This window comes from Ensifer sp. PDNC004 (assembly GCF_016919405.1).
Lineage (GTDB): Bacteria > Pseudomonadota > Alphaproteobacteria > Rhizobiales > Rhizobiaceae > Ensifer.
This window is the reverse complement of record NZ_CP070353.1, coordinates 1,557,249-1,613,991: the sequence shown is the minus strand read 5'-3', so window position 1 is coordinate 1,613,991 and position 56,743 is coordinate 1,557,249. Positions and strand designations below refer to the sequence as shown.

Below are 56,743 nucleotides of genomic sequence, written 5' to 3'. Positions count from 1 at the left end.
GCCGAATACACCGAGCCGGCAGCCAAGAACTGGTCGGGCGCCTATGTCGGTGGCACCGCCGATTGGAAGCATGGCCAGCACGATGCGACCGGCAGCAACACCGCAGCCGGCTTCGGCGGCGGCCTCTATGGCGGTTACAACGTTCAGGACGGCCAGATGGTATACGGCGGTGAAGCCGACATCGGCTACTCCGGCCAGGATTCGACCAAGGGCAACCTGCGCATGAAGCAGGGCGTTAACGGCTCGCTCCGCGGTCGCGTCGGTGTCGATCTGAACCCGGTCCTCGTCTACGGTACCGCCGGTCTCGCCGTCGGCCAGACCAAGGGCACCGTCGGCGGCGCTTCCGACAAGAACACCATGGTCGGTTGGACCGCAGGTGTCGGCGCGGAAACCTTCGTCACCGACAACATCACCGCACGCGTCGAATACCGCTACACGGACTACGGCTCGAAGGACTTCCGCATGGGCGGCACCAACGTTTCGTCGGGCTACGACGAGCACAGCGTTCGCGTCGGTATGGGCGTGAAGTTCTGATCGGCTTCTGCCGGATCAAGGAAAAGGCCGGGGAGACCCGGCCTTTTTTGTGTCTGCACGTTAGGCCTTGAACTTGGGGTAATCCGGGAAGTGCTTTTCGAACTTCGCCGGCCAGTTCTTCAGCTTGGCACGCCCCTTCTGCCATTCGCCGGCAAAGCGCAACTCGATGTAGCGCAGCATCGCCGCGAGTGCGAAATGGCCTGCATTGAGCTTGGCCCCGGTCTTCGGCAGGTTGGCATTCAGATGGTCGAGGCTGCGCTCGACCTTTTCCCATTGCCGGTCGATCCAGGGCTGATGCACCTTTTCCGGCGGATGGGAGCGTTTCTCGTAGACGATCGACAGCAGGCTGTCACAGACGCCGTCGCATAGCGCTTCCAGCAACTCGACGTCGGTGCGCTTTTCGGCGTTCCTGGGATAGAGCTTGCCCTTGGTCTCCCGGTCGATGAAATGCATGATCGTACGGCTGTCGTAGAGCGCCCGTCCGTCGTCGAGAATCAGCGTCGGGATCTTGCCGAGCGGATTGTTGTCGATCAGCTCCGGCGGATTGGCATTGGTGTCGGTCAGGACACTTTCGGCCGCATAGCCCGCATAATGCGCCGCCATGCGCACCTTGGTCGAATAGGGCGAGGCGGGCGAGTACAAGATCTTCATCGAGCGTCTTTCCTTCCAGGGATTGCGAGATGGGTTTCTAACAGGCGCCTTCTCCGGCTGGTCAAAGCGCCGGGGGCAGCGACACGCTTTCCCTTCGGCAGGCCTGGCGATCGACCGCCGGGCAGGCGCGGAAATTGAGCGACTTGTCGAAGCAGATCCGGATTTCCTCGAGCCGATTGCCCTCGCAGGTTACGGCGACGGCGTCCTTCGTCATGCCGGGGTTCTTGGCGACGAGCGCGTCTTCGATGGCGGCAACACGCAGGCCTTTTTCTTGGCGGGGAGGTGCGAGCTCGGATGGCAGCGTCAGCCGCTCCCAGGCCGCGCGTGTGACGGCGAAGTAATCCTCCTGGCTGAGGCCGGAACAGGTCCCGTGCTTGCGCCATTGGTGGCCGATCAGGCCCATCGATGGAATGAGGTCGAGATATTGCTTGCCGAGCGACGAGGGCACGCGATCGGACTGCCGTGTCGGGCAGAAGTCCGGATAGCCCCGTTCGTTCTGCGGCCACAGGCCATGCACGATCAGGCCGCGATTGCCGCCGACTTCGCACTGGCTGGATTTTCCCTTGGGGTCGTTATCGCCGCACCAGGTCGGCGACCAGGAAAGCGAAAGCACGTAGAAATCGAAGCCGCTGCCGAGCGGAACCGCAGCGGCTGCCTTTGTCGTCTGCTGCCCCGTCGCCGTCGGCGCCTTCTCGGTGCTCTGGTCGTTGCAGGCAGCAAGGACGGTGACAATAAAAAGCGCCGGCAAAAGCCGGCGCACATTCCGGAATGCGTTCATGATTAGCGAAGCGAGGCGCAATACGCGCCGTAGACATACCAGGGATCGAGGCCGCCGACACAGAACTCGATGCTTCTGCCGACGCCGGCAAAGCCCCATGGGCGTTCGATGAGGTAATAGAGCGACCGCTGTTCGCCGTTGGTCATCACAGCGGTTCCGTAGCAGTATTCACGCTCGACGAGATGCGTCTCGTCGCGGAACTCCTGCCGGTTCTGCCCCATGTTGCGGATTTCGGCGATCGAGAGGTTGGCGTGCAGGTAGTTTGCATCCCGATACGCGAACCGGGATGTGATGAAGCCGAGGACCGAGGATTCGCTGCAGACCCCGGCGTTGTAGGATTGCGCCTGGCCGCGGCCGATGTAGTCGGCGGCAATGGCGCCCGGCGCCGTAGCGCCGGCGAGGGAAAGCGAAATGAGAAGCGTGGCGGCGAGCGTGCGAGTCATGGGCGTCTCCCTATGTCGTCACATGAGATTGCGGTGCGTCGCGCCCGTCCGTCAAGCCCCTCGGGTTGTCTGTTCTTCCCCGCGCAGCCAGAAGCAGCGGCTGGACGCGAAACGATCCTGCCCCAGCCGGGTTTTCAGGAACGGCAGCAGCAGGTCGAGCTCGCTCTTCAGCGTGAAGGGCGGGTTGACGATGATGAGGCCGGAACCGGAAAGCCCCGTGGTTTCCCGGTCGCTTCTGACCGACAGCTCGGCGCAGAGCATCTTCGGTATGTCGAGCGCCTTCAGCGCCTCATGAAACGCCTTGATTGGTGCGCCCTGCTTCAGGGGATACCACAGGCAATAGACGCCACCGGTAAATCGGCGGTAGCCGCGCGCAAGGCCGTCCACCAGCCGTTCGTATTCGCCCTCCTGTTCGAAGGGCGGATCGACGAGAATCAATCCGCGCTTTTCCTTCGGCGGCAGGTGCGCGCCCAGCGCCAGCCAGCCGTCGAGCTCGGTGACGCGGCTCTGGAAATCGGCGTCGAACAGCCGGTGCAGGGTTTCGTAGTCGTCCGGATGCAGTTCCATCGCCGAGAGCCGGTCCTGAGGGCGGAAGAGCATGCGCGCGAGCTTCGGCGAGCCGGGGTAGAGCGTCAGCTCGGAGCCGGGGTTCAGGGCGCGGATGGAGGAGAGGTAAGGGGCAAGGATCGCCGCGATCTCCGGCGGCAGTTCGCCGTCGAGCAGCCGGCCGACGCCGTCGCGCCATTCGCCGGTCTTCTGCGCTTCCTCGCTGGAGAGGTCGTAGAGCCCGATACCCGCATGGGTATCGAGAACGCGGAACGCCTTCTCCTTCTGCTGCAGATAGGTGACGAGCCGCGCCAGCACTGCGTGCTTCAGGACGTCGGCAAAGTTGCCTGCGTGATAGATGTGCCGATAGTTCATGGGCGCCGCCGATGGCTGTGATCAATAGTTGCGATGGGTGGGCGATTGGCTCTTTGAGCCGAAATGCCGATGCCATATAGAAAAGCCATGAACGTTGCGACCCCCATCAAAGCAGAAAAAACCATCGGCCACTCGGTCTGTCCGCACGACTGTCCCTCGGCCTGTGCCCTGGAAGTCGACCTGACCGCCGAAGGGCGGATCGGCCGTGTGCGCGGCGCAGCCGCCAATACCTACACCGCTGGCGTGATCTGCGCCAAGGTGGCGCGGTATTCCGAGCGCATCTATCATCCCGACCGTCTGATGGCGCCGAAGCGTCGCAAGGGCGCCAAGGGCGAGGGCGGCTGGCAGGAGGTGAGCTGGGAGGCGGCGCTCGACGAGATCGCCGATCAGTTCATTCGCGCCGAGCAGAAATATGGCGCCGAGACCGTGTGGCCATACTTCTATGCCGGCACCATGGGCCAGGTGCAGCGCGACTCGATCGACCGGCTGCGTCATGCCAAGCGCTATTCCGGCTTCTTCGGTTCGATCTGCACCAACATGGCCTGGACCGGTTTGAGCATGGCGACCGGCGCCCTGCGCGGCCCCGACCCGCGCGAAATGGCCAAGGCCGATTGCGTCGTGATCTGGGGTACGAATGCGGTCGCCACCCAGGTCAACGTGATGACCCATGCGGTGAAGGCCCGCAAGGATCGCGGCGCGAAGATCGTTGTCATCGACATCTACGACAATCCGACGGTCAAACAGGCGGACATGGGCCTGGTGCTCAAGCCGGGCACCGACGCCGCACTTGCGTGCGCCGTGATGCACATCGCGTTTCGCGACGGCCACGCCGATCGGGCCTACATGGCTGACTTCGCCGATGATCCGGCCGGCCTTGAAGCACATCTGACGTCGCGCGGCCCGGAATGGGCGTCAGCGATCACCGGCCTGTCGGTCGAGGAAATCGAAGCCTTCGCAAGACTGGTCGGCACGACGCCGCGGACTTATTTCCGCCTTGGCTACGGTTTCACGCGCCAGCGCAATGGTGCCGTCGCCATCCACGCGGCAGCATCGGTCGCGACCGTTCTGGGTTCCTGGAAACACGAAGGCGGTGGCGCCTTTCACTCCAACAACGACATCTTCAAGCTGGACAAGCGCGAATTGATCGGCTCGGCCTTCCACGATCCGGACGTTCGCATGCTCGACCAGTCGCAGATCGGCCGGGTGCTGACCGGCGACGCCGAGGCGCTGCGCCATCGCGGTCCCGTGACGGCGATGCTGATCCAGAACACCAACCCGGTGAATGTGGCGCCGGAGCAGCGGCTGGTGAAGCGCGGCTTCTTGCGCGAAGATCTCTTCGTCGCCGTGCACGAGCAGTTCATGACCGATACAGCGGCTGTTGCCGATATCGTGCTGCCCGCAACCATGTTCCTGGAGCATGACGACCTCTATCGCGGTGGCGGCCATCAGCACATCTTGATCGGCCCCAAGGTGGTGGAGCCGCCCTCGACCGTGCGCACCAATCTCTTCGTGATCGAAGAACTCGCTAGGCGCCTTGGCGTTGCCGATCATCCCGGCTTCGGCCGGACGGAGCGTGAACACATCGACCGGCTGCTCGCCAACTACGGCATCGGCTACGAGGAGATGAAGCGCCAGAAGTGGCTCGACTGTCAGCCGGCTTTCGAGGAGGCGCACTTCCTCAAGGGCTTCGGCCACCCCGATGGCAAGTTCCGCTTCAAGGCGGACTGGACGGGAACGCCGGCGCCGAACCGGCCGCCGAAGTCGATGGGCACTCAGGGGCCGCACCAGGCACTGCCGGAGTTTCCTGACCATGTCGACCTCATCGAGGTTGCCGATGCCGAGCACCCGTTCCGGCTGGCGACCTCTCCGGCTCGGTCCTTCCTCAACTCGACCTTTGCCGAGACGCCATCCTCGATCCAGAAGGAAGTGCGCCCGGAAGTGATGGTTCATGCCGAAGATGCCGCAGAACTCGGCATTGCCGATGGCGATATCGTCCAGCTCGGCAACGTTCGTGGCCAGGTGCGTCTGCATGCGAAGATCGGCGGCGGCGCCCGCCGCGGCGTGGTGATCGCCGAGGGCTTGTGGCCGAATGGCGCGCATCTCGACGGGGAGGGCATCAACGTTCTCACCGGCGCCGATGCCGTTGCGCCCTATGGTGGTGCCGCCTTTCACGACAACAGGGTCTGGGTAAGGTTGGCGCGCTAAGTCAGGTTGTAGAACGGCAGACGGAACCTTCCATGAGCGGCGATCACAACCACGCAGATGTCACGAGCGCGCCGGTTTCAAGGCTTTGGGCCTCGCTTGGCCTGACGGGCGGCTTCATGCTGGCCGAAGTGGTCGGCGGGATCCTGACCGGCAGCCTGGCGCTGATCTCCGACGCGATGCACATGCTGACCGACACGGCGGCCCTTGCGATCGCGCTCGTCGCCATCCATGTCGGCCGCCGCCCGTCGGACCTCCTGCGCACCTATGGGTACGCCCGCTTCGAGATCCTGGCTGCCGCCTTCAACGCGCTGCTCCTGCTCGGTGTCGCCTTCTACATTCTCTACGAGGCCTGGAAGCGGCTGTCCGAGCCGCAGGAGATCCAGTCCGGCGGCATGCTGGTGATTGCCGTCATTGGCCTTCTCGTCAATCTCGCCTCGATGCGGCTGCTCACCAGCCACAAGGACGAGAGCCTCAATGTCAAGGGCGCCTATCTCGAAGTCTGGTCGGACATGCTGGGCTCGGTCGCTGTCATCGTCGGCGCGGTGGTCATCTGGCTGACCGGGTGGCAATGGGTGGATTCGCTGCTCGCAGTCGGCATCGGCTTCATGGTCTTCCCGCGCACCTGGGTGCTGCTGAAGGAATGCGTCAACATCCTGCTCGAAGGTGTGCCGCCGGGCCTGCGCCTCGCCGATGTCCATGCGACGATTGGCGCCGTTCCCGGCGTTGCGTCCGTGCATGACCTGCATCTTTGGGCGATCACCCAGAGCCAGCCGTCGCTGACCGCTCACGCCGTGCTTGCCGACGGTGCCGATGCCGAGACCGTACGCCGCGCGATCGAGGACCGGTTGCGCGTGACCTTCGACCTGCACCACACGACGCTGCAGATGGAGCGGGAAGACCGCACGGCGACAGAACATATCCACTGATGGCCAAATGGCGGGATCGCACTCGCCGGAGAAGGAAGTTGCATGAGCACCCACCATGACCCACGCGTCAGGATCGTCGGCCGCCGCACGCTGTGGAAGGGCTTTGCGCACCTGGAAGAGGTGACGTTCGAACAGCAGATGTCCGATGGCGCGACCGTGACGCTGAAGCGGGAGATCCACGACCATGGCAATGCGGCGACCATCCTGCTCGTCGATGCCAGGCGGCAGAGCGTCATCCTGGTGCGGCAGTTGCGCGTGCCCGTGCTGCTCCAGGGCGACCCGGCCTATCTGATCGAGGCGGCCGCCGGGCTTCTGGACGGCGACACTCCGGAAGAGGCGATCTGCCGCGAGGCGCTGGAGGAGACCGGCTACCACGTCCAGGACGTCATCCATCTCTTCGACGTCTATATGAGCCCTGGCGCGCTGACCGAGCGTACGAGCTTCTTTGCCGGCCACATCGACGCCACCGAGAAGCGCGGCGACGGCGGCGGGCTTGCGCATGAGGGCGAGGACATCGAAGTGCTGGAGATCCCCTTCGACGAAGCCTTCGCGATGATCGCCGGCGGCGAGATCCGCGACGCAAAGACGATCATGCTGCTGCAGTGGGCGAAGCTGAACCGGCGGGAACTGTTCGCCTAAGGGATTGTTTTGTAAGACTATTATTTATTACGGATATTTCACTTTTTGATCCGCATCGGGTAAGCTAAAGCGCTGATGTCCTCATTATCGACATGGGCGCTTCATGACACCCTCTCTACCGGAACGTGCAGCCGACGACGAACAGCAGGCGGAGGGAGGCTGGATCGCCTTCCTGCGCCGCAACCGTCGCTATCTTTCGGCTGCCGGTACGCTCCTTGTTATCGCTCTTTTTGGCTTTGCGATCTTTCACCTGACATCCGAGGTTCAGTACGACGAAGTCGTCCAGGCATTGGCGGACACCAGCTGGACGGCGGTTGCAGCCGCGGTGTTCTTCACCGCATTGAGCTTCCTCGCGCTCACCTTCTATGATGTCAGCGCGCTCGATTATATCAGGCGCAAGCTGCCCTATGCCGATGTGGCGTTGACGGCGGCTTCGGCTTACGCGGTCGGCAATACCGCGGGTTTCGGGGCGCTCAGCGGCGGCGCCATCCGCTACCGCTCCTATTCGCGCCTCGGCATCGAGCCGGAAAACATCGCCCGGATCATCGCCTTCGTGACGCTGGCCTTCGGGCTCGGACTGCTGACGGTGACCTGCCTCAGCCTGCTCGCCGTCGGCGAATACGTGGCGCCGATGACCGGCATGGATCCGTTGGTGCTGCGCATCATCGCCGCCGTCATCCTCGCCGGGCTCTTCAGCGTGTTCTTTCTGGCGCGGGACGGACGGGCAGTGAGCCTCGGCCGGCTGACCTTGCGGCTGCCGGATTCACGCACGGTCTCGCGCCAGTTCCTGGTGACGGCGCTCGATCTCGCCGCCTCCGCGACGGTTCTCTATGTTCTCTTGCCCGCCGGTACGATCGGCTGGCCGGCCTTCCTTGCGGTCTATTCGCTGGCCGTCGGCGTTGGCGTCTTGAGCCATGTGCCGGCCGGCCTTGGGGTCTTCGAGACGATCATCATCGCGACGCTCGGCCACAATGCCGATGTCGACACCATTCTCGGCGCGCTGGTGCTCTACCGCGTGATCTATCACGTGTTGCCGCTGGTGATCGCGATCGCCGTGGTCATCGGCATCGAACTCCGCCAGCTTTCCGGCCATCCGGTCGCATCGAGCGTACGGCGCATCGGCGGCCGCATGACGCCGCTCCTCTTGGCGACGCTCGGCATCGTGCTGGCGATCATGCTGGTGCTTTCCAGCGTGACGCCGACGCCGGACGAAAACCTGGCATTCCTCGAAGTTCTGCTGCCGCTGCCGATCGTCGAAGGCGCACACTTCCTTGCGAGCCTGCTCGGCCTTGCCCTCGTCGTCGTCTCGCGCGGGCTGGCGCTCAGGCTCGACGGTGCCTGGTGGGCCTCGATCGTGATTGCGGTCGCCGCGCTGCTGCTGTCGCTGATCAAGGCGATCGCCGTGGTGGAAGCCGGCATGCTGGCCTTCTTCCTGGTGGGTCTCATCGTCAGCCGCCGCCTGTTCGTGCGGCCTGCCTCACTGTTCGGGCAGGCGTTGACGGTGCCATGGCTGACGGCGCTTGGCGTCATCTGCCTGGGCGCGCTGGTCGTCCTGCTCTTCGTCTATCGCGATGTCGAATACAGCCATGAACTCTGGTGGCAGTTCGAATTCTCCGCCGAAGCGCCGCGCGGCCTTCGCGCGCTTCTCGGCGTCACCATCGGCGCGAGCATGCTTGCGATCTGGAGCCTGATGCGCCCGGCAACCGGATCCGCCGAGCCTGCCTCCGACGACGCGATGGAGCGGGCGCTTTCGATCGTCGAGGCGCAGGACATGTCCGATGCCAACCTGGTGCGCATGGGCGACAAGAGCCTGTTGTTTTCCACTGACGGCCGCGCCTTCATCATGTATGGCCAGCGCGCCCGTTCCTGGATCGCGCTTTTCGATCCTGTCGGTCCGATCGATGCCTGGCCGGAGTTGATCTGGCACTTCATCGAAAAAGCGCGCGCGGCCGGCTGCCGGGCGGTCTTCTACCAGGTCTCGCCCCAGGGTCTCGCCTATTATGCCGATGCCGGGCTGCGCGCCTTCAGGCTCGGCGAGCTGGCGCGCGTCGATCTCGCCCGCTTCGAGCTGAAGGGGGGGAAATGGGCAAACCTGCGCCAGCAGGTGAGCCGTGCCCAGCGCGACGGGCTCGAGTTCCGTGTCGTCGCGCCCGAAGACGTTGCGGACGTCATGCCGGACCTGACCGCGGTGTCCGATGCCTGGCTCGCGCATCACAATGCCAAGGAGAAAGGCTTCTCGCTCGGCGCCTTCGATCCCGAATATCTTCGTGAGCAGCCAGTGGCGATCCTCACCTGCGGCGGGCGTATGGTCGCCTTTGCCAACATTCTGGTCACGGCAACCAAGGAGGAGGGCACCGTCGACCTCATGCGCTTCTCGCCGGATGCGCCGAAGGGTGCCATGGATTTTCTCTTCGCCCAGGTGATGGAGTATCTGAAGGCCGAGGGCTACCGAACCTTCAACCTTGGCATGGCGCCCCTATCGGGCATGTCCACGCGCCAGATCGCGCCGGTCTGGGACCGGGCCGGGCGCACCTTCTTCGAACACGGCGAACGTTTCTACAACTTCAAGGGCCTGCGGGCCTTCAAGTCGAAGTTTCATCCGCAGTGGCAACCGCGCTATCTTGTCGCCAGTGGCGGCATCAATCCGATCCTCGCCCTGATGGATGCGACATTCCTGATCGGCGGCGGTCTTAAGGGAGTGGTGAAGAAATGATCCGTGTCGCGAACGCCTGGAAATGCCTGACTTCGGCGGCGCTGCTGTTCTCGGCATCGATGTTCCCCGCTCTCGCCGAGGACGCACCGAAGAACTATGATACCGGGATGATCCCGTCGCCACGCATCATGCTGCCGAAGGAAAAGGCGGCCGCACTTGTCGTGCTGCTGTCGGACGCCGCCGGCTGGACGGACAAGGAACAGGCGATCGCCGACACGCTGACGGATGACAAGACCGTCGTCATCGGCATCGACCTCAAGGCCTATCTCGCCTCGCTCGCCAAGGATGACGGCGATTGCATCTACATGGTCTCCGATATCGAATCGCTCAGCCAGCAGGTGCAGCGCGCGGTCGGCACGGACGCCTACCAGCTGCCCGTCGTCGCGGGCGTCGGTGCCGGCGGTGCGCTGGCACTGGCAATCGCCGCCCAGACCCCACCGGCCACCATCGGCCAGACGCTGGCGGTCGACCCGGAGGAGGGGATCGCGCTTGAAAAGCAGCTCTGCACCCCGGCCGAAAAGGTGAAGAAGGGCGACCGCATGGTCTATGGACTGACCGACGGCGTCTTACCGGATCCGGTCTCCGTCGTTTTTTCTCCCGCAGCGTCGGCGGTCGGGCGCGCCCATGTGGCGGCGCTGATCGCCAAGCACCCGGACATCGAGCAGGAGGACAGCGAAGACGACGCCTATACGACGCTGTCCGATCACCTCACCGATATCATCGACAGTGAGCGCGACGCCGGCAATCCGTTCGGCCTGCCCTTGACCATCCTCGACGCAAAGCCGACCCGTGACACGATGGCGGTGATCTATTCGGGCGACGGCGGCTGGCGCGACATCGACAAGGAAGTCGGCGACGTGCTGCAGCAGCAGGGCGTTCCGGTCGTCGGCTTCGATTCCCTGCATTACTTCTGGTCCGAGCGCGATCCGCAGGTAACGGCGGACGACCTTGCCAAGGTGATGAGCTACTACCGCAAGCACTGGAACGTGCGAAACGTGCTCCTCATCGGCTATTCCTTCGGTGCCGACGTCCTGCCGCGAACCTTCAACCTGCTGCCGGCAGGCGAAAAGGCCCATGTTCGCCAGGTGACCTTGATGGCCCTCTCGCACATGGTTGATTACAAGGTTTCGGTGCTGGGTTGGCTGGGTGCTTCGGGCGACGGCAAGGGCGGTGATCCGCTCGACGACATCAAGCGCATCGATCCGGCGCTGGTGCAATGCATTTACGGCACCGATGAAGAGGACGATGCCTGCCCGCAACTGAAGGGCACCGGCGTCGACGTTATCGGCATCGACGGAGGACACCACTTCGACGAGGATTATCCGGCTTTGACACGGCGCGTGCTCGACGCTCTCGATCGCCGGCTTGCGTCGGCGAAGTGACCATTTGATTTAGTCAGGCTGCCGGTGAGATCAGCGTGGCGTTCGCTTCGGCGGCGCTCTCGCTCACCGCGCGGCCGTCTTGCATGCGCACCTTGCCCTCAGCCATCAGCCGAAGCGCCATCGGATAGGTGCGGTGCTCGACCGTCAGCACCCGGGCCGCAAGGCTGTCGGATGTGTCACCGGGCTGAACCGGGACCACCGCCTGCGCGAGGATCGGACCTTCGTCCATGCCCTCGGTGACGAAGTGCACCGTGCAGCCGGCGACCTTCATGCCGGCGTCGATCGCACGCTGATGCGTGTGCAGGCCGGGGAAAAGCGGCAACAGCGACGGATGGATGTTGAGGATGCGTCCCTCGTGGCGCTGGATGAACGTCGCTGAGAGCAGGCGCATATAGCCGGCAAGGCAGATGATGTCCGGCGATAGCCGGTCGAGTTCGGCAAGGATTGCCGCTTCGTGGGCGTCCTTGCTATCGAAGTCCTTGCGCAGGAAAGCGCGGGTAGGAATGCCAAGCGCCTCGGCTTTGGCAAGGCCGCCGGCATCCGCCTTGTCGGAGATGACGGCGACGATCTCGGCCGGGAAGTCCGGCTCGGCCGCCGCTTTCGCAAGCGCCAGCATGTTGGAGCCGCCGCCCGAGATGAAGACGACGACCCGCTTCTTGCCCGTCGAGACTTCTGTCGTCATAGGGCGAGGTTGCCCTTGTAGATCGTGCCGGCTGCCCCTTCGTCGCGGGCGACCATGCGGCCGAGCGTAAAGACGGTTTCGCCTTCTCCGGTCAGCACGGACGCGACCTCTGCAGCCTTGTCGGCCGGAACGACAGCGATCATGCCGACGCCGCAGTTGAAGGTGCGCAGCATTTCATTGGCGGCAACGCCACCGGTCTGGGCAAGCCAGGAGAAGACCTTCGGCGCCTTGATCGCATCGAGGTCGATCTCGGCAGCGAGATGCTTCGGCAGCACGCGCGGAATGTTCTCGGGGAAGCCGCCGCCGGTGATGTGGGCGAGCGCCTTGATCGAACCGGTCTCGCGGATCGCCTTCAGGAGCGGCTTCACATAGATGCGCGTCGGCGTCATCAGCAGGTCGGCAAGCGTGCCTTCGCCGAACGGCGCAGGGGCGTCCCAGGCAAGGCCCGAGAGCGTGACGATCTTGCGCACGAGCGAATAGCCGTTGGAATGCACGCCGGAGGAGGCAAGGCCGAGGATGACGTCGCCTTCGGAGATGTCACCGGCCGGCAGCAGCTGACCGCGTTCGGCAGCGCCGACCGCGAAGCCCGCGAGGTCATAGTCGCCGCCCGAATACATGCCGGGCATTTCGGCGGTCTCGCCGCCGATCAGCGCGCAACCGGATTCGCGGCAGCCGGCGGCAATACCGGCGACGATCGCCGCACCCTGGTCCGGGTCAAGCTTGCCGGTCGCGAAATAGTCGAGGAAGAAGAGCGGTTCGGCGCCCTGGACGACGAGGTCGTTGACGCACATGGCGACGAGGTCGATGCCGACGGTGTCGTGCTTGTTGGCGTCGATGGCGATCTTCAGCTTGGTGCCGACGCCGTCATTGGCGGCCACCAGAACCGGGTCGGTGAAGCCCGCCGCCTTGAGATCGAAGAGACCGCCGAAGCCGCCGATTTCGCCGTCGGCGCCGGGCCGCCGGGTCGAGCGCACATGCGGCTTGATCTTCTCGACCATCAGGTTCCCGGCGTCGATATCAACGCCCGCGTCGCTATAGGTGAGGCCGTTCTTTCCCGACTGGCTCATGCTCGTTCTCCAAGGCTCGTCGTGCGACAGGTATTTTGCGGATGCGATTGGCACGGCAGGCAAGGGAGTGCAAGCCGAGAGCAGGCATTGGCGGCGTTTTTTCACCATTTTGCCCATATCCCACGGCGCAAGCCAGTCCACTTGGCTTTAAACTGGATGACTGCACCGGTCGCACTTGACCGTTACGCGCACCGCCCCCTATCTCCTTGACAGGGTTGTGATACGCAACAGTGGCGAGCGGCGCCTCACGAGGAGTGTCATGGATATCAAGGTCAGCGGTTCCGGATTGCAGCGCCAGGTCATTTTCTGGCTGCTGGTGCTTGCCGCCTTCATTGCCTTCCTGATGGTCTTCAGCTCGATCCTGCTGCCGTTCCTGGCCGGCATGGCGCTTGCCTATTTCCTCGACCCGGTCGCCGACCGCCTGGAGCGCTTCGGCCTCAGCCGGTTGATGGCGACGGTCGTGATCCTGGTCGGCTTCGTCGTCGTCTTCGTGCTGGCGCTGATGATCATCATTCCCGTCATCGTCAGCCAGGCGTCGGACTTCATCGCCAATATTCCGGGCTATGCCTCGAAGCTGCAGGTGCTCGTCAACGAGGCGCAGGCGCGGCTGATCCCCGATTGGCTGGCAAGCCAGATGCCATCGCTGAAGCAAAGCTCGGGCAAGCTGCTCGAACAGGGCGCCGCCTTCGTCGGCACGCTCTTCCAGCAGATCTGGAACTCCGGCGTGGCGCTGCTCGACGTCATCTCGCTGCTGGTCGTCACCCCTGTCGTCGCCTTCTATATCCTGCTCGACTGGGACCGGATGGTGGAGAAGGTCGATAGCTGGGTTCCACGCGACTACGTCTCGGATGTGCGCCAGATCGCCCGCGACATGAACGCGACGATCGCCGGCTTCGTGCGCGGGCAGGGCTCGCTCTGCGTCATTCTCGGCCTTTACTACGGTATCGGCCTCTCCTTGGTCGGTCTCAATTTTGGCCTGCTGATCGGCCTCTTTGCCGGCATGATCAGCTTCATTCCCTATGTCGGATCCATGGTCGGCCTGGTGCTCGCCGTCGGCGTTGCCCTGGTGCAGTTCTGGCCGGACTATCTCTGGATCGGCCTTGTGCTTGCAGTCTTCTTCAGTGGCCAGTTCATGGAGGGCAATATCCTCCAGCCGAAGCTGGTGGGCAAAAGCGTCGGCCTGCACCCGGTCTGGCTGATGTTTGCGCTGCTTGCCTTCGGCGCGCTCTTCGGCTTCGTCGGCCTTCTGGTCGCGGTGCCGGCAGCAGCCGCCATCGGCGTGCTTGTCCGCTTCGGCATCCAGCGTTACCTTGATAGCGACCTCTATCACGGGCACGGCAAGGCCGTGGAAAAGAAGGCGAAGAGCGACAAGGCCGCCTGATTTCCGACGATTGTCCCGAGTACAGCATGACAAAACGCCCATTTGAACAAATCCCCCTGGCTTTCGGCCACGACCCGGCGACGGGTCGTGAGGACCTGCTCGTCTCCGACAGGCTGAGCGCGGCCATCGCCATCGTCGACCATTGGCCGGACTGGCCGGCGCCGGTGGTCATCATCGCCGGCCCGGTCGGCTCGGGAAAATCACACCTCGCCAGCATCTGGAAGGAGCGGGCAGGGGCGGAAGTCATCCACCCGCTCGCCGGCTCCGATGCCGCGTTGATCGCGGCCGAAAGGCCCGTTCTCTTCGAGGATGCCGACCGCAGCGGTTTCGACGACACGACGCTGTTCCACGTCATCAACAACGTGCGCCAGCATGGCACCAGCCTGCTGATGACGACGCGGCTCTGGCCGATGTCCTGGCCGGTAACGCTGCCGGACCTGCGCTCGCGCCTGAAAGCGGCGACCGTGGTCGAGATCGGCGAGCCGGACGACGAATTGCTGACGCAGGTGCTGATCAAGCTCTTTGCCGATCGCCAGCTCTTCGTCGACGAACGGCTGGTGGGCTACATCGTCCAGCGCATGGAGCGCTCGCTGGAGGCGGCGCAGACGATCGTCGAGCGCATCGACCATCTGGCGCTGGCCCGCGGCACCAAGCTTTCACGCGCGCTCGCTTCCGAAGTTCTCGAAGAACTGGGAAATCAGCGTCGGTCCGATTGACTGTCACAGAACCGTCGTCAAACTGAGATAGCCGGTGCAGCCGGAGCAATGGGATCTGAAAAGCATGGATAACGCGCTATCTGCGGTGAACGAAAACCAGGCATCGGCGGAGGACGTCGACCTGCTGACGAGCCCGCAGCGCTTCATCAACCGCGAATTTTCCTGGCTCCAGTTCAATCGGCGCGTGCTCGAGGAAACGCTGAACACCGCGCATCCGCTGCTGGAGCGCGTCCGCTTCCTGTCGATCTCGGCTGCCAATCTCGACGAGTTCTTCATGGTGCGCGTCGCCGGTCTCGAAGGCCAGGTGCGCCAGGGCCTCTCGATGCGCTCGCCCGACGGCAAGACGCCGGTCGAGCAGCTCGAAGACATCCTGAAGGAAATCGACAATCTGCAGATGGAGCAGCAGGCCTCGCTCGCCGTGCTGCAGCAGTATCTCGCCAAGGAAGACATCCTCATCGTCCGCCCGGCCTCGCTGTCGGCGCAGGACAGGAGCTGGCTTGCCAACGAGTTCGACCAGGCGATCTTCCCGGTGCTGACGCCGCTCTCGATCGATCCGGCCCATCCGTTCCCGTTCATTCCGAACCTCGGCTTCTCGATGGGCCTGCAGCTGGTCAGCAAGACCGGCCGCGAGCCAATGACGGCGCTATTGCGCCTGCCGGTCGCGCTCGACCGCTTCATCCGGCTGCCCGACGTCAAGAACGTCATCCGCTACATCACGCTCGAAGACATGGTCAGCCAGTTCATCGACAGGCTGTTCCCGGGCTATGAGGTCAAGGGCTCCGGTACCTTCCGCATCATTCGCGACAGCGATATCGAGGTGGAGGAAGAGGCCGAAGACCTGGTGCGCTTTTTCGAGACCGCGCTGAAGCGCCGTCGCCGCGGTTCGGTGATCCGCATCGAGACCGATTCGGAAATGCCGGCGTCGCTGCGCCAGTTCGTCGTGCAGGAACTGGGCGTCCCGGAAAACCGGATCGCCGTCCTGCCGGGACTGCTGGCGCTCAACACTTTGTCCGAAATCACCAAGGCTCCGCGCGACGATCTGCGGTTCGAGCCGTACAACCCGCGTTTCCCCGAGCGCGTGCGCGAGCATGCCGGCGACTGCCTCGCGGCGATCCGCGAGAAGGACATGGTGGTGCATCACCCCTACGAGTCCTTTGACGTGGTCGTGCAGTTCCTGTTGCAGGCAGCGCGCGATCCTGAAGTCGTCGCCATCAAGCAGACGCTTTACCGAACGTCGAACGACAGCCCGATCGTGCGCGCCCTGATCGACGCGGCCGAGGCCGGCAAGTCGGTGACCGCGCTGGTCGAGCTCAAGGCCCGTTTCGACGAGGAAGCCAACATCCGCTGGGCGCGCGACCTCGAACGCGCCGGCGTCCAGGTGGTGTTCGGCTTCATCGAACTGAAGACCCATGCCAAGATGTCGATGGTGGTGCGGCGCGAAGAGGGCAAGCTTCGGACCTACTGCCATCTCGGTACCGGCAACTACCACCCGGTCACGGCGAAGATCTACACCGACCTGTCGTTCTTCACCTGCAACCCGGTCATCGCCCACGACATGGCGAACATCTTCAATTTCATCACCGGCTATGGCGAGCCGGAAGCAGGCATGAAGCTGGCGGTCTCGCCGCACACGCTGCGTCCGCGCATCCTCAGGCACGTCGACGAAGAGATCGAGCATGCTAAGGCCGGCCGCCCGGCTGCGATCTGGATGAAGATGAACTCGCTCGTCGATCCGGAAATCATCGACGCCCTCTACAAGGCGAGCCGCGCCGGCGTCGAAATCGACCTTGTCGTGCGCGGCATCTGCTGCCTGCGGCCGCAGGTCCCGGGGCTTTCCGACAATATCCGTGTCAAGTCCATCGTCGGTCGATTCCTCGAACATTCCCGCATATTCTGCTTCGGCAACGGCCACGGGCTTCCATCGGAGAATGCCCTTGTCTATATCGGCTCGGCGGATATGATGCCGCGCAATCTGGACCGGCGGGTCGAGACGCTCGTGCCTCTCATCAACCGGACTGTGCACGAACAGGTTCTGTCGCAGATCATGCTGGGTAATCTCATCGACAACCAGCAGAGCTACGAAATTCTTCCCGATGGCACCTCTCGCCGGATGGAAGTCGGCAAGGACGCCGAGCCTTTCAACGCACAGCACTATTTCATGACCAATCCCAGCCTCTCCGGCCGGGGCGAGGCCTTGAAGTCCAGCGCACCGAAGCTCATAGCCGGCTGGAAGAGCGGCTGGCATAAATAAACTGGAATTGCATGGTCGAATCTGAAGCGCAGGGGCGTCTGCCCGGCATCCGCCCGGTTTCCGTTATCGATATCGGTTCGAACTCCATCCGCCTTGTCGTCTACGAAGGCCTGAGCCGCTCGCCGGCCATGCTGTTCAACGAAAAGGTGATGTGCGGTCTCGGCAAAGGCATCGATGCGACCGGACGCATGGATGAAGACAGCGTCGAGCGCGCGCTGAGAGCGTTGCATCGCTTTCACGCGCTCTCCAAACAGGCGCGGGCGACCTCGATGTATGTGCTGGCGACGGCAGCCGCGCGCGAGGCGAGCAACGGCCCGGCCTTCATCGAGAAGGCCGAGGCGATCCTCGGTCACAAGGTCCGCATCCTCACCGGTGAGGAAGAGGCCTATTATTCCGCGATGGGCATCGTCAGCGGCTATCACGATCCCGACGGTGTCGTCGGCGACCTTGGCGGTGGCTCGCTCGAACTCGTCGACGTCGCCGGCACGAAGATCGGCAAGGGCATCACCCTGCCGCTCGGCGGTATCCGCCTGTTCGAACACAGCAACGGCTCGCTCACCAAGGCACGCACCTGGGTGCGCAAGTTCATGAAGAATTCGGCCGTGCTGAAGACCGGCACGGGGCGGACGTTCTATGCGGTCGGCGGCACCTGGCGCTCGATCGCCAAGCTGCACATGGAGATCCGCGACTATCCGCTGCACATGATGCAGGGCTACGAGATTTCCTTCGACGAGGCGATGGCGCTTCTGCCGGAAGTGATCGAGCCGAAGAACATCAAGCCATCTGCCTATTCGACGATCTCGAAAAGCCGCCGCAGCCTTCTGCCCTTCGGGGCGATCGCCATGCAGGAAGCGCTTGAGATCATGAAGCCGGAGCGGATTTCCTTCTCGGCGCTCGGTGTTCGTGAAGGCTATCTGTTCTCGCTCTTGAAGGACGAGGAGCGCGCCCAGGATCCGCTGCTGACAGCGGCAAACGAGATCGCCATCCTGCGCGCCCGCTCGCCCGAGCACGCCCGTGAACTCGCCGATTGGACCGGCCGCATGGTGCCGTTCTTCGGCATCGAGGAGACGGAAGAGGAGGGCCGGTATCGCCAGGCCGCCTGCCTGCTGGCCGATATCAGTTGGCGCGCGCATCCGGATTATCGCGGCCTGCAGGCGCTGAACATCATCGCCCACTCGACCTTCTCGGGCATTACCCATGCCGGCCGGGCCTATATCGCACTTTCCAATTATTACCGCTTCGAAGGGCTCAACGACGACGGCGCCACGAATGCGCTTGCCGGCATCACCACGCCGCGCCTGCTGGAACTGGCAAAGCTGCTCGGCGGCCTCTTGCGCGTCGCCTACCTTTTCTCGGCATCGATGCCCGGCATCGCCCGAAACCTGACGTTCCGCAAGTCGTCGCTCCCGGACGTGGATCTGGAAATCGTCGTTCCGGCTGCCTATTCGGAATTTGCTGGAGAGCGTCTGGATGGCCGCCTGCAGCAGCTTGGCAAGCTTACCGGCAAGCGGCTCGCTTTCCACTTCGAAAGCTGACGCCGAAGAAATCCCGGACTAAAAAAGGAAGGGAGCGCGAACCGAAATTCGCGCGCCCTTCTTGTTTATTCGGCCTTCAGGAAATCGCCGGCTTCGAGCAGCACGAACTCGTTGTCGTCGGCCTTGTCGAGCGCGCGACCGGCCGAGAACGGCAGGTTGTTGTCGTTGCCGACGATGATGTGGGTCGCATCGACGCGGTCGACGTTTTCGATGGTGACGAAGGGCATGTCGTAGAAGCCTTCGCCGCCGCCCTGGCGCTTCTTGTTATCAGGATCGGCGATCTTCAAGAGGTCGATGTAGCCGATCTTGCGCACGGCCTTGCCGGCATTGCTGTCGTCGAAGGCGATTTTGTAGATGCGCTTGACCTTGGAGCCCGTTGCGAAGCAGTCCGGCTTCGGGTCCTTCGGATCGGCGCAGGCCTTGTCCATCGTGCCGGCGCCATTGTCGCGCTCGATCACCAGTGCGGTCTTGTCGTCGAGCATGTTGAAGTCGCCGATTGCCTCGCCACCTTCAGCCAGCGGGTAGAGCCAGCTACGGCCGGTCCAGGCCTTGCTTGCGACATCGAGTTCGATGATGCGCAGCGCCGGGCGGCCATCGGCCTGCTCGACCGTTTCGCTGTCGGTCCAGATCGGGCCTTCGAGCAGGCCGTAAAGCTTGCTGCCGTCCTTGGAAAGCGCCATGCCTTCATAGCCGCCGGAGCGCTTCAGGTTGAAGGCGGGCGTCTTCTTCGAAGGGGCGCTCTGCAGCGTCAGCGTCGGATTGTCGGGCGACATCACCGGCTTGCCATCGACTGTGGTCGCGATCACGTCGGTCAGCTTGCCGTCGAGATCGAACTTGAGGATGTAGGGGCCGAACTCTTCACCCACCCAGAAGCCGTCGGCGACCGGCTGGATCGATTCGACGTCGAAATCGGCGCCGGTGAGATAACGCTTGTCCGAGCCTTCCATGACGATCGGGAAGGGGGCCTTCTTGTCCGGGTCGGTCAGGAACAGTGTTTTCAGCGCTTCGACCTTGCCGGCGTCCCAGTCCATCTTCACATGGTGCAGCATCAGCATGGCGTCGCTGGAGTTCATCTTGCTGCCGAAGCCGTTGTCTGACAGGCTCCAGAAGGTGCCATCTTCCATCGCCTTGATGCCGGAAAAGCCCTGCATCGGCTGGCCTTCGAAGGGAAGCGACAGGCCGGTCAGGCGCACGCCGTCCTTGCCCGGCACGGTACCGAGCGCTTCGGCACGCTTACGGTCCGCGGTGGTGAACTTGCCGGAGGTGTTGAGATACTCAGGCGCGTCCGAGGGGGCAGCGATGATCGTGTTTGCCGGCAGGATCGCGTGGCCCTTCAGGGTCGCGGTGAAGGACTTTTCCTCGGCCGAGGCGGCCATCGTCATCAAAAGGGAAAGAGCCGCAGTGGCGAGAAGCGTTTTCGTCATGAAGTTCACCTTGGGTTGGAGCGTTCTGCCTGCCGCCTTGGATCGCCGTAGATCCAAGGAGAAAGACGTGCAGCAAATTCGACGTGCTGCAGCGACCCTTGCGCGTCCCACGACGCGCGGCGCTGCAGTCCGAACCCCGATAGGCGGCTATGATGACGGTTGGGTGATGCTTGCTTTACAACCCGATGAAGCTTTGGTGACAGGATTGGCCGGCGACGGCGAGGCTCGCCCAGCGGCCGGGCGTCAGGCCGTAGGCGCGCTTGAAATGACGGGTGAAATGCGCCTGGTCGGCAAAGCCGGTTTCGAGTGCTGCACCGGCAAGGCTTTCGCCGCGGGCGATCATCTGCCGTGCCCGCTCCAGCCGGCGCATCAGCAAATAGCGGTGCGGGCTGGTGCCGAGAACCCGCCGGAATTGCCGGGCGAGCGTGAAGCGATCGAGCCCGCTCACCACCTCCAGCTCCCGCGAGCCGACGGGCCGTTCGAGAGTGGCGCGAAGGAACTCGCTCGCCTGGAGAACGGCGTGCTTGTCGGCCTTTCCGGGCTTGGCGTCCTTGGTGCCGGCGTGACGATAGAGCCCCTCGGCGATCCGCACGAGGATATCGTCGAGCGCCAGTTCGTCGATGCCATTGTCGAGATCCATGACGGCTTCTCCGACCGCCAGCCTCAGCGCCTCGTCGCCCACGACAGGGGCTGCGACGAAGGGCAGGGAACGATCGGTTTCGTCAAGGGCTGCGAGCAGCCGTTCCGGCTGCAGGTACATCATCCTGTAGCGAAGCCCGATCTCCGTTCCCGCGCCCCCGTCGTGGATCTCGTCCGGATGGAGGATGATGATGCTCCCAGGATTGCTGAAGCGACTTTCGCCACGGTACTGGAACGTCTGCACGCCACCGAGCGTCACGCCGATCGCGTAGGTATCGTGGCGGTGGGGCTCGAAGAATTTTCCATGCAGGCGCGCCTCGATGCGCTCGATGCCATCGACGGCAGGCGCCACCCGAATGCCGTCGCCGGGCGCGCCGCACAATCGTTCAAGATCGATTGCGGCACCGTCCGATAATGCGTCTTCCGGCACGCCCTGTCGGGCTGAAATGGAGATGGCCGTCATGTTCGATACCAAATTTGCAATCGTCTTGCGCGAGGACCTGGCAACCTGGCAGAAGCTCAACGTCACCGCCTTCCTCGCCACCGGGATCGCCGGACAGAAGCCTGACATCATAGGCGAAGATTATCGCGATGGCGCCGGCAACGTCTACAACGCCTTGAGCATCCAGCCGATCATCGTGCTAGCCGCAGATGGGAAGACGCTCGGCAACATTCAACGGCGTGCGATCGAAAGAGAGGTCAAAGCCTCGATCTATGTGGACGCCATGTTCGCCACCGGCCACGACCACGCCAACCGTGCGGTTTTCGCCGAGACAAATCCCGAAGACGCTGCGGTCGCCGGCATTGCCATTCATGCGGACAAGAAGCTGGTCGACAAGATCACCAAGGGCGCCAAGCTGCACGGTTGACGGCGGTCACGATCCGGTCGGTCGATGTCGTGTGGCCGGCCGGTATCACTCGGCCGCGGTCGATGCCAGCTGAGGCGCCGCGCTGCCCGCGCGCAACGACAGAACGCCAAGCTTTTGCCCCCGTCCTCTGACGGCATGCTCGCCGAGATCCTCGACCCGCACATAATGCGGCAGGCGCATCTTGCGCGCGAGGTCGGTGGAGATCAGCACCTGGTGGCCGAGCGTCTTGCAGAAGCCTTCAAGCCGGGCGGTGGTGTTCACAGTATCGCCGAAATAGGTGATCTTGTGCCGGTCGAGCCCGATCTCCGCCGCGACGATGGTGCCGCCATGAAGTGCTGCGCGCAGGCGCGGAACTTCGCCGAACTCCTTTTGCCAGCGGGTCGCATCCGCATCGATCATCTCCAGGATGTCGAAGACGCAATGAATGCAGGCGGCATTGTTGGTGGCGCGATCGAAAGGCCAGGTAATGACGGCGGCGTCACCGATGTAGTCGTCGATCGAGCCGCGGTAGCGCATCACCGGATCGGCGATCGTTGCAAACAGCCGGCCGAGATATTCCTGCATCCTGAGGTCGCCGTGTTTCTCGGCATAGGCGGTCGAGCCGGCAAGGTCGATGAAAAGGAAGACGCGTTCCTCCTCGATCGGCCTGCGGTAGCGGCCGGTGAGCAGGCTCAAAAAGACGTCGCGCCCGAGCAGTTCGCGAACCCTGAGGATGAAGACGAGCGAACCCGAAACGCCGAGCGCGAAGACGAGGACTGTCTTCGACGGCATCATTGCGTCCATCCAGTGGTCCTTCATGACGCCACCCGTCTGCATGAGCAGGCCGGCGGCGGCATAGCCGACGTCGAGAAGCACGAAGTAGATCACCAGCGACGCGACGAAGAAGACCGGCGTGGAAAAGGCATGGATCCGCCGATGCAGGCGCCGAAAAATGATGCGTCGCTCAAACGCGATGATCGGAAGGCACATGAAGAGCGCATAGGTCGCGCCGATCAGGGCGCCTTTGCCGTAGAAAACCCATGCGTAGACCGCACCGGCGCTGGCGATGACCAGCAGCAAGAGAAGTCCTTCGAAAGTCGAAAAGCGCCAACGCATGCAGAAAGCTCCGGTACCGCAAGAGGCGGCATCCGTGTCGGTCGGCGCTGCCCAGCACGCCGGCTCACGTCACCTCGCTTGAAACGATGGTGATTCTGTTCCGCCCGGCCCTTGGCTAGAGCTGGATTCGGGCGGAAACTTGTCTCCGCCCGATCCCTTTTTCAAGCTGACGCGGACGTGATCTCGGCGCCGATTTCCACTGCTTCGATCTTCTTGTCGACGAAGCGCAGGGCGACGTCGCCGTTGATCAGCTTCAGTGCCGTTTCGCCGAAGAGTTCGCGCCGCCAGCCCTTGAGCGCGGCGACATCCGCCTTCTCGCCCTCAGCTGCGATTTTGTCGAGATCATCGCTGTTGGCGATGATCTTCGCGGCGACGCCCTGCTTCTCGGCGATCAGCTTCAAAAGCACCTTCAGCATCTCGCCGGCGGCCGCTGCACCTTCCGGCGCATGGCTCTGGCGTGGAAGCTTCGGCAGATCGGCCTTCGGGATCGCCAGCGCCTCGTTGACGGCCTCGACGACCGCCGTTCCGGCCGTGGAGCGTTCCCAGCCCTTGGGGATGGTCCGGAGCCGTGCGAGTGCTTCCGCATCCTTCGGCTGCTGCTGGGCGATCTCGTAGATGGCATCGTCCTTGAGGATGCGGCCGCGCGGCACGTTGCGGGCGCGCGCTTCGCGCTCGCGCCACGCCGCAACTGTCTTCAGCACGGCGAGCTCGATCGGCTTCTTCACCCGCATCTTCAGCCGCTGCCAGGCGTCATCAGGGTGCAGGTCGTAGGTGTCACGGGCCTCGAGAATGGCCATCTCTTCGGTCAGCCAGAGCGAACGCCCTTCACGCTCGAGTTCTGCCGCCAGGTACTTGTAGATGTCGCGCAGATGCGTGACGTCGGCCAGCGCATAGTCGAGCTGCTTTTCGGTCAGCGGACGGCGGCTCCAGTCGGTAAAGCGCGAGGATTTGTCGATCTGCGTGCCGGTGACGCGGTTGACCAGCTGGTCGTAGGAAACGCTGTCGCCAAAGCCGCAAACCATCGCCGCGACCTGCGTATCGAAGATCGGGTGCGGAATAAGGTTTCCGAGATGGAAGATGATCTCGATGTCCTGACGCGCAGCATGGAACACCTTGATGACCTCAGGGTTGGCCATCAGCGCGAAGAACGGCGCAAGATCGATGCCCTTCGCCATCGGGTCGACGATGACGGCAAGGTCCGGGCTCGCCATCTGGATCAGGCAAAGCTCCGGCCAGAAAGTCGTCTCGCGAAGAAATTCGGTATCAATCGTAATATAATTTGAAAGGGCCAGCTGCTGGCAGGCGGCCTCAAGGTCTGCTGTTGTTTCAATCATCAGATTTAAATCACTGTGGCGAAAATGCGGCTTGGAATTTCGTGTAACTCTTCGCGGCATCTGTCACAATCGAAATCTCAGACGACTTTGAAATAACCCGTCATGCCGGTCTTCTGGTGCTCGATGATATGGCAATGCACGACCCAATCGCCCGGATTGTCCGCCACAAGCGCGACTTCCGCCTGTTCGTCGGGCAAAAGCAGGATCGTATCGGTCGGCGGCGGCAGGAAAGTCCGCTTGTTGGAATTGAGAATGCGGAAGCTCAGGCCGTGCAGATGGATCGGGTGGGCATGCGGCGTCCGGTTGGCGATCTCGAGCACATAGCTCTTGCCAAGCTTCATCTCTTCGATCGGCGCGATCGGATCGGGCGTGTCGCCCGGCCACGGAACCTTGTTGATCGCCCAGAAGGTGTAGCCGAGCGAGCCGCAGATCGAAGGCGTCGCCTTGTGCTCCGCCGTCGCCGTCAGTTCGAGCGGCACGCGGGTGGCGGTGGAGAGGTCGGCTTCCGCGATCGGGTTGGCGGGCAAGGGGGCGACATCCCGAAGGTCGCGCTTGAGCGAGGCACCGGCTGACCGGAAGCGCGCGATCGTCCAGGGATGCGATCCACGCAGGTTGCCGAGCGTGGCCGTCTGGCCTTCGCCATCGGGCATGCGCACGACAAGATCGACGCGCTGGCCGGGCGCAAAATCGTAGCGGTCAAGCGCAAACGGCTTGTCGACCGGGTTGCCGTCCAGCGCAATGACCATTGCGTCCGCGCCCTCAAGGCCGATCGTATAGATGCGGGTGACGTCCGTTGCTGCGATGCGCACGCGCACCAGGCCGCCGGCCGGCGCGTCATAGGTAGGTTCCTGCTGCCAGTTGGCGGTGCGCACCGTGCCGTAGGTGCCGCCGCGAGCCGCATCGCGCGGCTTGAATGCGTCGATGAAGGCGCCGCGCGTGCCGAGCCGCCAGTCGCGCAGGTTGAGCACGATCTCCGCATCGAAGGTCGGGTCGTCAGGGTTCTCGACGACGATCACGCCGGTCAGGCCGGCGCCCATCTGCGTCAGCGTGTTGCAATGCGGGTGGTACCAGAAGGTGCCGGCATCGGGCGGGGTGAACAGATAGTCGAAACGGTCGCCCGGATAGACATAGGGCTGCGTCAGTTCCGGCACGCCATCCATGGCGTTGGCGATGCGCAGTCCATGCCAATGCACGGTCGTCGGCTCGTCGAGCCGGTTGAGGAGGCGGGCGGCATAGGGTTCGCCCTTGCGCATGCGCAGGACCGGCGGCATGGCGCTGCTTGAGGTCTCACCCAAACCGTAGGTCATGACCTTGGGCGTAAGCCCATCCTTGGCGATATGGGCTTCGGTTAGCTGTGCCATCAGGATCTGCGGATCGGGTGCGGCGCCGGCGCGGGCTGCCATGCCGGCACCAAGCGTGAAGGCGCCTCCGAGAGCAGCGGAGCCTTGGAGGAAGGTGCGGCGGCTGATGACGGGCATTTCGGCGATCTCGGCTGCTGTTTGAGGTGTGCCGGTTCTAAACCTGATTATTGTGTTCAGCAATTATCCTGATCGCGCGCATCTTGCCGCAGGTCAGCGGTCCTTGCGCTTGTGGTTGTTGCCGGCGGCGAGCTTGTTGAAGAAGGACGAGGTGCGCAGCAGGTTGCGGAACGGCATCGCCCGCTCGCCGGCCGGTACCGGTGCGCGCGCCGTCATGCGCTGCAGCGTGTAGAGCATGAACAGGAAGAGGATCGCTGCCGTGTAGATGAACAGCGCCTGCGGCCCGAAGATTTCGAGCAGGAAAGATGCAAACAGCGGCCCGATGATCGCGCCGAGCGACCAGAAGAACAGCATGCCGGCGGAGACGAGCGCATGCTGCCCCTCGGCCGCGTGGTCGTTGGCATGGGCCGAGCAGAGCGAATAGAGCGGCATGGCAAAGGCGCCGAAGAGGAAGATGCCGGCAAAGTTCAGCCACTCGTCGTTGCCGGCGCCGAAGGCGAGGAACAGGCCGGCGAGCAGCGAGCCGAAGGTGGCGATCAGGATGATCAGGCGGCGGTCGAACCGATCGGAATAGTGGCCGAGCGGATACTGCAACACGACGCCGCCGATGATGCCGGCGCTCATGAAGGTGGCGATCGCGGTGACCGAAAGGCCGATGCCTTGCGCATAGATCGGCCCGAGAGAGCGGAAGGCGGCGTTGGTCAGGCCGACGACGATGCAGCCGACGGTCGCGAGCGGCGAGATGTTCCAGAGCGCCTTGACGTCGAAGCGGATCGCCTCCGGCGCCACCGGGCTCGATCGGTCGGCAAAGGAGATCGGCACCAGCGACAGCGTCAGCGCCATGGAGATGATGGCGAAGAGCTCGAAGCCGCCAAGCCCGATACCCGGGATGACATACTGCGCCGCCGTCACCGAGCCAAGGTCGACGAGGCGATAGACGGAAAGCGTCCGGGCCCGGTTGGCATTGGTGACACTGGCGTTCAGCCAACTCTCGACCGTTGCAAACAGGCAGGCAAAACAGATGCCGGCCAGAAGCCGCATCAGGAACCACATCAGCGGATTGATGACGAGCACCATCGATATAGCGGCTGCAGACGCGATCGCCGCCATCGCCGAGAAGGTGCGGATATGGCCGATCGAGCGTAGGATGCGGGTGACGTAGACGCAGCCAAGCGCGAAGCCGATATTGTAGCCGGCCCCGATGACGCCGATCAGCGATGTCGAGAAACCTTCTTCCAGTGCGCGAAGCGAGATGAAGGTGCCCTGCAGGCCGTTGCCGCCGATGAGGATGCCTGCGGTGACGAGGAGGGGGATGAGCGGGCGAATCTGAGACATGGGGCAGGCGACATCCGGGAAGGCGGCCACGACTCGGGTGGGATCACTGTCGGGCCTTGCTCATGTGTAGCCCTGCAACTTGGCGCCGGACAGCCCCGAATTGTGACGATTGCCGTTCTTTTCGCGGCATTTCACCCGCCTTCTGTTATAAGCGGTCTTGGACTGGCTCCTGCCTTCGTTTACAACGCACCTCCATCGGGGGCGGCAGCGGGCGCTGCAGCTTGACAAAGGCTGCGCATCATGCGCTTTTCCGCCCGATTTTGACCATGTTGCCGCGCGCTGTGTCCCACGAGCTTGCGCGGCCCTTTGCAATTCCGGGATAAGACGATGCACCGTTACCGCAGCCACACCTGTGCCGCCCTCCGTAAGTCGGATGTCGGTTCCACCGTTCGCCTTTCGGGCTGGGTCCACCGCGTCCGCGACCATGGCGGCCTGCTCTTCATCGACCTGCGTGACCACTACGGTATCACCCAGGTCGTCGCCGATCCCGACAGCCCCGCCTTCAAGGCGGCCGAAACCGTTCGCGGCGAATGGGTCGTGCGCATTGACGGCCTCGTCAAGGCGCGCATGGACGATACCGTCAACAAGGGCATGCCGACCGGCGAAATCGAGCTCTATGCGCAGGAGATCGAGGTTCTCTCGGCCGCCAAGGAACTGCCGCTGCCGGTCTTCGGCGAGCCCGACTATCCGGAAGACGTGCGCCTCAAGTACCGCTTCCTCGATCTGCGCCGCGACACGCTTCACAAGAACATCGTCAAACGCACCCAGATCATCTCGTCGATGCGCCGCCACATGGGCGACGTCGGCTTTACCGAATACACGACCCCGATCCTGACGGCTTCGTCGCCGGAAGGCGCGCGCGACTTCCTCGTGCCGTCGCGTATCCACCCGGGCAGCTTCTACGCCCTGCCGCAGGCGCCGCAGCAGTACAAGCAGCTGCTGATGGTTGCCGGCTTCGACCGCTACTTCCAGATCGCCCCGTGCTTCCGCGATGAAGACCCGCGCGCAGACCGCCTGCCGGGCGAATTCTACCAGCTCGACCTGGAAATGAGCTTCGTCGAGCAGGAAGACGTCTGGTCGACCATGGAGCCGGTCATCCGCGACATCTTCGTCGAATTTGCCGACGGCAAGCCGGTAACCGAGAAGTTCCCGCGCATTCCTTACGACACGGCGATCCGCAAGTACGGCTCCGACAAGCCGGACCTGCGCAACCCGATCGAGATGCAGGCAGTTACCGAACACTTCGCCGGTTCCGGCTTCAAGGTCTTCGCGAACATGATCGCGTCGAACCCGAAGGTCGAAGTCTGGGCGATCCCGGCCAAGACCGGTGGCTCGCGCGCGTTCTGCGACCGCATGAACGCCTGGGCCCAGAGCCAGGGCCAGCCGGGTCTCGGCTACATCTTCTGGCGCAAGGAGGGCGAAAAGCTCGAAGGCGCCGGTCCGCTCGCCAAGAACATCGGCGAAGAGCGCACGGATGCGATCCGCACACAGCTCGGCCTTGACGACGGCGACGCCTGCTTCTTCGTCGCCGGCGATCCCACGAAGTTCTACAAGTTTGCCGGCGAAGCCCGCACACGCGCCGGCGAGGAACTGAACCTCGTCGACCGCGACCGTTACGAATTCTGCTGGATCGTTGACTTCCCGTTCTACGAATGGCTGGAAGACGAAAAGAAGATCGACTTCGCCCACAACCCCTTCTCGATGCCGCAGGGTGGTCTGGAAGCGCTCAACGGCGAAGACCCGCTGTCGATCAAGGCCTACCAGTACGACATGGTCTGCAACGGCTTCGAAATCGCCTCGGGCTCGATCCGTAACCAGCTTCCGGAAGTGATGGTCAAGGCGTTCGAATTGACCGGCAAGTCGCAGCAGGAAGTCGAAGACCAGTTCGGAGGCCTCTACCGCGCGTTCCAGTACGGCGCGCCGCCGCATGGCGGCATGGCCTTCGGCATCGACCGCATCGTCATGCTGCTCGTCGGCGCCAAGAACCTGCGTGAGATCTCCATCTTCCCGATGAACCAGCAGGCGGTCGACCTCCTGATGGGTGCACCGTCCGAAGCGACGCCGGCCCAACTGCGCGAACTGGCGATCCGCCCGATCCCGCAGAAGAAGGACTAAGGTCGAACGGATCTGATCCCAAAAAGAAAGCCCGGCGATCGTCTCGCCGGGCTTTTTCTTTGTCTGCTCCAGATGTCCGTTCAGTGCCTGCCGTAGACGGCGTCGCGAACATCGCGGGTGAACGGCCCCCACATGCCCTCGAAGGTCGTGTTGGTCATGGCGACGACGGTAATCTTCTCGACCGGATCGACGAACCAGTTGTGACCGTAGGCGCCGCCCCACTGGATCGTGCCCTTCGATTGCGGCGTGGCGCCAGCCTTGGGATCGACGAGCACGGCCCAGCCATAGCCGAAGCCCCAGCCGGGCCCTTGCGTCTGAGCCTCAGGCCCGGTCTGATCCTGCATCATCGTCCTCACCGTCTCTGCCGACAGGATAGGGCTGCCGCCCTTGCGGATAGCTTCGAGGAAGGTCAGCACATCCTTGGCCGTCCCCGCCATGCCGGCCCCACCCGAGGGGAATTGCTTGGCGTCGAGGATGCGGTCCGGCGAGAACGTCAGTTTGCCTTCGCCGATCGGCACGGCGACGCTTCCCTCCATGCGCTTCGGCTCGGGCGAACCGTCGAAATAGGCGGCGGTCAATCTCTCCGACGGCTTTGTCGAGAAACCGGCGTCGGTCAGCGACAGCGGGGCGACGACGAGTTCATTGACTGCCTTGTCTAGCGTCTTGCCGGTTGCCTTCTCGATGACGCTACCAAGCACGTCGATCGCCAGCGAATAGCGAAAGGCCTTGCCCGGTTCGGATGCGAGCGGGACGCTGGCGAGACGCTTGAGGTTTTCGTCGAGCGAGAGATCGGTGAGATCGAGACCGTCGGAAACGCCGGCCTTGGCATAGCTGCCGCCGGGCGGCTGGAAGAAGCCGTATTCCAGCCCTGCCGTATGGTTGAGCAGATGGCGGACGAGGATCGTCGCCGTCTTGCCGTCAAAGGTCGGCATGAAGTCGGGAAGCCATTTGCTGACCGGATCGTCGAGCGTGATCCGACCCTCTTCGACAAGGCGCATGGCCGCCGCCGTCACGAAAGGTTTCGTGACCGAGGCAAAGCGGAAAATGTCGTCCTCCTTCATCGCGCGGCCGGCCTCCCGGTCGGCGAGCCCCGCGGCGCGCGAATAGACAAGTTGCCCGTCGCGGGCGACGAGGACCACGGCGCCGACGATGCGCTTGTCGGCGATCGCCTGATCGATGACCGGGTCGAGCCGTGCGCTCAGCGATGTGTTTTGATTGTCGGCCAGTGCAGGGGAGGCGACCAGCAAAGCGAGCAGTGTGGCGGCTTTCAGATGGAGACTCATTGGACAAATCCCTCTATAATCACAATGACCATTCCTGAATACGGCAGGTGTTGAGAGAATTCTAGAGTGACCATTGTGGAAAATGATGCGACTTTGGTATCGCCTTCGCGCCGCCGCGGGCGACCGCGCGCTTTCGATCGCGACGTGGCACTGGCCGCTGCCGGCGAAACCTTCTGGCGGCTTGGCTACGAAGGCGCGTCGATCGCCGATCTCACGGCCGCCATGGGGATCACGCCGCAGAGCCTCTACGCGGCCTTCACCTCAAAGGCGGATCTCTATCGCGAGGCGCTCGAACAATATCGGCGCGAGGATGGGGCGGCCGCCGGCCGCAATCTTGCCGGCAAAGGGCACGTGGTCGAGGTGATCGGCAAGTTGCTGCGCGCGTCGGCCCATGAGTTTACCCGCCCCGGGCGCCCGAAAGGCTGCATGATCTCGACCGCGGTGCTCACCTGCGCCGTTGAGAACCAGGCGATCGCAAGCCACGTCTCGGCCCTGCGCAGCGAAACGCTGGCGCTGCTGGAGGCGCGCTTCCGGCAGGGCATAACGGATGGAGAACTGCGCGCGGACACCGATGCCGGCGGCCTCGCGCGCTTCGTCGGCGCCATCCTTCAGGGCATGACGGTCCAGGCGCAAGACGGCGCCGGCGAAGCGGACCTGCTGCCGATCGCTGAGCTTGCCATTGCCGAGGTCGGGCGCTACCGACAGCCGTCCGGCTAGGCGGCCGACCGCCGGGTGCGGGTCAGAAATCCATGCCCGGGCCGGGCGCTGGCGTGGGTCCGTTCTTCTTCGGTTTTTCGGCGACCATGGCTTCGGTGGTCACAAGCAGGCCGGCGACGGATGCCGCGTCCTGCAGCGCCGCCCGCACGACTTTTGCCGGATCGATGACGCCCATGCGGTAGAGATCGCCATATTCCCCGGTCTGCGCGTTCCAGCCCTGGGCGAAGTCGCTCATCTCCCGAAGTTTGCCGACGATGACCGAGCCCTCTGCGCCGGCGTTTTCGGCAATCTGGCGCACCGGCGCTTCAAGCGCCCGCCGCACGATCTCGACGCCGACGCGTTGGTCGTCGTTTTCGGGCTTGAGCCCATCGAGGGCGTGCACGACCCGGAGCAGTGCGACGCCGCCGCCGGGCAGAATGCCTTCCTCCACCGCGGCCCGTGTCGCATGCAGCGCATCGTCGACCCGGTCCTTCTTTTCTTTCACTTCCACTTCTGTCGAGCCGCCCACCCGGATCACCGCGACGCCGCCGGCAAGCTTGGCCAGCCGTTCCTGCAGTTTCTCGCGGTCGTAGTCGGAGGTCGTTTCCTCGATCTGCGCCTTGATCTGGCCGACACGCCCGTCGATATCCGTCTTGGTGCCGGCGCCGTCGACGATGGTGGTGTCTTCCTTCTCGACCATCACCCGCTTGGCCCGCCCGAGATTGGCGAGCGTCACGTTCTCGAGCTTGATGCCGAGGTCTTCGGAGATGACTGTTCCGCCCGTCAGGATGGCGATGTCTTCGAGCATCGCCTTGCGCCGGTCGCCGAAGCCCGGGGCCTTGACGGCGGCGATCTTCAGCCCGCCGCGCAGCTTGTTGACGACCAGCGTCGCCAGCGCCTCGCCTTCCACATCCTCGGCGATGATCAACAGCGGCCGGCTTGCCTGGATCACCGCTTCGAGGATCGGGATCATCGCCTGCAGATTGGAAAGTTTCTTTTCGTGAATGAGGATGTAGGGGTCTTCGAATTCGACCCGCATCTTCTCCTGGTCGGTGACGAAATAGGGGGAGAGATAGCCGCGGTCGAATTGCATGCCTTCGACGATCTCCAGCTCGATTTCCGCGGTTTTTGCCTCCTCGACCGTGATCACGCCTTCGTTGCCGACACGCTCCATGGCCTTAGCCAGATAGCTTCCGATTTCGGCGTCGCCGTTAGCCGAGATTGTGCCCACTTGTGCGATCTCCTCATTGTTGGAAATCTTGCGCGCGTGGGTCTTCAGTTTCGCGACGATCGCATCGACGGCGAGATCGATGCCGCGTTTCAGGTCCATCGGATTCATGCCGGACGCGATGGCCTTGACGCCTTCCTTGACGATGGCCTGCGCGAGCACGGTGGCCGTCGTCGTGCCGTCGCCGGCCACGTCGCTGGTGCGCGACGCGACCTCCCGCAACATCTGTGCGCCCATGTTCTCGAACTTGTCGTCGAGCTCGATTTCCTTGGCGACCGACACGCCGTCTTTGGTGATGCGCGGCGCGCCGAAGGCGCGTTCGATGACGACGTTGCGTCCCTTCGGGCCGAGCGTGACCTTGACCGCATCGGCGAGAATGTCGACGCCGCGCAGCATCCGATCGCGGGCATCGCTACTGAATCTGACTTCCTTGGCAGCCATTGTGGACCTCCCTCAACATGAACATATGGCCTCACGCACCCAGCCGTCCGGCAGGCGGCTTGCAATCGGACTTACCCGGCAAGTAGTTGTCTTCGACTACAGTTCGAAATTCCGCTCTTCTTCGTTGTCCGGGGTCAAGATGTCGATCAGCGCCGCAACGCGGCCGGCCGGCAGATGGCGGCCTTCCCCGATCAGCGCTTCATCGTTGTTGACCCAGGCGATCGCCTCTGCAAGCTCGCCGGCCGTTGCGCCGGTCGCAAGCAGTTCGGCCATCAGCGTCTCATCGACCGGTCCAAGGATGGCTGTAATGTCCGCCTGCTTCAGTCCCATGGCTATCTCCTTCCGTTTTATCGGTCAGGAACAGGGAATTCGGTCCTTGGCGGGATAAATAGGCCAGACCCGGCCGGCATCAAGCGGCGATCGCAAGGCCGACATGTGGGCGCACCAAAAAGCACGAGCAAGCTTCACTGCGGCCGAAGCGCGTTGTCGAGGAAGTACCATTGGTCGAGATGTGCGCGAACGACCGGCTCGATCGTGTCGTTTAGCAGCTGCATGTCGTCCAGCAGCCGGGCATTGGGGTGCGCGTCCTCCGGCAGCCTTATCGGCGGCAAGGCCGTGCATTCGAAGCGGAAGTCGTCGGTGCGAAGGCCGTACCAGGGGCAGATCGTGGCGCCCGTCATGCGCGCCAGTCGTATGGCGATCGCGATGTTGCCTTCCTGATGCGGCCGGCGGCCGAAGAACGGCCCGCGGATCATGCCGCCAAACCCTTCGTCGCAGAAGATGCTGACAACGCCGCCGCCTTTCAGAACCTTCAGCGCTGGCCGGATTCCGTCCATTCCCGGAGGCAGAAACTGCAGGCCGGCCTTGCTGCGCACCCGGCCGGCGATCCATGCCTTGGCCCGGCCCTTGGGTGGCACGTAGAAGGCATGCGGCTGGAGGCCAAGCTTGCGGAATGCGATCGTGCCCACTTCCCAGTTACCGAGATGCAGGCCGACGAGAATGACCGGGCCGTGGTTCGCCGCCTCACGGATGGGCGCAAGGCCATCGGTCTTCAGCCGCTCCGGCCGTCGCTGCAATCGGTTGACGACGGAGAACTCCGTCATCAAGCGCCCTTGGGCCCGGCAGTTTTCGTGGAACAGTGCCTCGCGCTGCTGGGCGTCAAGGTCCGGCCGCAACTGTTCGATGGTTTCGCGGGCGCGGCGCGTTGCCACCTTGTGGAAGCGTGGGACCATGAAGAAGCCGAGCGCTGCCCCGAGCCTGGAGCAGGCGTCCATCGGCAGCAGTTTCATGCCGAAATGGGCGACGATGTTGGCGACGTTCCAGATGTTGTCGGTGATCCAATAGCGCCGGAAGGCCCGCGCCCTGTCGCCACCCGCCAGGGCATCGGCGAGCCGCGGGGCGCTTTCCTCGGCGAAGATCCATGCCCTGCGCTTGCCGATGGGCTGCGCCGCGTGCGGATCATCCGGCGCCATGCGACGGGGCCTCTCGCTTGTGCAAGGTAACTGGCAGGCCATTTTTCGGCCTGAGCGTCAGGCGGCAGATCGGCTCGACCGCATGACGCTGGCTCACACGAACCCGGTATCGCTGTGCGATGATCGCCAGGCACAGGATCGCTTCGGTCAGGCCGAAATGCAGGCCGGGGCAGACGCGTGGTCCGCTGGCAAAGGGGATGAAGCTGTAGGGCGTCGGGCGGCGGCCTTCTGTGAACCGCTCCGGATGGAAGTGGTGTGGATCCTTGAACAGGCTTTCTGTCCGGTGAAGGAGCCACGGCACGATCAAGACGAGCGAGCCCGGCTCGGCGGCAACGTCGCCGATCATGTCCGCCTCGCGGGTCTGTCGCGCCAGGATCGGCACCGGTGGATAAAGGCGAAGCGTTTCTTCGATGACCGCGCGGCACCATTCGAGCTGCGGCACGTCGTCGATCGTCGGTGTCCGGTCGCCGCAGACCCTGGCGATTTCGTCGTGCACGGCCTTCTCGACCCAGCCGGCTTTCGAAAGCAGATACCAGGTCCAGGTCAGCGTCGCCGCCGTCGTCTCGTGCCCGGCCATGAAGATGGTTGCGGCCTCGTTGCGCAAGGCGACGACATCGAGTTTCAGTTCCGGGTTTCGTTGCTGGCGGCGGATCAGCAGCTCGACCATCGAATTGTGGTCGCCGCGTCCGGCCAGGTGATCCTCCACCACCTTGTCGATGGTTGCGTGGATGCGCTTGACCGAACGACGCAGGCTCGGCGTGCGCAGCACCGGCAGGCCATCGTCGAAGCCGAGGAAGTAGCCGATGTTGATGGAATCGACCAGCGACTGGTAGCTGGTGAAGCCCTCGGTCACGGCCGCGGCACTGTCGTCGCCGAGCTGGTTGCCGAAGACGCTGCGCGCGATGATCTCGGCGGTCAGTCCGGCCATTTCGTGCAGAGCGTTGACCTCGGCGCCATCGGGCATGCGGTTCCAGCGCTCGACCAGTTCGCTGGTCGTATTTTCCATGACCGGCCCGAAGGAGGGGACCCGTTTGGCGTGGACGATGTCTGCCACCAGCGGCCGGCGCTGCTTCCAGGTGTCCCCGTCCGAAATGAACAGCCCGTCGCCCAGCAGGAATTCGAGTGCCCGGCGCATCTGCGGGCTCTTGCGTTCGAAGTTTTCGTGGCGCTTGACGACGACCTGGCGGATCAGGTCGGGCGAATTGACGACGATGATCTGCCGCCCGAGGATCTTGGTCTGCGAGACCGTTTCGGTATAGTCGCTCGCCCTCCAGATCGACAGGAAATCCGTCCGCGCCTGAAGCAGCAGCCGCAGCGGCTTACCCGGCGGGCCTGTGTAGTAATCGGCTCGGACGGGGGCGAATTTCCCCTCCAGCAATTCTTCGGTGAAATTTACAGACTGCTGGAGCCAGGCGAGCATTTACGTCCGATCTGCCGTAACGTGGAGACGATATTCGGGCATGTATTTGTATATTTTGCACAAAGTCCGAGACGTCCCGGTCGAGGCCTAAATGCTCTCAAGTTCGCTGGAAGTCGGACTCTGAATTGCCTGAGGGTGGCATGCACGATTTCAATGAAAAACGCCATCGCCTTACGGTGAAAATTTCTTGGTGCGAGCAATAGCCGACCAGGAAGAAGCGTGCCCCGCAACCGGTGCGCGCTCCACAAGGGCGCCCGACGTGATCCGACTGTGCGGTTCGCAAGTAAAGGCGGAGCTTGTTTTTTCAGGAGAGGGCGGCGGCGCGGGCTTCGGCTGGCGAAGTCCGCCGAGTGAATGCCGTGGGCCGCATGGGAAGCGGGGCGCGGCGCCATCAAACCTTGCGCGCCTGTCTCGGCGCGCAAGGCTGGTCGTCATCTTGGTCTCTTCTGGGCTCGGCTGAGGCCGGGAGAGACCTGAACGATTAGTCGTTCGCCGTTACCTTGACGCCGAGCACCGACGGGATGGTGTTCGGCGCGCCCATGGCGGCACCCATGATCATCGGGAACGGAACCGGCTTTTCCGGAGCGGCGCTGATCGTCAGGCTCTTCGGGCCGTCGAGATAGGCGTTGACGGCGGCCGACACCTGGTTCTGCAGTTCCGGCACGTTGAGCTGCGCCATCATGATCGGAACCAGGCCCTTCAGCGACTGCGCCATCTGCTCGCCGGAAACACCCTGCTGCGAACCGGCATAGTCGAGCGCCTTGTTGGTGATCGAGGCGTCGTCGAAGCGGATTTCGGCGCTGTTGAAGGTCAGCTGCTGCATGAGGCCCATCATGGCGAGACCCATGGCCTGGTTGGCCTCTTCCTTGTTCGGGTTGGCTTCGGCAGCCTTCATCGCTTCCTGCATCGACTTGACGAAGGCAAGCGTGTAGCCGGAGATGTCGAGAGCGAAGTTCAGCCGGCCGACATTCTTGAAGTCGAGGGCATACTCTTCGAGTGCGACATTGCCGCTTTCGACTTCCCAGCTGCCCTTCATCGTCAGGGCGCCGTCGATGGTGGTGAGGCCGAGCTTTTCGATCGCCTCCTTGCTCTTGGCGTCTTCGACCGACGATAGGTCGGCCTTGATGCCGGACGCAGTGGCGTCGAAGTCGAAGCCGGCGTCATTTTCCTGGCGCGCGAGGTTGGCTTCGGTGCTTTCGAGCGAGAAGACTTCCTTGCCCTTGGAGCTGACGGCGATCGGGCCGGTGCTGGCGCTTTCATAGAGAAGGATGTCGTTGATCGTTCCGCCGGTCGCATTGGCCGGGATCGTCAGGCCGGAGAGCAGGATGTCCTTGACCGAAATGGCACCCTCGTCCTGGCTGACATTAACGTCGGGGAACGAAACGGTTTCGGCGTAGTAGCCGCCGCCTTCGGTTTCCTCGACGCCTTCGAAGGTCAGGTCCCCGATCTTCAGGTCCACCGCTTCGCCCGGCTGGCTTGCGACCTTGAGCTTCACGCCGGTCACCGTCACCTTGTCGCCGTCGACTTCGGCCTTGTCATAGGTGAGCGAGGTGCCGTTCGCGTTCGTCGCTGCGTCGAGCTTCTTCATCAGATCGGCGCCATCGAGCGCGAAGGCCGGGCCGGTAAGCGTGAGGAGCGCGGCGCTCGCCATCATCAGGCGGATCTTGCGCGTGTGCATCATTTCGAGTTCCTTCGTGAAAATCTTTGATTGTGTAGCTGTTTAAGAAGATAAGGCGTCGCTGATCTGGTTCCCTTGGCGAGGGGCTTCAACTGTAGGCGCTTGGCAGCATTCGTCTTTATCGGCGGCGCGCTGCCGCCATTTCCATCTGCCAATGCGCGTCCTGCGTCTCCCTTGCAAATCGTCCAAATCAACTCCAGCCGAAGCTATTACGAAACAGGGCGAAATTATATTCGCTTGGGCGAACCGCACATGTTCCTGCTCGGGCATGCTTTCCGGGACGTTACCTGGCGGCAGCCTCCGACGCATAGCGGCGCGACCGTTGCACGAACATTGCGCCGGGGCAAGCGGATCGGTGCGCGGGCCGGTTATTTGAGGCGCGGGGGTTCTCCACAAGCGCAAGCCCTGAAAACCTTGCCGTTCCGGGTTTGTTGCGCTAGCAAGAACCTATGGGACAAAGCCTCAATCCCCCGTCAGGCGGGGACGATCACATTCAGCCGGTTGACCTCAAGGCGGCGCTGGAAGAGCGTTACCTCGCCTATGCCTTGTCGACCATCATGCACCGCGCGCTTCCGGACGTTCGCGACGGGTTGAAGCCCGTGCACCGTCGCATCGTGCATGCGATGAGCGAGATGGGGCTGCGCCCCAACTCCTCGTTCAAGAAATGCGCGCGTATCGTCGGCGACGTGATGGGTAAGTTCCATCCGCACGGCGACGCGTCGATCTATGACGCGCTGGTGCGCCTGTCGCAGGAATTTGCGATCCGCTATCCGCTGGTCGACGGCCAGGGCAACTTCGGCAACATCGACGGCGATAACGCCGCGGCGATGCGCTACACCGAAGCCAAGATGACGGACGTCTGCTCGCTGCTTCTGGAAGGCATCGACCAGGACGCGGTGGATTTTCGCCCGACCTACAACGAGGAAGACCAGGAGCCGACCGTGCTCCCCGGCGCCTTCCCGAACCTTCTCGCCAACGGCGCGACGGGCATCGCCGTCGGCATGGCCACCTCGATCCCGCCGCACAACGCGCATGAACTGTGCGACGCGGCGCTGCATCTCATCCGTCATCCCGAGGCGACCGTCGAGGATCTGCTTTACGACCCGGCCAACCCGCAAAAGGGCGGCATCGAAGGGCCCGACTTCCCGACTGGCGGCGTGATCGTCGAGGGCCGGGAAAGCATGGCCGAGTCCTACCGCACCGGGCGTGGCGGTTTCCGCGTCCGTGCCCGCTGGGCGCAGGAAGAGCTTGGGCGCGGCGGCTACCAGATCGTCGTCACCGAGATCCCGTACCAGGTGCAGAAGTCGCGCCTGATCGAAAAGATTGCCGAGCTGCTGATCGCCCGCAAGCTGCCGCTGCTCGAAGACATTCGTGACGAATCGGCCGAAGACATCCGCATCGTCCTCGTGCCGAAGAGCCGTTCGGTCGATGCCGGCATCCTGATGGAATCGCTGTTCAAGCTGACCGAGCTCGAAAGCCGCATTCCGCTCAACATGAACGTGCTGTCCATGGGCCGCGTGCCGCGGGTCATGGCGCTGAACGAAGTGCTGTCGGAATGGCTGGCGCATCGCCGCGAAGTGCTGCAGCGCCGCTCGCGCCATCGTCTGGCCGCGATCGACCGCCGGCTCGAAATCCTCGGCGGCTACCTCGTCGCCTACCTGAACATCGATGAAGTCATTCGCATCATCCGCGAAGAGGATGAGCCGAAGACGGTCATGATGGAGCGGTTCTCGCTCACCGATCTCCAGGCCGAATCGATCCTCAATATGCGCCTGCGCTCCTTGCGCAAGCTCGAGGAGTTCGAGATCCGCACCGAGTTCGATGCGCTCTCGAAGGAAAAGGCCGAGATCGAGGCACTGCTCGCCTCCGACGAAAAGCAATGGCAGACCGTCGCCTGGGAAATCGGCGAAGTCAAAAAGAAGTTTGCCAAGGCGACCGAGATCGGCAAGCGCCGCAGCACCTTTGCCGATGCGCCGGAAGCCGACGTCGAAGCGATCCAGCAGGCGATGATCGAGAAGGAACCGATCACCGTCGTCATCTCTGAGAAGGGCTGGATCCGTGCGCTGAAGGGTCACATCTCCGACACGTCGTCACTCCAGTTCAAGGAGGGCGATGCGCTGAAGGTGGCGTTCCCGGCGCAGACGACCGACAAGATCCTCGTCTTCACGACAGGCGGCAAGGTCTATACGCTCGGCGGTGACAAGCTGCCCGGCGGTCGCGGCCATGGCGAGCCGCTGCGCATCATCGTCGACATGGAGACCGACCAGGACGTTCTGACGGCCTTCGTTCACGATCCGGCGCGCAAGCTGATCGTCGCCTCGGTTGCCGGTAACGGCTTCGTCGTCACCGAAAGCGATATCGTCGCCAATACCCGCAAGGGCAAGCAGGTGATGAACGTCTCGGGCAGCGACGAAGCGAAGCTGGTCGTTCCGGTCAAGGGCGATCACGTTGCCGTCGTCGGCGAAAACCGCAAGCTGGTCGTCTTCCCGCTCGTGCAGATCCCCGAGATGGCACGCGGCAAGGGCGTGCGGCTGCAGCGCTACAAGGATGGCGGCATCTCCGACATCCGCTGCTTCACGATCGCCGACGGTCTCGTCTGGGAAGACAGCGCCGGCCGGGTCTTTACCAAGACCAAGGACGAACTGATCGAATGGCAGGGCGACCGCGCCTCTGCCGGCCGCGTCGTTCCGAAGGGCTTCCCGCGCAGCGGCAAGTTTAGCGGCTGACCACGAAAACGAGAGCCGGGCGGTCTAACGACCGCGTGGCTTCTGTTTCGTTCTGGCGCAGTTTGGCGCGCGCTCTTAAATCATTGGAAATCCAAATGAAACGCAAGCGCAACTGGCGCTTGTAAGCCAGAAGGCTATAATGGATCACTGCGCATCCAACAGGGATGACAGCGATGCCGAATGCCACAACCCTTGATGACGTCCTGCTGGCGCTTGCCCACCCGGTTCGCCGCCGCACGTTCGAGATCCTCTTTGCCGGCGAGGCGCGCGTCGCCGACATAGCTGTGGCTGTCGCAGTAACCGGCGAAGAGTTGGAAACGCACATAACGCTTCTGGAGGCCGCGGGCCTTGTCACCCGCCTCCGGCGGCGCGACGGTGACGCCTTGATCGGCAATCCGGCACCGCTCAGCGTCGCGGCCACCTGGATCAACACCAACCGCGAACTGTGGGTCATGCGCGTGGAGATGCCCGGCGTCCGCCCGGCTTCGCTCGGACAGCCGCAGGAACCGCTGCCGGTACGCGATCGGAGCGTCGATCACAAGCAGCGTCGTCCGCGGCCGAGCGGTCAGCGCGACGACAAGTCTTAAACAGTAGTGCTATTCGGCGCAGGAAACGGCCGCTTTCAGCGACCGGCTGCGCATCTGCCAGAGCGAATGGCCGATCAGCGCGAAGATGAGGATCGAACCGCCGATCAGCGTCTGTGTTGTCGGTGTTTCGGCAAAGACCATCCACACCCAGATCGGCGCGAGAATGGTCTCGAGCAGATAGAACATGCCCACTTCCGGGGCTGAAAGATAACGTGGGCCGGTCGCAAGGCAGAAGAAGGCGAGCGGGATCATCACCAGGCCGTTGAAGAGGATGTAGCTGGGGGCCGCGATCGTGAAGCCGCCGGCCGGCAGCATCAGGAGCGCGACGGCTGCCGGAAAGATCGCCGTCACCAGCGGCACCAGCGCCATGTCGCGCTTGCTTGCGCGGCTGATCGTGATCGCGCTTGCCAGCAGAAATGCGGAGGATGCCGCCATGGCGTCGCCAAAGAGGTGGCCGCTTTCCAGCCCGTCCTGGACGATCAGCCCGACGCCGAGCACCATCACCAGCATGGTCACGAGCGTCGCATTCGATGGCCTCTCCTTCAGGAAGATCCAGGAGAGGATGGCGGCGAACATCGAGGTGAAGGCGAGGATGAAGACCACATTTGCCGTCGAGGTGTTGAAGACGGCGAGCAGGAACGTGCAGGAATTGATGCCGTAGAAGATGCCGACCAGGAGCCCGGCCTTGCCGGGCATCAGCGAAATCTTCCGGCCCAGCACGCGGCTGAGCACGAACCAGGCGCCCAGCGCGATCACGAAGGTCGACAGGCTGCGCACGGCAAGCAGCGACCAGACGTCGCCGCCGGCGGACCGGATGAGCGGAATGTCGAAGGAGAGGGCGAGGCCGCCGAGGCCGGTGATGGCAAGGCCGCGCCGGTGCACCGCGGCATCGGAAGATGAACTCAATTTCTAACCCGTTTTCGTAGGAGCGGCTTCCAGGGTGGTGTCTCCGCCTTCATAGCGCTCCCAGCCACGGGCCATAAGGTGCTCTTGCGGCAGAAACTTTGTTTTATACCCCATCTTGCGCGAGCCTTTGACCCAATAGCCAAGATAGACATGGGGAAGGCCGCGCTCCCGGGCGCGGCGAATGTGATCGAGAATCATGAAGGTGCCGAGCGAGCGCTCTTCCTGCGCCGGGTCGAAGAAGGAGTAGACCATCGACAGCCCGTCGCCCATGCGGTCGGTCAGTGCCGCTGCGATCAGCGGCCCGCGCGCCTTCTCGCTGATGCCGTCGCCTTCGACCCTCAGGCGATACTCGATGATCTTGGTGTGCACATGGGTGTCCTCGACCATCATCGCATAGTCGAGCACCGACATGTCCGACATGCCGCCCTTCTGGTGGCGTCGGTCGAGGTAACGGCGGAAGAGGTTGTACTGTTCGCTCGACGGCTCGGCCGCATACTCCGCAGAGATCACGTCGTGGTTGGCGGCAAGCACCCGGCGCATGGAGCGGGTGGACTTGAACTCGTTGGCGAGGATGCGCACCGAAATACAGGCGCGACAGGTTTCGCAGGCAGGACGGTAAGCAATGTTCTGCGAGCGGCGGAAGCCGCCTTGCGTCAGGAGATCGTTGAGCTCGGGCGCGCGCTCACCCACCATGTGGGTGAAGACCTTCCGCTCCATCTCGTTCGGCAGATAAGGGCAGGCTGCCGGTGCAGTCAGGTAAAATTGCGGAGACGGTGCGGTCTGTGTGTTCATCGAGTGCGGAGGTCACTCTTCGCGCTGTGGTTCATGACAGTAGCATGGCGCAAGAATGGAAAACGTCAACTCACTCGTTTGCCGCTTCCGTCTGCGCCTGCCGATATTTTAGGTGTGACCACAATAGGTGTCAGCGGTAAGGCGGAAGACGCCGCCTTACGCTTTCAGCTCGGTTGCCTGCGCCGGTTTCAATACATGTCGCGGCGCACCGTGACGGTGCCGATCAGCAGGTCGTGCAACAGGCGGCTGCGGTCGGTGAAAAGACCGATCAGCAGGATCAGCGGCGTCAACAGCGCGTTGGCGATCCAGAAGATGACGAGGTGGACGATCGCCGTCAGGAAGTCCATCGGGCGCCCGTCGGTTCTGGCAATCGCCAGGCCCATCACGCGCATGCCGGGAGAGGCCTGTTCGCGGCCACCGACCGTCAGGCCGAAATAGAGCATGGCGACGATCGCAAAGAGCGCCGGATACAGCATGAAGCCGAGGCCGAGCGTCAGGATGCCGAGGAAGAAGACGACGACCGCCGCAGGGATCCACAGAAGCGCGATGATCGCGTAATCGATCAGAAAGGCAAAGACGCGTCGCGACAGCACGCCCTGATAGGCGCGCCAGTCATTGCTCGGCAGCCTCAGTTCTTCGTTGTGCATGGTCATCGGTCAAAAGCCTCGTTTGGTTGCAGCAAGGATATGGGATGGCATTCCCTGCAAAACAAGGATCTGGGCCCGGATCAAGCGGAGCGTTTCAGCGGCCTTTGGCAAGGATGCGGGCCACTTCGACGGCGAAGTAGCTGAGGATGCCGTCGCAGCCGGCCCGTTTGAAGGCGAGCAGCGTTTCGAGCATCACCTTCTCGCCGTCGATCCAGCCGTTGGCAGCCGCGGCCTTCACCTGCGAGTACTCGCCGGACACCTGATAGGCGAAGACCGGCAGGCCGAAGGCTTCCTTCATCCGCCAGCAGATGTCGAGATAGGGAAGGCCTGGCTTTACCATCAGCATGTCGGCGCCTTCCTCGACGTCGAGGGCAGCGTCGCGGATCGCTTCGGTGCCGTTGGCCGGGTCGATGTAATAGGTCTTCTTGTCGCCTTTCAGAAGGCCGCCGGTGCCGATCGCCTCGCGATAGGGACCGTAGAAGCCGGAAGCGAACTTGGTCGCATAGGACATGATGCCGACATTCTGGTGGCCGCTCGCGTCGAGCGCCTGGCGGATGGCGCCGATGCGTCCGTCCATCATGTCGGAAGGAGCGATGATATCTGAGCCGGCATCCGCCTGGGCAACGGCCGCCTTTGCGATCGTCTCGACCGTCTCGTCGTTGACGATCTCGCCATTGCGCAGGATGCCGTCATGGCCATGGCTGGTGAAGGGGTCGAGCGCGACATCTGTAATGATGCCGATCTCGGGCACGGCTTTCTTGAAAGCGCGCGTCGCCTGGTTGATCAGGTTGTCGGCGGCAAGGCTGTTGGAGCCGGTATCGTCGCGCAGCGACAGGTCGATGTTGGGGAAGGTGGCGATCGCCGGAATGCCGAGATCGGCCGCTTCCTTCACCGCCTCGACCGCCTTGTCGATGCTCATCCGGTTGACCCCCGGCATCGCATCGATCGGCTGGACGATATTGCTTCCCGGCACGATGAAGATCGGCCAGATCAGGTCGTCGACGGTCAGGCGGTTTTCCTGCACCAGCCGGCGCGTCCAGTCGGCCTTGCGGTTGCGGCGCATGCGGCGGTGGCCGGTAACCCTGTCCACAAGATTTGTCCTGTCGTTCATCGCGCCGCGCCTTTCCCGTGAAAATCGTCGATAGGCAAGCGCTTTATCATGGGCTGGCCGTCATTGGGAACCGCGCGGCCGGCCAACGGGCTGCGGCATTTCTTCCCTTTAAGGGTGGCCGCGGGGGAGGGGAGGCCGTGATGCCGCTGGCGGATGGCAAAGACCCGCCCTATCTTGCCGCCCATGCTTCATGATTCTGCCCATGTGCCGAAACCGTCGCTGACCGAGATCCTCTTCGGTCTCTTCCTGCGTCTGGTCTCCGCTTCATGTATCTGGTTCGCGCTGAACTACTGGGCCATGCTGATCGGCTTTTCCCATGGCGGCGCCGGGCGCTTCGATCTCCTGACGCCGGAGTGGCGGGCGGCCGCAACCGCACTTGCCGTGATCTATCCGGTGGCTGCCCTCGGCCTGTGGCTGCTGGTCTCCTGGGGGCCGGTCGTCTGGGTGGTTGCGGCAGCGATCGAGATCGTGATGTACGAGTTCTATCCGGCCAGTTTCGGCACCCGTCCGCTGCTGGTCGTGCTGCACGCGGCGGTCGCCGTTACCTTCGTTCTTTTCCGCGCGGCGATCTTCTATCAGCGCTGGCGGCTTGCCAGGCAGGTAAGAGTTGATTCACCCTGAGACAGGGTCGCCAAATGGCAAGCTCTTGTTAAGGCTGCGGTTTAAGTAGAATTTTAGACGTATTCGATAGGGTCTCACTCAAGGCGGGAAGACAAACAGACACCGCCAAACAAAACAGTGAGGCAGTCAAATGAACACCAAGATGAAGCCGCAGGCAGTTCAGGCCAGAGACCCCCAGGAAGAAACCATCCGCGGTCTCTACATGGAATCCCTTCACCTCGTCGAGCGTCTGCACCGCCGCCTGCTCGACGTCATCAAGGACGAGTTCGACCGCGAAGGTCGCAGCGACGTCAACGCCGTTCAGGCTCTGTTGCTCTTCAACATCGGCAACTCGGAACTGACCGCCGGCGAACTTCGCTCCCGCGGCTACTACCTCGGCTCGAACGTCTCCTACAACGTCAAGAAGCTCGTCGACCTCGGCCTGATCAACCATCAGCGCTCCCGCGTCGACCGTCGCTCGGTCCGCATCAGCCTGACGGAAGACGGCCAGGAAATCGCCGAAACCGTCGCCAAGCTTTACGAGCGCCACATCGGCTCGATCCAGAAGGTCGGCGGCATCGGTTCGGACGAGTTCACCCAGATGAACAAGCTCTTGCAGCGCCTCGATCGCTTCTGGAACGACTCGATCATGTACCGCCTCTGATCAAGGCAAACCTCCAGTTCAAGGGTCGGGCGCAATCCCTGCGTGTCCGACCTTTGCCATTTACGGCACCCTGTCCTGTTGCCGAAAAGCTGCACAGCTGCGGCACGCTTTCCGCGCCTTCGCGCGATTTTTCAAGCCAAAAACATTAGCAAATCAGAATGTTGCCGTTTCCACTTCGGCTGCAGCCCCGTCGCGTCCAGCGAAAAGCAAAAGGCATGCCATGTCGCGGTTCAGCCTCGCCGAGACACGAATTGGCCATATTGCTATGACAGCGACGACGACATGCGGTAGGTGCGGCCACATGTTTTCTGGTGTGTGGATTCGTTTCGCGTTTCGCCTGCCGGATGAGGGTCCTCACTCGCGGCATCGTGAAATCTTGTGAGGGCAGGGTGGCTCGTTGGTTGACCTTTGTTAACCACGATCGTGTTAGGGCTGCGGCAACGTGCGTGTCAGCGCATAGGGCGTGTGCCAACGCATTGGGATGGTAGGATTATGTCGAAAAAGAATGGAATTGATGCATTCTCGCGCCGCGCCTTCTTGCGCTCGGCAGCAACCTTCGGCGCCGTGGCAGTCGCCGGCGCGGCAAGCGCACAGGACGCCCTGAACGAGATCATCAATTCGCCTCGCCGCGGCTCCTGGGACGACCAGTTTGACGCGAAGGGGGCATCGCGCACCGCGACGACGGTGGTTTCGAACACGCCTGTCTTCGGCCCGGAAACGATCGCTCACGTGCAGCAGGCGATCTTCGACTACCAGAACATCGTTTCGCAGGGCGGCTGGCCGTCGGTTCAGACCAGCGTCAAGCTCGAACTTGGCGTCACCGACCCGTCCGTGCAGCAGCTCCGCCAGCGCCTGATGGTTTCCGGCGACCTGCCGCGCTCGGCCGGTGTCTCCTCGTCCTTCGACAGCTACGTCGAGGGCGCAGTCAAGCGCTTCCAGGCCCGCCACGGTCTGCCGGCAGACGGCGTCATCGGCGAGTACACGCTGAAGGCGATCAATGTCGATGCCAACACCCGCCTCGGCCAGCTTCAGACCAACCTCGTTCGCCTGCAGTCGATGTCGGGTGGGCTCGGCCGCCGCTACGTGATGGTCAACATTCCGGCCGCCTATATCGAAGCGGTGGAGAACGGCCGCGTGGCGCTGCGCCACACGGCGATCGTCGGCAAGATCGACCGCCAGTCGCCGATCCTCAACTCGAAGATTTACGAGGTCATCCTCAACCCCTACTGGACCGCGCCTCGCTCGATCATCCAGAAGGACATCATGCCGCTGATGCGCAAGGACCCGACCTATCTCGCGCGCAACTCGATCCGCCTGTTCGACGGCAGCGGCGGCGAAGTGTCGCCGGAAACCGTCGACTGGAACGCGGAAAAGGCGCCGAACCTGATGTTCCGCCAGGACCCGGGCAAGATCAACGCGATGTCGTCGACGAAGATCAACTTCCACAACGAGCATCAGGTCTACATGCACGACACGCCACAGCAGGGCCTGTTCAACAAGCTCATGCGCTTCGAATCGTCGGGCTGCGTGCGCGTGCAGAACGTGCGCGACCTTTCGACCTGGCTCCTGAAGGAAACGCCCGGCTGGTCGCGCCAGCAGATCGAGGCGACCATCAAGACCGGCGTCAACACGCCGATCACGCTTGCCGAGGAAGTGCCTGTTTTCTTCACCTATATCACCGCCTGGTCCGCCAAGGACGGCGTGGTGCAGTTCCGCGACGATATCTATCAGCGCGACGGTGCCACCGAACTCGCGCTTCAGACGCCCTATGGCGTCGAGCAGTCGGCCGGTTCGGTCGATCAGGACGCCTTGCCGCAATAAGCAGATTTGCGACACGAAATCGAAAAGCCGCGTTTCCCCTGGAAGCGCGGCTTTTTCATGCGCCGGACCCCGCGATATTTCGGCGCGGCAGATGGGGGAAATGACGCAAACCGCACAGCGGATATTGCTCTCTCCGTGCGAGGAAGTTAAAGAACTGCCACCCTTGAGAGGAGCCTCGCACCGATGCCTGAACAGACCAATGACGCTTTCTTCACCCGCTCTCTGGCCGACAGCGATCCGGACATCTTTGGTGCGATCGAGAAGGAGCTGGGTCGCCAGCGCCACGAGATCGAGCTGATCGCCTCCGAGAACATCGTTTCCCGCGCCGTGCTCGAAGCCCAGGGCTCGATCATGACCAACAAATATGCCGAGGGCTACCCGGGCAAGCGCTACTACGGCGGCTGCCAGTTCGTCGACATCGCCGAGGAACTGGCGATCGAGCGCGCCAAGAAGCTCTTCGGCGTCAACTTCGCCAACGTTCAGCCGAACTCCGGTTCGCAGATGAACCAGGCCGTGTTCCTGGCGCTCCTGCAGCCGGGCGACACCTTCATGGGCCTCGACCTCAATTCGGGCGGTCACCTGACACACGGTTCGCCGGTCAATATGTCCGGCAAGTGGTTCAACGTCGTCTCCTACGGCGTGCGTGAAGACGACCACCTGCTTGACATGGACAACGTCGCCGAGCAGGCGCGCAAGCACAAGCCGAAGCTGATCATCGCCGGCGGCACCGCTTACTCGCGTATCTGGGACTGGAAGCGTTTCCGCGAGATCGCCGATGAAGTCGGCGCCTGGCTGATGGTCGACATGGCGCACATCGCCGGTCTCGTCGCCGGTGGCCAGCATCCGTCGCCGTTCCCGCATTGCCACGTGGCAACGACCACGACGCACAAGTCGCTCCGCGGCCCGCGCGGCGGCATGGTTCTGACCAACGACGAAGATATCGCCAAGAAGATCAACTCGGCCGTCTTCCCGGGCCTTCAGGGCGGCCCGCTGATGCACGTCATCGCTGCGAAGGCCGTGGCCCTCGGAGAAGCGCTGCAGCCGTCGTTCAAGGACTATGCGGCCCAGGTCGTCAAGAACGCCCGCACGCTTGCCGAAACGCTGAAGGCCAATGGCCTCGACATCGTCTCGGGCGGTACGGACAACCACCTGATGCTCGTCGACCTGCGCAAGAAGAACGCAACAGGCAAGCGCGCGGAAGCCGCTCTCGGTCGTGCCTTCATCACCTGCAACAAGAACGGCATCCCGTTCGACCCTGAAAAGCCCTTCGTCACCTCGGGCGTCCGTCTCGGCACGCCGGCCGGCACGACCCGTGGCTTCAAGGAAGCCGAGTTCAAGGAAATCGGTGAGCGGATCGTCGAGGTTCTCGACGGCCTGAAGGTCGCCAACTCCGACGAGGGCAATGCCGCCGTCGAAGCGAGCGTTCGCGACAAGGTCGTCAAGCTGACCGACCGCTTCCCGATGTACGGCTACATGTGATCGGTCGCCCATGCGCTGCCCCTATTGCGGTTCTGAAGACAGTCAGGTGAAGGATTCCCGTCCGGCAGAGGACGGGAATGCCATTCGCCGCCGCCGGATTTGTCCGGATTGTGGAGGTCGTTTCACGACCTTCGAACGGGTGCAGTTGCGCGAGCTGATGATCATCAAGAAAACCGGTCGGAAGGTTCCTTTCGACCGGGACAAGCTTTTGCGCTCCTTCGAGATCGCGCTGCGCAAGCGCCCGGTCGATCGCGACCGCATCGAGCGGGCGGTCTCCGGGATCGTGCGCCGCCTCGAAAGCTCCGGCGAGACCGAGATCCCTTCGGAAGAAATCGGCCTGCAGGTGCTCGAAGCGCTGAAGAGCCTCGATGACGTGGCCTTCGTGCGCTACGCTTCGGTCTATCGCGATTTCTCCCATGCGGAGGATTTCGAGAAGGTCATCACCGAGATCAGCGCCAAGATCGCGCGCGATCCCGGCGAATAGCTCACGCTGGATAGAGCCATGAAAGCGCCCAACCGTGAAGACGAGAGGTTCATGGCCGCGGCGCTGAGGCTGGCTCGCCACCATCTCGGACAGACATCCACCAATCCCTCCGTCGCCTGCCTGATCGTCAAGGACGGTGTTATCGTCGGCCGGGCCGTAACCGCGCGAAGCGGCCGTCCGCATGCCGAAACCCAGGCGCTGACCGAGGCCGGCGAGAAGGCAAGGGGTGCGACCGCCTACGTGACGCTCGAGCCTTGCTCCCATCACGGCAAGACGCCGCCCTGCGCCGATGCGCTCGTCGCCTCCGGCATATCCCGCGTGGTGATCTCGATCCTCGATCCGGACGTGCGGGTCGCAGGGCGCGGCGTCGTGCGCCTGCGCGATGCCGGCATCACCGTCGATATCGGTGTGCTCCCCGAGGACGGGCATCAGGCGCTTGAAGCCTACCTCATGCGCCAGGTCAGCCGACGTCCCTATGTGACTCTCAAGCTTGCCGTTTCGGCCGATGGCATGATCGGGCGCAAGGGCGAGGGGCAGGTGCGCATCACCGGTTCCATCTCCCGTGGTCAAGTACAGATGCTGCGGGCGGAGACCGACGCGATCCTGGTCGGGATCGGCACGGCTGCGGCCGACGATCCGGAATTGACCGTGCGCTTGCCGGGGCTCGAACATCGTTCGCCGCTGCGCATCGTTCTCGATCGCCGGCTCGACCTGCCGCTTTCCTCCAAACTTGTGTTAACGGCGCGGGAGGTCCCCGTCATCGTGGTCTCCAGCGACGGTTCCGGTGATGCTGATTCGGATGCGGATGATGGCCGAGCAGCACGCAAGGCGGCCCTGGAGGCGGCCGGCGTCGAGGTGCTCGAAGCCGGATCGATCGCCGACCTTCTTACCGCACTCGCGTCCCGCGGTCTCTCCTCGCTGATGGTTGAAGGCGGTGCAGTGGCTGCGCGCGCCTTTCTCGATGCGAACCTTGTCGACCGCATCCAGCTCTACACCGGACCGGGGACCATTGGCGAAAACGGCATCGCATCCCCATTTGACCGTAAGTCCGTGCCGGCAGGCTTCCGCCGCGTCGCCGAGGCACGCTATGGCGACGATCTGTTCGAGGAATACGAAAGAGAGAACTGATGTTCACAGGCATTGTTACCGATATCGGCACCGTCGATTCCGTCACCCCGCTGAAGGAAGGCATCAAGCTGCGTGTCGCCACGCGCTACGATCCGAAGACGATCGACATGGGGGCCTCCATCGCCCACTCCGGCGTATGCCTGACGGTGACGGCTTTGCCTGACGCCGGCAGCAACGAGCGCTGGTTCGAGGTCGAGGCCTGGGAAGAGGCGCTGCGGCTGACGACGATCGCGGGCTGGACGAAAGGCACGCGCATCAATCTCGAGCGGTCCTTGAAGATCGGCGACGAACTCGGTGGCCACTTGGTTTCCGGCCATGTCGACGACAAGGCGGAAATTCTGTCGGTGGAAGCGGAAGGCGACGCCGTGCGATTTCGTCTGCGGGCGCCTGAGCATCTGGCAAAGTTCGTCGCGCCAAAGGGATCGGTCGCGCTAGACGGTACGTCGCTGACGGTCAACAAGGTCGCTGGCGCCGAATTCGACGTGCTCCTGATCCGTCACTCGCTGGAGGTCACGACCTGGGGCGAGCGCAAGGCCGGCGATTTCGTCAACTTCGAGGTCGACACCATGGCGCGCTACGCGGCGCGCCTCGCGGAGTTCCCGGCGCCAAAGCCGGAGTGAACTGACTTCCTCTTTCGCCGAATGCAAACCGCCCCCGATCGGGGGCGGTTCTGGTTTCGGGAGATGTTGACGCTCAACGCACGTAGAGGGTCAGGCTGCCGTCGGCCGCCTGTTCGGCGCCGGCAATGTTGTTCATCTCGACATTCTGCGCCTTCAGCTTGGCTGCAAGCGGCTTGTTGCCTTCGACGGCTGCGTGCAGGGACGAAAGCTGTTGCGGCGTCGCTTCGTTGATCCACATGCGCGTCTGGCTCGATTCCTTCAGCGTATCCACGTCGACGACGTTGAAATGATCGCCCTTGAAATCGCGAACGGTGGGGTCGATTTCGGCCGGCCAGTTCATGGCTGCGCTCGCAGCATAGGAGACGCCGCCGAAGGAAAGGGCGGAGAGAGCAGCGATGACGGAAAGCTTGGCTATGCGGTTCATGGTCATGCTCCTTTGTTTACCGGCAACAAGGCGCAAGCCGGCCCGATACGGGAACGCGGGAACCTTGCGGGTTTCCGGGCCGGTGAGGTTCGCCTATTGCGGCGGCCAGCAGGGTTCGTTTGCGGGTGTTGTCACCCGCAAGCAAAAACGCTGGACTGTTTCGACTGATTGGTCGGCGTTTGCTCCCTTCTTGGGGAGGGCGCGTCGTGCCAACGACTAGGAAACTGGGCCGGAATGTGGCCCTTTCCAAGGCATTGGCATCGGGAAAACAATTAAAACTTGTTCATGTTTCGGCGTGCGCGCGAGCCCATCTTTCGCCTGTCGCAGCCGCTGCCTTCTGGTGGCGCTCGAACATGATCACGTGGTTGCCGTGATAGGTCGTGCGCCAGAATTCCTTGAAGCCATGCTTCTCGGCGACCCGGATCGACGCGTGGTTGCCGATATCGATGATGCAGGTCTTGCGCAACGTCGGAAACTGGTGGTCGGCCCATTTGAGCGCCGCGCTGACGGCCTCGGTTGCGAGCCCCTTGCCATGCGCTTTCGGCGACAGCGCCCACCCCGTTTCCATCGTCCCTTCGAGTGAAGGCGTGATGGCGCGATGCACGTCGTGGAAACCGGCCTCGCCGAGAAAGGTCCCGGTCTCCCGGTCCTGGATGGCAAAGAAGCCGAAGCCGAAATAGTGCCACATGCCGACCTGGCGCAGGAAGCGGGTCCAGGACTGCTCCCGCGTAAACGGCACCCCGCCGACATAACGGATGACCTCGGCATCGCCGAACAGCGCGGAATAGGAGGGAAAATCGTCACGGCGATAGGGGCGCAGGACAAGGCGATCGGTCTCGATGATGGGAACGCTATGCATATTCGATCCTATGCTGTGATGATGTCAGGCACCGGGCTCGCCGTCCCAGTAGTCGACGGCGCTTTCTGGTCGGCCGGTGAAGCTGAACGACCGTTCGCCCTTGGTACCGCGCGTCCTGGCGAGGAACTTGCCCGAATCCGGGTACTCGCAGATTTCGGTTGCCGCCTTGGTCGAGATCGAAAGGTACTTGAGCGGCACTGTGCCCGTATTGATCAGGTGATGCGCTGTTTCAGGACCACCCGCAGGCGCGCCCAGAATGTCGCCCGGGCCGACCGCGTAACGCTCGCTGCCGAAGCGGTAAGTCCCTTCACCCTCGAGGATAATGAACATTTCCTCTTCGACATGGTGATTGTGAAACGGGCAACCGGACTTTCCCGGCGGCACTTCACCGTAGCCGATGCCCAGATCCTTGAGGCCTAGCAGCGCGCCGAAGGCGACGTCGCGGGATTCGAAGAAAGTGCCTTGCGTCCAGTGGTCGAGTTCCAGGTTTTTGGGATTAACGATCGGCTTTTTCGTATCGGTCACATGGTCCTCCCTGGCGCACCGTTGTCGCGGTAACGCTAATACGTTCTATCCGTGTCGCGCGTTCGTCCCGTCGTCAACCTGCGATCGCTAAAATTAGCGACGATGGTTACAGGAATACATCCTAGTGTTGCAATCCATCGGCGAGACCATCTAGGCGCAATCGCGCGATGGTTTCACCAGGGGCTGTGAGGCCGCGTATGGGTGCGAATAAGGCGTGCGGCTTGCCGTCTTCGCCGGTCGGCGGCAGTGCCCTCCGGTGGGACCGAATTGGAGGAACCGCGAAGCTTAGGATGCTGGTTATTGGCGGCCGCCGGACGCGGCAAAAGGCCGTCTGTGGTGGAATTTGCTTGCCATTCGACGCCGGGCGTGGTTTGACCGCCGCCTTGGCCGGTCGCATCCGGCGCTGAATTCTCAAAGACAGGTGATCCATGGCAGAGACCACGGCAGCCCACATCCTGATTGTGGAAGCGCGTTTCTATGACGATATGGCCGACGCTCTGCTCGACGGAGCGAAACATGCGCTGGACGAAGCCGGGGCGACCTATGATATCGTAACAGTTCCGGGTGCTCTCGAAATCCCGCCGGCGATCGCCATGGCGCTCGACGGCGCTGACGAAGGTGGCACCGAATACGACGGTTTCGTTGCCCTTGGCATGGTCATTCGTGGCGAAACCTATCATTTCGACATCGTCGCGAACGAATCCTCGCGCGCGATCATGGATCTTGCGGTGAGCGAGAGCCTCGCGATCGGCAACGGTATCTTGACGGTCGAAAACGACGATCAGGCCTGGGCGCGTGCGCGCCGCTCGGAAGGCGACAAGGGTGGCTTTGCTGCGCGTGCGGCACTGACCATGATTGAACTTAAGAAGAAACTGGGCACGGAAAAGTGACGAAAACCCCCTCGGATCAACCGCTGAAGCAGGTCAACCAGCGCGGTGCAGCACGCCTTGCTGCGGTGCAGGCGCTCTATCAGATGGACATCGGCGGCACCGGTGTCCTCGAAGTGGTTGCTGAATACGAAGCGCATCGCCTCGGACAGGATGTCGATGGCGACACCTACCTGAAGGCCGACCCCTCCTGGTTCCGGTCGATTGTCGCCGGTGTCGTGCGCGACCAGCGCAAGCTTGATCCGCTGATCGGCTCGGCGCTTCAGGACGACTGGGCGTTGTCGCGTCTCGATTCCACCGTGCGCGCCATCCTGCGTGCGGGCACCTTCGAGATGCTTGAGCGCAAGGACGTGCCGGTTCCGGTGATCGTCACGGAGTATGTCGAGATCGCCAAGGCTTTCTTCTCGGATGACGAGCCCAAGCTGGTCAATGCTGTCCTCGACCGCATTGCCCGACAGGTCCGCGGCGAACCGAGGAAATAAGGTCGATGGTTGCGGCTGCTGCAGATGACATGGGCAAGACCCTTCGCGAAACACGCCGCAACGTTTACCTCCTGACCGCCGCGCAGGCCGTGCTCGGCGTCGTCGGCCCCATCTGCTTTTCGGTCGGCGGTGTCGCCGGTTACCAGATGCTGGCGGAAGACAAGTCGCTGGCCACCGCGCCGCTCACCGCGTTCAACGTCGGCATGGCGCTGGGCGTTGTGCTTGTTGCGGTATTGTCGCGCCTGATCGGCCGCCGTTTCGCCTTCATGAGCGGGACCGCAATCGCGGCCGCCGGGGCAGCGCTCGCCGCCGTCGCACTCTTCCGCGAGAATTTCTGGCTCTTCGCCTTCGCACTCGCGATGCTCGGCTCGTCGAACGGCTTTACACAGAAGCTGCGCTTTGCCGCTGCCGACGCTTCGCCGTCGTTTTACAAGCCCAAGGCAATTTCGCTGATCCTTGGCGGCGGCATCGTTTCCGCCGTTCTCGGTCCGCAGATCGTCATTTTCGCTGGCGACCTGTTCGCGCCGGTTTCTTTTGCCGGGGCTTTCGTCGTCCTGATGCCGATTTGCCTCGTGGCTGCCCTGTTTTTCGCGCCGCTGCGGCTGCCCGAGCCGGGCGCAATGGTGAGTGCCCACCACGATCAGTCCGTTCGTCCGCTCGGCGAAATCGTCCGCAGCCAGCGCTTTGCCACCGGCATGATCTGCGGCATTTCCAGCTACGCGCTGATGACCTTCATGATGACCGGCGCGCCCGTCGCCATGGTGATCGGCTGCGGCTTCTCGACCGAACTCGCCACGCTCGGCATCCAGTGGCACGTGCTGGCGATGTTTGCGCCGAGCTTCGTCACCGGCATGCTTATCAGCCGCTTCGGCGCCGAACGCATCGTCGGTTGCGGCCTGCTCTTGCTCATGGCCTGCGCCGCAGTCGCGCATATGGGCATCGAGCTCTGGAACTTCTGGGGTGCGCTGGTGCTGCTTGGCCTCGGCTGGAACTTCGGCTTCATCGGCTCGACGGCGATCGTCGCCAGCAGCTACCGGCCGCAGGAAGCCGACAAGGTCCAGGCCTTCCACGACATCATCCTGTTCACCACCGTGGCGCTGTCGTCGTTTGCCTCGGGCAAGGTCCTCACCGCCTATGGCTGGGACATGCTGAACGCAGTCGTGTGGCCGGTGACGATCGTTTGCCTTATCCTCCTCTTGCTCCTGAAGCGGGCGCCGCGCAAGGCCGCCGCCTAACGCTTCCATTCCCCTGAAATCTAAAGCGAACGAGGCGCCGCCAGTGGCGTTTCTCGGGGCTTGACGATCTCCCGTTGCAACCGCACTCTGGCCGCGCCGTGAGGGGTGCTGCTTGAGGAGGTGGTGCGTGATTCGCGGTTTTGAGGGGCCTGCGGCCGGGAGTGAGTCCGCGGGTTGTAACGGAGGGTAATGCGAAATGACCATTTTATTGGGCGTTATCGCATGCGGGTTGCTCGCGGTGGCTTACGCCATCTGGGCAACACAGTCGGTGCTTGCCGCCGACCAGGGGAACGCCCGCATGCAAGAAATCGCAGGCTACATTCGTGAAGGGGCGCAGGCCTATCTCACGCGTCAATACAAGACCATTGCCATTGTCGGCGTCGTCGTATTCATCGCCGCTTGGGTTCTTCTTTCTCCCGCCGCCGCTTTCGGCTTTCTGATCGGTGCGATCCTTTCGGGTGCCGCGGGTTTCATCGGCATGCATGTTTCGGTGCGGGCCAATGTGCGCACGGCCCAGGCGGCTTCCGTCAGCCTTGCCTCCGGTCTCGACATCGCCTTCAAATCCGGCGCAATCACCGGCCTTCTCGTTGCGGGCCTGGCCCTTCTCGGGGTCTCGGTCTACTACGTCGTCCTCACGGCCGGCATGGGGCATGAGCCTGCCTCGCGCGAAGTCATCGATGCCCTGGTCTCGCTCGGTTTCGGCGCATCGCTGATTTCGATCTTCGCCCGTCTCGGCGGTGGCATCTTCACTAAGGGTGCCGACGTCGGCGGCGACCTCGTGGGTAAGGTCGAAGCCGGCATTCCGGAAGACGACCCGCGCAATCCGGCGACCATTGCCGACAACGTCGGCGACAATGTCGGCGACTGCGCCGGCATGGCCGCCGACCTGTTCGAGACCTACGCTGTCTCCATCGTCGCAACCATGGTGCTGGCGGCCATCTTCTTTGCCGGGACGCCGCTGCTCGCAACGATCATGGTCTATCCGCTGGCAATCTGCGCCGCCTGCATCATCACCTCGATCGTCGGCACCTTCTTCGTGAAGCTCGGCGCCAACAATTCGATCATGGGCGCGCTGTACAGGGGGCTGATCGTCACCGGCGTGCTGTCGATCCTCGGTCTCGGCGCGGCCACGTCCTTCACCATCGGATGGGGCTCGATCGGTACCGTCGCCGGCAAGGACATCACGGGCTGGAACCTGTTCATCTGCGGCATTCTCGGGCTGGTGGTCACGGCGCTGATCGTGGTGATCACGGAATACTATACCGGCACCAACAAGCGGCCGGTGAATTCGATCGCCCAGGCCTCCGTCACCGGCCACGGCACCAACGTCATCCAGGGGCTTGCCGTCTCGCTGGAATCGACCGCGCTGCCGGCGATCGTCATCGTCGGCGGCATCATCGCGACCTACCAGCTTGCCGGCCTCTTCGGCACCGGC

51 protein-coding genes (2 of these 51 only partly in view) are annotated in these 56,743 nt (G+C 63.1%); 26 read left to right on the top strand and 25 right to left on the bottom strand.

All coding sequences use genetic code 11. The features are described from left to right. Positions 1–534, top strand: the 3' portion of a protein-coding gene (locus JVX98_RS16090; RefSeq protein ID WP_043611409.1) for an outer membrane protein. 105 nt of this gene lie to the left of the window's left edge; only the last 534 of its 639 coding nucleotides appear in the window; its start codon lies beyond the left edge, outside the window; the stop codon is at positions 532–534. Between the two features lie 60 nt (positions 535–594). Here JVX98_RS16090 and JVX98_RS16085 read toward each other — a convergent pair whose 3' ends face one another. The 4 genes from JVX98_RS16085 to JVX98_RS16070 form a co-directional block, all read right to left on the bottom strand. Further along, the gene (locus JVX98_RS16085) at positions 595–1,185 is read right to left on the bottom strand and encodes a glutathione S-transferase (RefSeq protein WP_205239173.1); all 591 of its coding nucleotides are present in this window, start codon (positions 1,183–1,185) and stop codon (positions 595–597) included. Positions 1,186–1,246: 61 nt separating this feature from the next. Beyond that, complete coding sequence (locus JVX98_RS16080) at positions 1,247–1,963, bottom strand: ribonuclease T(2) (RefSeq protein ID WP_205239172.1); 717 nt, start codon at positions 1,961–1,963, stop codon at positions 1,247–1,249. A gap of 2 nt (positions 1,964–1,965) precedes the next feature. Beyond that, positions 1,966–2,406, bottom strand: coding sequence for a hypothetical protein (locus JVX98_RS16075; RefSeq protein WP_205239171.1), 441 nt, complete (start codon positions 2,404–2,406; stop codon positions 1,966–1,968). A gap of 51 nt (positions 2,407–2,457) precedes the next feature. After that, positions 2,458–3,327 (bottom strand): 23S rRNA (adenine(2030)-N(6))-methyltransferase RlmJ, encoded by an 870-nt coding sequence (locus JVX98_RS16070; protein WP_205239170.1) that lies wholly within the window; start codon positions 3,325–3,327, stop codon positions 2,458–2,460. Between the two features lie 69 nt (positions 3,328–3,396). On the opposite strand from JVX98_RS16070, the gene JVX98_RS16065 reads away from it, so the two are divergent. From JVX98_RS16065 to JVX98_RS16045, 5 genes are all read left to right on the top strand, one after another. Next, positions 3,397–5,532, top strand: coding sequence for a molybdopterin-dependent oxidoreductase (locus tag JVX98_RS16065; RefSeq protein ID WP_205239169.1), 2,136 nt, complete (start codon positions 3,397–3,399; stop codon positions 5,530–5,532). A gap of 32 nt (positions 5,533–5,564) precedes the next feature. Beyond that, positions 5,565–6,458, top strand: coding sequence for a cation diffusion facilitator family transporter (locus JVX98_RS16060; RefSeq protein WP_205239168.1), 894 nt, complete (start codon positions 5,565–5,567; stop codon positions 6,456–6,458). A 42-nt stretch (positions 6,459–6,500) separates the two neighbouring features. Continuing rightward, positions 6,501–7,097: an NUDIX domain-containing protein gene (locus JVX98_RS16055; RefSeq protein ID WP_192447340.1), complete on the top strand. Its 597-nt coding sequence runs from the start codon at positions 6,501–6,503 to the stop codon at positions 7,095–7,097. 103 nt (positions 7,098–7,200) lie between these two features. Beyond that, positions 7,201–9,810: a bifunctional lysylphosphatidylglycerol flippase/synthetase MprF gene (gene mprF / locus JVX98_RS16050; protein ID WP_205239167.1), complete on the top strand. Its 2,610-nt coding sequence runs from the start codon at positions 7,201–7,203 to the stop codon at positions 9,808–9,810. Next, the gene (locus JVX98_RS16045) at positions 9,807–11,192 is read left to right on the top strand and encodes a virulence factor family protein (protein ID WP_192447338.1); all 1,386 of its coding nucleotides are present in this window, start codon (positions 9,807–9,809) and stop codon (positions 11,190–11,192) included. The genes mprF and JVX98_RS16045 overlap by 4 nt, the downstream gene beginning before the upstream one ends. Positions 11,193–11,205: 13 nt before the next feature. On the opposite strand, the gene purN is transcribed toward JVX98_RS16045, so the two are convergent. Both purN and purM read right to left on the bottom strand, forming a co-directional pair. Beyond that, positions 11,206–11,874, bottom strand: a complete 669-nt coding sequence (gene purN / locus JVX98_RS16040; protein ID WP_205239166.1) for a phosphoribosylglycinamide formyltransferase — start codon at positions 11,872–11,874, stop codon at positions 11,206–11,208. Then, a complete protein-coding gene (gene purM / locus JVX98_RS16035) occupies positions 11,871–12,941 on the bottom strand; it encodes a phosphoribosylformylglycinamidine cyclo-ligase (protein ID WP_192447336.1) in 1,071 nt (356 codons plus the stop codon). The genes purN and purM overlap by 4 nt, the downstream gene beginning before the upstream one ends. A 259-nt stretch (positions 12,942–13,200) precedes the next feature. Between purM and JVX98_RS16030 the strand changes: the two genes are divergently transcribed. The 4 genes from JVX98_RS16030 (at position 13,201) to ppx (ending at position 18,824) form a co-directional block, all read left to right on the top strand. Continuing rightward, a complete protein-coding gene (locus JVX98_RS16030) occupies positions 13,201–14,322 on the top strand; it encodes an AI-2E family transporter (RefSeq protein WP_043611419.1) in 1,122 nt (373 codons plus the stop codon). 26 nt (positions 14,323–14,348) lie between these two features. Then, complete coding sequence (hdaA, locus tag JVX98_RS16025; RefSeq protein ID WP_034803824.1) at positions 14,349–15,038, top strand: DnaA regulatory inactivator HdaA; 690 nt, start codon at positions 14,349–14,351, stop codon at positions 15,036–15,038. A 64-nt stretch (positions 15,039–15,102) separates the two neighbouring features. Further along, positions 15,103–17,289: an RNA degradosome polyphosphate kinase gene (locus JVX98_RS16020; RefSeq protein WP_192447334.1), complete on the top strand. Its 2,187-nt coding sequence runs from the start codon at positions 15,103–15,105 to the stop codon at positions 17,287–17,289. A gap of 11 nt (positions 17,290–17,300) precedes the next feature. After that, positions 17,301–18,824, top strand: a complete 1,524-nt coding sequence (gene ppx, locus JVX98_RS16015; RefSeq protein ID WP_043611422.1) for an exopolyphosphatase — start codon at positions 17,301–17,303, stop codon at positions 18,822–18,824. Positions 18,825–18,889: 65 nt separating this feature from the next. Here ppx and JVX98_RS16010 read toward each other — a convergent pair whose 3' ends face one another. Both JVX98_RS16010 and JVX98_RS16005 read right to left on the bottom strand, forming a co-directional pair. After that, complete coding sequence (locus tag JVX98_RS16010) at positions 18,890–20,248, bottom strand: esterase-like activity of phytase family protein (protein ID WP_205239165.1); 1,359 nt, start codon at positions 20,246–20,248, stop codon at positions 18,890–18,892. 175 nt (positions 20,249–20,423) lie between these two features. Then, complete coding sequence (locus JVX98_RS16005; RefSeq protein ID WP_205239164.1) at positions 20,424–21,350, bottom strand: AraC family transcriptional regulator; 927 nt, start codon at positions 21,348–21,350, stop codon at positions 20,424–20,426. Here JVX98_RS16005 and JVX98_RS16000 point away from each other — a divergent pair. Further along, positions 21,349–21,756, top strand: a complete 408-nt coding sequence (locus JVX98_RS16000; RefSeq protein WP_205239163.1) for a DUF2000 family protein — start codon at positions 21,349–21,351, stop codon at positions 21,754–21,756. The two genes, JVX98_RS16005 and JVX98_RS16000, sit on opposite strands and share 2 nt — an antisense overlap. A gap of 45 nt (positions 21,757–21,801) precedes the next feature. On the opposite strand, the gene JVX98_RS15995 is transcribed toward JVX98_RS16000, so the two are convergent. The 4 genes from JVX98_RS15995 to JVX98_RS15980 form a co-directional block, all read right to left on the bottom strand. Then, entirely contained in the window at positions 21,802–22,851 is a 1,050-nt protein-coding gene (locus JVX98_RS15995) for an adenylate/guanylate cyclase domain-containing protein (RefSeq protein ID WP_205239162.1), read from the bottom strand. Between the two features lie 161 nt (positions 22,852–23,012). After that, a complete protein-coding gene (gene rnd, locus JVX98_RS15990) occupies positions 23,013–24,185 on the bottom strand; it encodes a ribonuclease D (protein ID WP_192447329.1) in 1,173 nt (390 codons plus the stop codon). Between the two features lie 77 nt (positions 24,186–24,262). Then, on the bottom strand, positions 24,263–25,663 hold the full coding sequence (locus tag JVX98_RS15985) for a multicopper oxidase family protein (protein WP_205239161.1): 1,401 nt from the start codon (positions 25,661–25,663) through the stop codon (positions 24,263–24,265). A 93-nt stretch (positions 25,664–25,756) separates the two neighbouring features. Further along, the gene (locus JVX98_RS15980) at positions 25,757–26,998 is read right to left on the bottom strand and encodes an MFS transporter (RefSeq protein WP_205239160.1); all 1,242 of its coding nucleotides are present in this window, start codon (positions 26,996–26,998) and stop codon (positions 25,757–25,759) included. 327 nt (positions 26,999–27,325) lie between these two features. Between JVX98_RS15980 and aspS the strand changes: the two genes are divergently transcribed. Then, a complete protein-coding gene (gene aspS / locus JVX98_RS15975) occupies positions 27,326–29,113 on the top strand; it encodes an aspartate--tRNA ligase (RefSeq protein ID WP_192447326.1) in 1,788 nt (595 codons plus the stop codon). Positions 29,114–29,193: 80 nt separating this feature from the next. Here aspS and JVX98_RS15970 read toward each other — a convergent pair whose 3' ends face one another. After that, positions 29,194–30,396 carry a serine hydrolase gene (locus JVX98_RS15970; protein ID WP_205239159.1) on the bottom strand — a complete coding sequence of 401 codons (1,203 nt, stop codon included), beginning with the start codon at positions 30,394–30,396 and terminating at the stop codon, positions 29,194–29,196. A gap of 66 nt (positions 30,397–30,462) precedes the next feature. Here JVX98_RS15970 and JVX98_RS15965 point away from each other — a divergent pair, with 66 nt between their 5' ends. Next, positions 30,463–31,113, top strand: a complete 651-nt coding sequence (locus tag JVX98_RS15965; RefSeq protein WP_205239158.1) for a TetR/AcrR family transcriptional regulator — start codon at positions 30,463–30,465, stop codon at positions 31,111–31,113. 22 nt (positions 31,114–31,135) lie between these two features. Here JVX98_RS15965 and groL read toward each other — a convergent pair whose 3' ends face one another. The 5 genes from groL to JVX98_RS15940 form a co-directional block, all read right to left on the bottom strand. Next, positions 31,136–32,761: a chaperonin GroEL gene (groL, locus tag JVX98_RS15960; RefSeq protein WP_205239157.1), complete on the bottom strand. Its 1,626-nt coding sequence runs from the start codon at positions 32,759–32,761 to the stop codon at positions 31,136–31,138. Positions 32,762–32,857: 96 nt separating this feature from the next. Then, positions 32,858–33,091, bottom strand: coding sequence for a hypothetical protein (locus JVX98_RS15955; protein ID WP_043611430.1), 234 nt, complete (start codon positions 33,089–33,091; stop codon positions 32,858–32,860). A gap of 134 nt (positions 33,092–33,225) precedes the next feature. Then, the gene (locus tag JVX98_RS15950; RefSeq protein ID WP_205239156.1) at positions 33,226–34,233 is read right to left on the bottom strand and encodes a lysophospholipid acyltransferase family protein; all 1,008 of its coding nucleotides are present in this window, start codon (positions 34,231–34,233) and stop codon (positions 33,226–33,228) included. Then, a complete protein-coding gene (locus JVX98_RS15945; protein WP_205239155.1) occupies positions 34,220–35,653 on the bottom strand; it encodes a cytochrome P450 in 1,434 nt (477 codons plus the stop codon). Before JVX98_RS15945 ends, JVX98_RS15950 begins: the two co-directional genes overlap by 14 nt. A gap of 481 nt (positions 35,654–36,134) precedes the next feature. Continuing rightward, positions 36,135–37,334 carry a hypothetical protein gene (locus tag JVX98_RS15940; protein ID WP_205239154.1) on the bottom strand — a complete coding sequence of 400 codons (1,200 nt, stop codon included), beginning with the start codon at positions 37,332–37,334 and terminating at the stop codon, positions 36,135–36,137. 446 nt (positions 37,335–37,780) lie between these two features. Between JVX98_RS15940 and parC the strand changes: the two genes are divergently transcribed. Next, a complete protein-coding gene (gene parC, locus JVX98_RS15935) occupies positions 37,781–40,057 on the top strand; it encodes a DNA topoisomerase IV subunit A (protein ID WP_192447319.1) in 2,277 nt (758 codons plus the stop codon). 173 nt (positions 40,058–40,230) lie between these two features. Then, the gene (locus tag JVX98_RS15930; protein WP_371826550.1) at positions 40,231–40,644 is read left to right on the top strand and encodes a transcriptional regulator; all 414 of its coding nucleotides are present in this window, start codon (positions 40,231–40,233) and stop codon (positions 40,642–40,644) included. Between the two features lie 9 nt (positions 40,645–40,653). Here the strand turns inward: JVX98_RS15930 and JVX98_RS15925 are convergent, their stop codons facing one another. The 4 genes from JVX98_RS15925 to hemB form a co-directional block, all read right to left on the bottom strand. After that, positions 40,654–41,550, bottom strand: coding sequence for a DMT family transporter (locus JVX98_RS15925; protein ID WP_205239153.1), 897 nt, complete (start codon positions 41,548–41,550; stop codon positions 40,654–40,656). 3 nt (positions 41,551–41,553) lie between these two features. Then, a complete protein-coding gene (locus JVX98_RS15920; protein WP_205239152.1) occupies positions 41,554–42,342 on the bottom strand; it encodes an arginyltransferase in 789 nt (262 codons plus the stop codon). 188 nt (positions 42,343–42,530) lie between these two features. Continuing rightward, a complete protein-coding gene (locus JVX98_RS15915; protein WP_043611437.1) occupies positions 42,531–42,995 on the bottom strand; it encodes an RDD family protein in 465 nt (154 codons plus the stop codon). Between the two features lie 88 nt (positions 42,996–43,083). Further along, entirely contained in the window at positions 43,084–44,100 is a 1,017-nt protein-coding gene (hemB, locus tag JVX98_RS15910) for a porphobilinogen synthase (RefSeq protein ID WP_205239151.1), read from the bottom strand. Between the two features lie 183 nt (positions 44,101–44,283). Here hemB and JVX98_RS15905 point away from each other — a divergent pair, with 183 nt between their 5' ends. The 7 genes from JVX98_RS15905 (at position 44,284) to JVX98_RS15875 (ending at position 50,896) form a co-directional block, all read left to right on the top strand. After that, positions 44,284–44,721, top strand: a complete 438-nt coding sequence (locus JVX98_RS15905; protein WP_043611440.1) for a DUF6163 family protein — start codon at positions 44,284–44,286, stop codon at positions 44,719–44,721. A 130-nt stretch (positions 44,722–44,851) separates the two neighbouring features. Beyond that, positions 44,852–45,364 carry a transcriptional regulator LdtR gene (gene ldtR, locus JVX98_RS15900; protein ID WP_043611441.1) on the top strand — a complete coding sequence of 171 codons (513 nt, stop codon included), beginning with the start codon at positions 44,852–44,854 and terminating at the stop codon, positions 45,362–45,364. A 492-nt stretch (positions 45,365–45,856) separates the two neighbouring features. Next, a complete protein-coding gene (locus JVX98_RS15895; RefSeq protein ID WP_043611442.1) occupies positions 45,857–47,185 on the top strand; it encodes a murein L,D-transpeptidase in 1,329 nt (442 codons plus the stop codon). A 183-nt stretch (positions 47,186–47,368) separates the two neighbouring features. Then, positions 47,369–48,664: a serine hydroxymethyltransferase gene (gene glyA / locus JVX98_RS15890; protein ID WP_043611443.1), complete on the top strand. Its 1,296-nt coding sequence runs from the start codon at positions 47,369–47,371 to the stop codon at positions 48,662–48,664. A gap of 10 nt (positions 48,665–48,674) precedes the next feature. Further along, entirely contained in the window at positions 48,675–49,148 is a 474-nt protein-coding gene (gene nrdR, locus JVX98_RS15885; protein WP_034803756.1) for a transcriptional regulator NrdR, read from the top strand. An 18-nt stretch (positions 49,149–49,166) separates the two neighbouring features. Further along, on the top strand, positions 49,167–50,276 hold the full coding sequence (ribD, locus tag JVX98_RS15880) for a bifunctional diaminohydroxyphosphoribosylaminopyrimidine deaminase/5-amino-6-(5-phosphoribosylamino)uracil reductase RibD (RefSeq protein WP_205239150.1): 1,110 nt from the start codon (positions 49,167–49,169) through the stop codon (positions 50,274–50,276). Next, positions 50,276–50,896, top strand: coding sequence for a riboflavin synthase (locus JVX98_RS15875; protein WP_192447312.1), 621 nt, complete (start codon positions 50,276–50,278; stop codon positions 50,894–50,896). Before ribD ends, JVX98_RS15875 begins: the two co-directional genes overlap by 1 nt. Positions 50,897–50,969: 73 nt before the next feature. Here the strand turns inward: JVX98_RS15875 and JVX98_RS15870 are convergent, their stop codons facing one another. The 3 genes from JVX98_RS15870 to JVX98_RS15860 form a co-directional block, all read right to left on the bottom strand. Beyond that, positions 50,970–51,320 (bottom strand): hypothetical protein, encoded by a 351-nt coding sequence (locus tag JVX98_RS15870; RefSeq protein ID WP_205239149.1) that lies wholly within the window; start codon positions 51,318–51,320, stop codon positions 50,970–50,972. A gap of 283 nt (positions 51,321–51,603) precedes the next feature. Next, complete coding sequence (locus JVX98_RS15865; RefSeq protein ID WP_205239148.1) at positions 51,604–52,179, bottom strand: GNAT family N-acetyltransferase; 576 nt, start codon at positions 52,177–52,179, stop codon at positions 51,604–51,606. 24 nt (positions 52,180–52,203) lie between these two features. Continuing rightward, positions 52,204–52,704, bottom strand: coding sequence for a cupin domain-containing protein (locus tag JVX98_RS15860; protein ID WP_192447309.1), 501 nt, complete (start codon positions 52,702–52,704; stop codon positions 52,204–52,206). A gap of 428 nt (positions 52,705–53,132) precedes the next feature. Here JVX98_RS15860 and ribH point away from each other — a divergent pair, with 428 nt between their 5' ends. From ribH to JVX98_RS15840, 4 genes are all read left to right on the top strand, one after another. After that, positions 53,133–53,594, top strand: coding sequence for a 6,7-dimethyl-8-ribityllumazine synthase (ribH, locus tag JVX98_RS15855; protein ID WP_043611448.1), 462 nt, complete (start codon positions 53,133–53,135; stop codon positions 53,592–53,594). Next, positions 53,591–54,073, top strand: a complete 483-nt coding sequence (gene nusB / locus JVX98_RS15850; RefSeq protein ID WP_043611449.1) for a transcription antitermination factor NusB — start codon at positions 53,591–53,593, stop codon at positions 54,071–54,073. Before ribH ends, nusB begins: the two co-directional genes overlap by 4 nt. 5 nt (positions 54,074–54,078) lie before the next feature. Next, positions 54,079–55,308 (top strand): MFS transporter, encoded by a 1,230-nt coding sequence (locus tag JVX98_RS15845; protein ID WP_371826549.1) that lies wholly within the window; start codon positions 54,079–54,081, stop codon positions 55,306–55,308. 196 nt (positions 55,309–55,504) lie between these two features. After that, positions 55,505–56,743, top strand: the 5' portion of a protein-coding gene (locus JVX98_RS15840) for a sodium-translocating pyrophosphatase (protein ID WP_192447308.1). Its footprint extends 897 nt past the window's final position; only the first 1,239 of its 2,136 coding nucleotides appear in the window; its start codon is at positions 55,505–55,507; its stop codon lies off the right edge, out of view.

Coding starts and splice junctions, on each gene's coding strand:
- ribH (WP_043611448.1), top strand. CDS start 53,133: ATGGCAGAGACCACGGCAGCCCACATCCTGATTGTGGAAGCGCGTTTC.
- JVX98_RS15970 (WP_205239159.1), bottom strand. CDS start 30,396: ATGAGTCTCCATCTGAAAGCCGCCACACTGCTCGCTTTGCTGGTCGCC.
- ppx (WP_043611422.1), top strand. CDS start 17,301: ATGGTCGAATCTGAAGCGCAGGGGCGTCTGCCCGGCATCCGCCCGGTT.
- ribD (WP_205239150.1), top strand. CDS start 49,167: ATGAAAGCGCCCAACCGTGAAGACGAGAGGTTCATGGCCGCGGCGCTG.
- JVX98_RS16065 (WP_205239169.1), top strand. CDS start 3,397: ATGCCATATAGAAAAGCCATGAACGTTGCGACCCCCATCAAAGCAGAA.
- JVX98_RS15995 (WP_205239162.1), bottom strand. CDS start 22,851: ATGCGTTGGCGCTTTTCGACTTTCGAAGGACTTCTCTTGCTGCTGGTC.
- JVX98_RS15845 (WP_371826549.1), top strand. CDS start 54,079: ATGGTTGCGGCTGCTGCAGATGACATGGGCAAGACCCTTCGCGAAACA.
- glyA (WP_043611443.1), top strand. CDS start 47,369: ATGCCTGAACAGACCAATGACGCTTTCTTCACCCGCTCTCTGGCCGAC.
- JVX98_RS15895 (WP_043611442.1), top strand. CDS start 45,857: ATGTCGAAAAAGAATGGAATTGATGCATTCTCGCGCCGCGCCTTCTTG.
- nrdR (WP_034803756.1), top strand. CDS start 48,675: ATGCGCTGCCCCTATTGCGGTTCTGAAGACAGTCAGGTGAAGGATTCC.
- purM (WP_192447336.1), bottom strand. CDS start 12,941: ATGAGCCAGTCGGGAAAGAACGGCCTCACCTATAGCGACGCGGGCGTT.
- JVX98_RS16085 (WP_205239173.1), bottom strand. CDS start 1,185: ATGAAGATCTTGTACTCGCCCGCCTCGCCCTATTCGACCAAGGTGCGC.
- JVX98_RS16020 (WP_192447334.1), top strand. CDS start 15,103: ATGGATAACGCGCTATCTGCGGTGAACGAAAACCAGGCATCGGCGGAG.
- JVX98_RS16005 (WP_205239164.1), bottom strand. CDS start 21,350: ATGACGGCCATCTCCATTTCAGCCCGACAGGGCGTGCCGGAAGACGCA.
- JVX98_RS15980 (WP_205239160.1), bottom strand. CDS start 26,998: ATGTCTCAGATTCGCCCGCTCATCCCCCTCCTCGTCACCGCAGGCATC.
- rnd (WP_192447329.1), bottom strand. CDS start 24,185: ATGATTGAAACAACAGCAGACCTTGAGGCCGCCTGCCAGCAGCTGGCC.
- groL (WP_205239157.1), bottom strand. CDS start 32,761: ATGGCTGCCAAGGAAGTCAGATTCAGTAGCGATGCCCGCGATCGGATG.
- JVX98_RS16055 (WP_192447340.1), top strand. CDS start 6,501: ATGAGCACCCACCATGACCCACGCGTCAGGATCGTCGGCCGCCGCACG.
- JVX98_RS15905 (WP_043611440.1), top strand. CDS start 44,284: ATGCTTCATGATTCTGCCCATGTGCCGAAACCGTCGCTGACCGAGATC.
- JVX98_RS16030 (WP_043611419.1), top strand. CDS start 13,201: ATGGATATCAAGGTCAGCGGTTCCGGATTGCAGCGCCAGGTCATTTTC.
- JVX98_RS15945 (WP_205239155.1), bottom strand. CDS start 35,653: ATGCTCGCCTGGCTCCAGCAGTCTGTAAATTTCACCGAAGAATTGCTG.
- mprF (WP_205239167.1), top strand. CDS start 7,201: ATGACACCCTCTCTACCGGAACGTGCAGCCGACGACGAACAGCAGGCG.
- JVX98_RS16080 (WP_205239172.1), bottom strand. CDS start 1,963: ATGAACGCATTCCGGAATGTGCGCCGGCTTTTGCCGGCGCTTTTTATT.
- hemB (WP_205239151.1), bottom strand. CDS start 44,100: ATGAACGACAGGACAAATCTTGTGGACAGGGTTACCGGCCACCGCCGC.
- hdaA (WP_034803824.1), top strand. CDS start 14,349: ATGACAAAACGCCCATTTGAACAAATCCCCCTGGCTTTCGGCCACGAC.
- JVX98_RS15985 (WP_205239161.1), bottom strand. CDS start 25,663: ATGCCCGTCATCAGCCGCCGCACCTTCCTCCAAGGCTCCGCTGCTCTC.
- JVX98_RS16010 (WP_205239165.1), bottom strand. CDS start 20,248: ATGACGAAAACGCTTCTCGCCACTGCGGCTCTTTCCCTTTTGATGACG.
- JVX98_RS15950 (WP_205239156.1), bottom strand. CDS start 34,233: ATGGCGCCGGATGATCCGCACGCGGCGCAGCCCATCGGCAAGCGCAGG.
- JVX98_RS15875 (WP_192447312.1), top strand. CDS start 50,276: ATGTTCACAGGCATTGTTACCGATATCGGCACCGTCGATTCCGTCACC.
- parC (WP_192447319.1), top strand. CDS start 37,781: ATGGGACAAAGCCTCAATCCCCCGTCAGGCGGGGACGATCACATTCAG.
- JVX98_RS15940 (WP_205239154.1), bottom strand. CDS start 37,334: ATGATGCACACGCGCAAGATCCGCCTGATGATGGCGAGCGCCGCGCTC.
- JVX98_RS15915 (WP_043611437.1), bottom strand. CDS start 42,995: ATGACCATGCACAACGAAGAACTGAGGCTGCCGAGCAATGACTGGCGC.
- JVX98_RS15920 (WP_205239152.1), bottom strand. CDS start 42,342: ATGAACACACAGACCGCACCGTCTCCGCAATTTTACCTGACTGCACCG.
- purN (WP_205239166.1), bottom strand. CDS start 11,874: ATGACGACAGAAGTCTCGACGGGCAAGAAGCGGGTCGTCGTCTTCATC.
- JVX98_RS16045 (WP_192447338.1), top strand. CDS start 9,807: ATGATCCGTGTCGCGAACGCCTGGAAATGCCTGACTTCGGCGGCGCTG.
- aspS (WP_192447326.1), top strand. CDS start 27,326: ATGCACCGTTACCGCAGCCACACCTGTGCCGCCCTCCGTAAGTCGGAT.
- JVX98_RS16070 (WP_205239170.1), bottom strand. CDS start 3,327: ATGAACTATCGGCACATCTATCACGCAGGCAACTTTGCCGACGTCCTG.
- JVX98_RS16075 (WP_205239171.1), bottom strand. CDS start 2,406: ATGACTCGCACGCTCGCCGCCACGCTTCTCATTTCGCTTTCCCTCGCC.
- JVX98_RS15870 (WP_205239149.1), bottom strand. CDS start 51,320: ATGAACCGCATAGCCAAGCTTTCCGTCATCGCTGCTCTCTCCGCCCTT.
- JVX98_RS16060 (WP_205239168.1), top strand. CDS start 5,565: ATGAGCGGCGATCACAACCACGCAGATGTCACGAGCGCGCCGGTTTCA.
- ldtR (WP_043611441.1), top strand. CDS start 44,852: ATGAACACCAAGATGAAGCCGCAGGCAGTTCAGGCCAGAGACCCCCAG.
- JVX98_RS16000 (WP_205239163.1), top strand. CDS start 21,349: ATGTTCGATACCAAATTTGCAATCGTCTTGCGCGAGGACCTGGCAACC.
- JVX98_RS15955 (WP_043611430.1), bottom strand. CDS start 33,091: ATGGGACTGAAGCAGGCGGACATTACAGCCATCCTTGGACCGGTCGAT.
- JVX98_RS15865 (WP_205239148.1), bottom strand. CDS start 52,179: ATGCATAGCGTTCCCATCATCGAGACCGATCGCCTTGTCCTGCGCCCC.
- JVX98_RS15930 (WP_371826550.1), top strand. CDS start 40,231: ATGCCGAATGCCACAACCCTTGATGACGTCCTGCTGGCGCTTGCCCAC.